General features: G+C 44.3%; 40 protein-coding genes and 1 pseudogene. 18 read left to right on the top strand and 23 right to left on the bottom strand.

Features of this window, described 5'->3' with window-relative positions; genetic code table 11:
* Together QT992_RS25700 and QT992_RS25695 are read right to left on the bottom strand one after the other, a co-directional pair.
* Positions 1-1,220: protein kinase domain-containing protein (locus tag QT992_RS25700; protein ID WP_333378038.1), on the bottom strand; the 1,220-nt coding region annotated here is incomplete at its 3' end.
* 170 nt (positions 1,221-1,390) lie between these two features.
* Positions 1,391-2,062: a hypothetical protein gene (locus QT992_RS25695; RefSeq protein ID WP_333341871.1), complete on the bottom strand. Its 672-nt coding sequence runs from the start codon at positions 2,060-2,062 to the stop codon at positions 1,391-1,393.
* 591 nt (positions 2,063-2,653) lie between these two features.
* On the opposite strand from QT992_RS25695, the gene topA reads away from it, so the two are divergent.
* On the top strand, positions 2,654-5,386 hold the full coding sequence (topA, locus tag QT992_RS25690) for a type I DNA topoisomerase (protein WP_333341873.1): 2,733 nt from the start codon (positions 2,654-2,656) through the stop codon (positions 5,384-5,386).
* Positions 5,387-5,651: 265 nt separating this feature from the next.
* Complete coding sequence (locus QT992_RS25685; RefSeq protein WP_333321305.1) at positions 5,652-5,891, top strand: hypothetical protein; 240 nt, start codon at positions 5,652-5,654, stop codon at positions 5,889-5,891.
* A gap of 28 nt (positions 5,892-5,919) precedes the next feature.
* On the opposite strand, the gene QT992_RS25680 is transcribed toward QT992_RS25685, so the two are convergent.
* The 5 genes from QT992_RS25680 to QT992_RS25660 form a co-directional block, all read right to left on the bottom strand.
* Complete coding sequence (locus QT992_RS25680; RefSeq protein WP_333321303.1) at positions 5,920-6,558, bottom strand: MvaI/BcnI family restriction endonuclease; 639 nt, start codon at positions 6,556-6,558, stop codon at positions 5,920-5,922.
* 8 nt (positions 6,559-6,566) lie between these two features.
* Positions 6,567-7,394, bottom strand: a complete 828-nt coding sequence (locus QT992_RS25675; RefSeq protein ID WP_333321301.1) for a site-specific DNA-methyltransferase — start codon at positions 7,392-7,394, stop codon at positions 6,567-6,569.
* 435 nt (positions 7,395-7,829) lie between these two features.
* A complete protein-coding gene (locus tag QT992_RS25670; protein WP_333321300.1) occupies positions 7,830-8,378 on the bottom strand; it encodes a hypothetical protein in 549 nt (182 codons plus the stop codon).
* A gap of 315 nt (positions 8,379-8,693) precedes the next feature.
* Positions 8,694-9,122 (bottom strand): HNH endonuclease signature motif containing protein, encoded by a 429-nt coding sequence (locus QT992_RS25665; protein ID WP_333341875.1) that lies wholly within the window; start codon positions 9,120-9,122, stop codon positions 8,694-8,696.
* Between the two features lie 5 nt (positions 9,123-9,127).
* On the bottom strand, positions 9,128-9,499 hold the full coding sequence (locus tag QT992_RS25660; protein ID WP_333321296.1) for a hypothetical protein: 372 nt from the start codon (positions 9,497-9,499) through the stop codon (positions 9,128-9,130).
* A 542-nt stretch (positions 9,500-10,041) separates the two neighbouring features.
* Between QT992_RS25660 and QT992_RS25655 the strand changes: the two genes are divergently transcribed.
* The gene (locus QT992_RS25655; RefSeq protein ID WP_333256437.1) at positions 10,042-10,284 is read left to right on the top strand and encodes a hypothetical protein; all 243 of its coding nucleotides are present in this window, start codon (positions 10,042-10,044) and stop codon (positions 10,282-10,284) included.
* Positions 10,285-10,392: 108 nt separating this feature from the next.
* On the opposite strand, the gene QT992_RS25650 is transcribed toward QT992_RS25655, so the two are convergent.
* The 3 genes from QT992_RS25650 to QT992_RS25640 all read right to left on the bottom strand — a co-directional run bounded on the left by QT992_RS25650 (position 10,393) and on the right by QT992_RS25640 (position 11,569).
* Positions 10,393-10,749, bottom strand: coding sequence for a DUF5615 family PIN-like protein (locus QT992_RS25650; RefSeq protein ID WP_445305383.1), 357 nt, complete (start codon positions 10,747-10,749; stop codon positions 10,393-10,395).
* Position 10,750: 1 nt separating this feature from the next.
* Complete coding sequence (locus tag QT992_RS25645) at positions 10,751-11,077, bottom strand: DUF433 domain-containing protein (RefSeq protein ID WP_333341877.1); 327 nt, start codon at positions 11,075-11,077, stop codon at positions 10,751-10,753.
* A gap of 129 nt (positions 11,078-11,206) precedes the next feature.
* Positions 11,207-11,569 carry a helix-turn-helix transcriptional regulator gene (locus QT992_RS25640; RefSeq protein ID WP_333341879.1) on the bottom strand — a complete coding sequence of 121 codons (363 nt, stop codon included), beginning with the start codon at positions 11,567-11,569 and terminating at the stop codon, positions 11,207-11,209.
* Between the two features lie 185 nt (positions 11,570-11,754).
* Between QT992_RS25640 and QT992_RS25635 the strand changes: the two genes are divergently transcribed.
* A complete protein-coding gene (locus QT992_RS25635) occupies positions 11,755-12,039 on the top strand; it encodes a hypothetical protein (protein ID WP_333321286.1) in 285 nt (94 codons plus the stop codon).
* Positions 12,040-12,123: 84 nt separating this feature from the next.
* On the opposite strand, the gene QT992_RS25630 is transcribed toward QT992_RS25635, so the two are convergent.
* Both QT992_RS25630 and QT992_RS25625 read right to left on the bottom strand, forming a co-directional pair.
* Positions 12,124-12,492, bottom strand: a complete 369-nt coding sequence (locus QT992_RS25630; protein ID WP_333341881.1) for a type II toxin-antitoxin system VapC family toxin — start codon at positions 12,490-12,492, stop codon at positions 12,124-12,126.
* The gene (locus tag QT992_RS25625) at positions 12,489-12,704 is read right to left on the bottom strand and encodes a hypothetical protein (RefSeq protein ID WP_445251175.1); all 216 of its coding nucleotides are present in this window, start codon (positions 12,702-12,704) and stop codon (positions 12,489-12,491) included. The genes QT992_RS25630 and QT992_RS25625 overlap by 4 nt, the downstream gene beginning before the upstream one ends.
* A 174-nt stretch (positions 12,705-12,878) precedes the next feature.
* Between QT992_RS25625 and QT992_RS25620 the strand changes: the two genes are divergently transcribed.
* Positions 12,879-13,082: a type II toxin-antitoxin system HicB family antitoxin gene (locus QT992_RS25620; protein ID WP_333285477.1), complete on the top strand. Its 204-nt coding sequence runs from the start codon at positions 12,879-12,881 to the stop codon at positions 13,080-13,082.
* Between the two features lie 64 nt (positions 13,083-13,146).
* Here QT992_RS25620 and QT992_RS25615 read toward each other — a convergent pair whose 3' ends face one another.
* Together QT992_RS25615 and QT992_RS25610 are read right to left on the bottom strand one after the other, a co-directional pair.
* A complete protein-coding gene (locus QT992_RS25615; RefSeq protein WP_333321283.1) occupies positions 13,147-13,509 on the bottom strand; it encodes a hypothetical protein in 363 nt (120 codons plus the stop codon).
* Positions 13,510-13,542: 33 nt separating this feature from the next.
* Positions 13,543-13,905, bottom strand: a complete 363-nt coding sequence (locus QT992_RS25610) for a papain fold toxin domain-containing protein (RefSeq protein WP_333321281.1) — start codon at positions 13,903-13,905, stop codon at positions 13,543-13,545.
* Positions 13,906-14,372: 467 nt separating this feature from the next.
* On the opposite strand from QT992_RS25610, the gene QT992_RS25605 reads away from it, so the two are divergent.
* On the top strand, positions 14,373-16,844 hold the full coding sequence (locus QT992_RS25605; protein WP_333341884.1) for a phosphoketolase family protein: 2,472 nt from the start codon (positions 14,373-14,375) through the stop codon (positions 16,842-16,844).
* 316 nt (positions 16,845-17,160) lie between these two features.
* Here the strand turns inward: QT992_RS25605 and QT992_RS25600 are convergent, their stop codons facing one another.
* Positions 17,161-17,439 carry a DUF433 domain-containing protein gene (locus tag QT992_RS25600; protein ID WP_333321277.1) on the bottom strand — a complete coding sequence of 93 codons (279 nt, stop codon included), beginning with the start codon at positions 17,437-17,439 and terminating at the stop codon, positions 17,161-17,163.
* 52 nt (positions 17,440-17,491) lie between these two features.
* Between QT992_RS25600 and QT992_RS25595 the strand changes: the two genes are divergently transcribed.
* The 3 genes from QT992_RS25595 (at position 17,492) to QT992_RS25585 (ending at position 20,046) form a co-directional block, all read left to right on the top strand.
* Positions 17,492-18,571 carry an AAA family ATPase gene (locus tag QT992_RS25595; protein WP_333341886.1) on the top strand — a complete coding sequence of 360 codons (1,080 nt, stop codon included), beginning with the start codon at positions 17,492-17,494 and terminating at the stop codon, positions 18,569-18,571.
* A complete protein-coding gene (locus tag QT992_RS25590; RefSeq protein WP_333378033.1) occupies positions 18,564-19,238 on the top strand; it encodes a DUF3226 domain-containing protein in 675 nt (224 codons plus the stop codon). The genes QT992_RS25595 and QT992_RS25590 overlap by 8 nt, the downstream gene beginning before the upstream one ends.
* A gap of 169 nt (positions 19,239-19,407) precedes the next feature.
* Positions 19,408-20,046, top strand: a complete 639-nt coding sequence (locus QT992_RS25585) for a histidine phosphatase family protein (RefSeq protein WP_333321271.1) — start codon at positions 19,408-19,410, stop codon at positions 20,044-20,046.
* A 44-nt stretch (positions 20,047-20,090) separates the two neighbouring features.
* Here the strand turns inward: QT992_RS25585 and psaK are convergent, their stop codons facing one another.
* Positions 20,091-20,351, bottom strand: coding sequence for a photosystem I reaction center subunit PsaK (gene psaK, locus QT992_RS25580; protein WP_333321269.1), 261 nt, complete (start codon positions 20,349-20,351; stop codon positions 20,091-20,093).
* A gap of 228 nt (positions 20,352-20,579) precedes the next feature.
* Between psaK and QT992_RS25575 the strand changes: the two genes are divergently transcribed.
* Entirely contained in the window at positions 20,580-21,791 is a 1,212-nt protein-coding gene (locus QT992_RS25575; RefSeq protein ID WP_333343058.1) for an acetate kinase, read from the top strand.
* Between the two features lie 304 nt (positions 21,792-22,095).
* Here QT992_RS25575 and QT992_RS25570 read toward each other — a convergent pair whose 3' ends face one another.
* Positions 22,096-27,609 carry an AAA family ATPase gene (locus QT992_RS25570; protein WP_333341842.1) on the bottom strand — a complete coding sequence of 1,838 codons (5,514 nt, stop codon included), beginning with the start codon at positions 27,607-27,609 and terminating at the stop codon, positions 22,096-22,098.
* 1,068 nt (positions 27,610-28,677) lie between these two features.
* On the opposite strand from QT992_RS25570, the gene bchB reads away from it, so the two are divergent.
* Positions 28,678-30,204, top strand: a complete 1,527-nt coding sequence (bchB, locus tag QT992_RS25565; RefSeq protein WP_333341844.1) for a ferredoxin:protochlorophyllide reductase (ATP-dependent) subunit B — start codon at positions 28,678-28,680, stop codon at positions 30,202-30,204.
* A gap of 94 nt (positions 30,205-30,298) precedes the next feature.
* Here bchB and QT992_RS25560 read toward each other — a convergent pair whose 3' ends face one another.
* Positions 30,299-31,417 carry an endonuclease NucS domain-containing protein gene (locus QT992_RS25560; protein WP_333321500.1) on the bottom strand — a complete coding sequence of 373 codons (1,119 nt, stop codon included), beginning with the start codon at positions 31,415-31,417 and terminating at the stop codon, positions 30,299-30,301.
* 176 nt (positions 31,418-31,593) lie between these two features.
* Here QT992_RS25560 and QT992_RS25555 point away from each other — a divergent pair, with 176 nt between their 5' ends.
* Together QT992_RS25555 and QT992_RS25550 are read left to right on the top strand one after the other, a co-directional pair.
* On the top strand, positions 31,594-31,884 hold the full coding sequence (locus tag QT992_RS25555) for a DUF1778 domain-containing protein (RefSeq protein WP_333180649.1): 291 nt from the start codon (positions 31,594-31,596) through the stop codon (positions 31,882-31,884).
* A gap of 3 nt (positions 31,885-31,887) precedes the next feature.
* Complete coding sequence (locus QT992_RS25550) at positions 31,888-32,394, top strand: GNAT family N-acetyltransferase (protein WP_333211645.1); 507 nt, start codon at positions 31,888-31,890, stop codon at positions 32,392-32,394.
* 115 nt (positions 32,395-32,509) lie between these two features.
* On the opposite strand, the gene QT992_RS25545 is transcribed toward QT992_RS25550, so the two are convergent.
* Positions 32,510-32,767, bottom strand: a complete 258-nt coding sequence (locus QT992_RS25545; RefSeq protein ID WP_333321510.1) for a hypothetical protein — start codon at positions 32,765-32,767, stop codon at positions 32,510-32,512.
* Between the two features lie 140 nt (positions 32,768-32,907).
* Between QT992_RS25545 and QT992_RS25540 the strand changes: the two genes are divergently transcribed.
* The 3 genes from QT992_RS25540 to QT992_RS25530 all read left to right on the top strand — a co-directional run bounded on the left by QT992_RS25540 (position 32,908) and on the right by QT992_RS25530 (position 34,291).
* Positions 32,908-33,129, top strand: a complete 222-nt coding sequence (locus QT992_RS25540; RefSeq protein WP_332944252.1) for a helix-turn-helix domain-containing protein — start codon at positions 32,908-32,910, stop codon at positions 33,127-33,129.
* Between the two features lie 70 nt (positions 33,130-33,199).
* A complete protein-coding gene (locus QT992_RS25535) occupies positions 33,200-33,355 on the top strand; it encodes a ribbon-helix-helix domain-containing protein (RefSeq protein ID WP_333321501.1) in 156 nt (51 codons plus the stop codon).
* A 477-nt stretch (positions 33,356-33,832) separates the two neighbouring features.
* Positions 33,833-34,291: a hypothetical protein gene (locus QT992_RS25530; RefSeq protein ID WP_333321502.1), complete on the top strand. Its 459-nt coding sequence runs from the start codon at positions 33,833-33,835 to the stop codon at positions 34,289-34,291.
* A 254-nt stretch (positions 34,292-34,545) separates the two neighbouring features.
* Here QT992_RS25530 and QT992_RS25525 read toward each other — a convergent pair.
* The 3 genes and pseudogenes from QT992_RS25525 to QT992_RS25515 all read right to left on the bottom strand — a co-directional run.
* A pseudogene (locus QT992_RS25525) lies at positions 34,546-34,680 on the bottom strand (Mo-dependent nitrogenase C-terminal domain-containing protein); the annotation flags it as partial.
* Between the two features lie 124 nt (positions 34,681-34,804).
* Complete coding sequence (locus QT992_RS25520; protein ID WP_333321504.1) at positions 34,805-35,641, bottom strand: SGNH/GDSL hydrolase family protein; 837 nt, start codon at positions 35,639-35,641, stop codon at positions 34,805-34,807.
* Positions 35,642-36,203: 562 nt separating this feature from the next.
* Positions 36,204-36,581 (bottom strand): Mo-dependent nitrogenase C-terminal domain-containing protein, encoded by a 378-nt coding sequence (locus tag QT992_RS25515; protein WP_333321505.1) that lies wholly within the window; start codon positions 36,579-36,581, stop codon positions 36,204-36,206.
* Positions 36,582-37,050: 469 nt separating this feature from the next.
* On the opposite strand from QT992_RS25515, the gene QT992_RS25510 reads away from it, so the two are divergent.
* Positions 37,051-37,641 carry a rhomboid family intramembrane serine protease gene (locus tag QT992_RS25510; protein WP_333321506.1) on the top strand — a complete coding sequence of 197 codons (591 nt, stop codon included), beginning with the start codon at positions 37,051-37,053 and terminating at the stop codon, positions 37,639-37,641.
* A gap of 122 nt (positions 37,642-37,763) precedes the next feature.
* Here the strand turns inward: QT992_RS25510 and QT992_RS25505 are convergent, their stop codons facing one another.
* Complete coding sequence (locus QT992_RS25505; RefSeq protein ID WP_445251177.1) at positions 37,764-40,652, bottom strand: PAS domain S-box protein; 2,889 nt, start codon at positions 40,650-40,652, stop codon at positions 37,764-37,766.
* Between the two features lie 51 nt (positions 40,653-40,703).
* Between QT992_RS25505 and QT992_RS25500 the strand changes: the two genes are divergently transcribed.
* Positions 40,704-40,898: a hypothetical protein gene (locus QT992_RS25500; protein ID WP_333321509.1), complete on the top strand. Its 195-nt coding sequence runs from the start codon at positions 40,704-40,706 to the stop codon at positions 40,896-40,898.
* The last annotated feature ends 485 nt before the right edge of the window (positions 40,899-41,383 follow it).

The following is a 41,383-nucleotide window of genomic DNA, read 5'->3' as shown; positions in this document are numbered from 1 at the left end:
AATATTTTTTCTTTCCAGGTATTGAGTTGATTTTGGCTTTCTGTTAAGAGTTGCTTGACTAATGATTGAAAGGCTTTGACAACGGCGGCGTAAGGGATATTTCGTTGAAATTGGTCGAATTTTCCGGCAATAAAATAACCTCTGGCTTTAGTAATTGGTTTATAAACTTCTTGTACTAAGGCGGATTTACCAATGCCAGAGTAACCGGATACTAGCATCATTTCGGTGCTGCCTCTGCTGACTCGCTCAAAGGCTGCTAATAAGGTTTCAACTTCTGTTTCTCTGCCGTAGAGTTTTTCGGGGATGAGGAAATGGTCTGTAATATCCTGCGTCCCCAATGCAAACGTCTCAATGTTACCCGTGTTTTGTAATTGAGCCAGACAAATCTCTAAATCGTGTTTCAGTCCTAATGCACTCTGATAGCGATTTTCCGCATCCTTGGCCATCAGTTTACTAACAATTTGGGATAAAATTAGGGGGACTTCGGGCTTGATTTGATGTACGGGAATCGGCTGTTTGGCTAGATGACAATGCACTAACTCCATTGGGTCGTCTGAGTCGAAGGGTAACTGTGTTGTCAACAATTCATAGAAGGTGACACCCAGGGAATAAAAGTCACTCCGATAGTCAATGCCTCGATTCATTCTTCCTGTCTTTTCTGGGGAGAGATAAGCTAAGGTTCCTTCGAGGGTGTTGGGATTCTGGATTTCTTGGGTTTCTCTCGGCAGCAGGGAAGAAATACTGAAGTCAATGAGTTTAATTTGTTGGCTATGTGGGTTAATCAGAATATTGGCAGGTTTGATATCTTTATGAATAACTCGGTTTTGGTAGAGAGAGTGGAGAATATTTGCTAGTTCCCTGGCTAGGTTGAGAAAGTTTTCTAAAGATAGAGATGTATCGGGTGGGTTGTTATCAATTGCTACCTCGGCATAAGTAGACAGGGAAACTCCTCCAAAGTCCTCCATTATCAAAGCATAGGCGTTTTTGTAAGGTGTTAAATCGAGGGGTTCAACCACTCCAGGCAGACGTAGATTTTTGGCGATGGTATATTGGTTGCGGAATTGCAGCAGTTCGCTGAAGCTGGGGTATTCGTTTCGCAGCAGTTTGATGACGACTGGAGTCCGATCGCTCTCCCGAACACCGCGATAGACTAGAGTGCGAGACCCTGCATAGAGTTGTTCTGTTATGCGATACCCAGGCAGGTCAGTAATTGTCTCCATTTTCCAGTCCTCAATAAATTGGGGGTTACTATATATCTAGTTTACTCAGCCAACTTGGAAAATTATCAATAGCCTCTAATGTTCCTGCACTTGTCAGTGGGCGTTCTGTACCAACGAACACAGATCGTTCGATACTGAAGCCATATTATTAATTGTTTTACGGCTTTAGATTACCAACTGATAATAAGCGGTAATCCAGGTCGAAAATCTACCTGTTGTCCCTGCACTTCTCCATCAAAACCCAGCTCCACAAAATACTCGGTTCCTATCCGTAACTTTAGCTGATTTGTCTCAAGCACTGCTTGAAGTTCAGGTGACGGATTATTGGCAGCAGGACTGAATAATTCTACGCGAGTAATTTCGCGGAAACCCACACCATGATCCAAAGGCTGTGACTTATCAGCAGAGTATTGATCGGGACGTTTACCAAAGGAAATTTGGAAAAGCATGGGCTCAGTCAAAACATCACTATTTGTTCCTACTGCGATACTCATCGTTTCAGATAAATAAGGTGGATGATATGCCCAACTAGAAAATGCAACTGTGTCCTCAGAACCTTTGGCTGGACGCAAACAGATGCCAAACGGACACGCACCATTATTCCGATTTGTCGATCGCTCCCAAAGACGAGTCAGATGAATTGGCTCAGACTTCGCCTCTTCTGGATCGTGAATCCATAACAATTCCAACATTGCGTTATGGAAAAAGAAAGAGCGATTGGCTGTACCTTGTCCGCGATGAATGCGAGATCCACCCTCAACTAAACCGAAGGATGATAAACGATTAGCTTCGGAAGCACCAATATCAGTAAGGATGAAAAGATGGTCGAATTCAAATGTCATAGCATTGTTGATAGACTCGATCGATCGCTCAAGTAATTTTAATCCCCTGTGATTGCTTTTTTTCCGATGGCCCCGCTTATAAGCTGTCACGCATTTAAATTGCATATTTAGGGCGGGCGAGACGCCCACCCCACAAAGCTTAGATTATTTTTTGACATTCAATTTAAATGCACAACAGCTTACTGCACAGCTTACTGTACCAAAATGCCAAACCTCTACTCAGTCAATCTTTCCCAATCTAAAATCTAAAATCTAAAATCTAAAATCGCCCGATCGATCGCCCCAAGCTTCAAGTTACAACTAGATTGAGGAACCATCCGCCCGCATCCAGCAGTCTCAACATCCAGTTAGCGACAATTCTGCTAGAGTCAGGTCATCATCCCGTGCATCTTGTAGAGAGGCGATTCGCAGCCTCTGCCCCGAAAGCAGTAAAATCCCATCAGCTTGTCACCTGCCACCCGATCGGCAGTAACTTAAAAATTAAGGTAGTTTGAAAATAATCGCCCAAAGTTGAAAGAAACCTTGACATCTGACCTAAACTCTCTAACTTAGACCCTCTAGCTGCGCTGCCATCCATATTTAAAAGATGCCATGTCAACCTTAGTCATCGTCGAATCTCCGACCAAAGCCCGCACCATCCGCAACTTCCTGCCCTCCACCTACCGTGTAGAGGCATCGATGGGCCATGTCCGCGACCTACCATCCTCGGCCGAAGAAATACCAGAAGCCGTTAAAGGAGAAAAATGGGCGCAACTGGGCGTAAACGTGGAAGCAGACTTTGAACCCCTCTACGTCATCCCGAAAGATAAAAAGAAAATTGTTAAAGAACTCAAAGACGCCCTCAAAGACGCCACAGAACTGATTCTAGCCACTGACGAAGACCGGGAAGGCGAAAGCATTTCCTGGCATTTGCTGCAAATCCTCAAACCCAAAGTGCCCATCAAGCGGATGGTGTTTCACGAAATCACCCGCGAAGCTATCCGCGACGCTTTGACTCACTGCCGCGATATCGACAATCGAGTTGTACAAGCCCAAGAAACTCGCCGAATTCTCGACAGACTCGTCGGTTACACACTCTCTCCGCTACTGTGGAAAAAAATCGCTTGGGGTTTGTCCGCCGGTAGAGTGCAGTCAGTCGCTGTACGCCTGTTGGTGCGCCGGGAACGGGAACGCCGCGCTTTCCGCCAAGGTAGTTACTGGGATTTAAAAGCCCTTTTGGAAAAGGGCAAAATTTCCTTTGATGCCAAACTCGTGACTGTCGGCAATGTAAAAGTTGCAAACGGCAGCGATTTTGATGAAAATACCGGGCAAATTATCGCAGGCCGCCGCGTACTTTTGCTCAACGAAGAACAGGCGCGGGCTTTACTCTCACGCATTCAAAACAAACCTTGGACTGTCACCAATCTCGAAGAACGGCCAGTCACCCGCAAACCTTCGCCGCCGTTTACGACCTCGACTTTGCAGCAGGAAGCTAACCGCAAACTGAGGCTGGGTGCGCGGGAAACCATGCGAATAGCCCAAAGTCTCTACGAACGCGGTTTTATCACCTATATGCGGACGGATTCGGTGCATTTGTCCGAACAGGCTTTAGAAGCGGCGCGCAGTTGCGTGCAAGAACTTTACGGCAGCGAATACCTCAGCCCCCAACCGCGCAAATACACTACGAAAAGCAAAGGCGCCCAGGAAGCCCACGAAGCTATCCGTCCCGCCGGCAGCACTTTTCGGACTCCGCAGCAAACTGGATTGGATGGGATTGATTTCCGTCTCTACGATTTGATTTGGAAGCGGACTGTGGCTTCTCAAATGGCCGATTCCCGCCAAACTCACGTCACGGTATTAACTCAGGTAGAAGATGCCGGTTTCCGTTCCAGCGGCAAACGCATTGATTTTCCAGGCTTTTTGCGCGCCTACGTGGAAGGTTCCGACGATCCGAATGCGGCGTTGGAAGACCAAGAGGTGATTTTGCCGGCGCTGAAGGTGGGGGATAAACCTAATTGTAAGGATTTAGGGGCAGTTGGCCACGAAACTCAACCTCCCGCCCGCTACACGGAAGCTTCTCTGGTGAAAATGCTGGAAAGCGAAGGTGTGGGCCGTCCGAGTACCTATGCGAGTATTATCGGTACAATTGTCGATCGGGGATATGCGAAATTAATAGCTAACGCCCTAATTCCGACATTCACCGCTTTCGCCGTCACGACTTTATTGGAAACACATTTTCCCGATTTAGTAGACACCGGTTTTACTTCCAGAATGGAACAAACCCTCGATGAAATTGCTACTGGCGAGGCGAAATGGCTGCCGTATTTGCAAAAGTTTTATACAGGGGAAACCGGACTCGCAACCCAAGTCAAAGAACAGGAAAGCCAGATTGACGCGAAAGTTGCCCGAACTGTGGTATTAGAGAATATCACGGCAAAAGTTTGCATCGGTAAATACGGCGCTTACCTCGAATCTGAAAACGAAGAAGGCCAGGTGAAAGCGTCGATTCCCCAGGATTTGACTCCGGCAGATTTAGACCCGGAAAAAGTTGAGTTTCTGTTAAAACAAAAGACGGAAGGCCCGGAAAAATTGGGTCTTCACCCGGAAACCGGGGAACCAATTTATGTGCTGATTGGCAGTTATGGGCCATACGTTCAGTTAGGGGATGTTTCGGAAACGAACAAGAAACCGAAGCGGGCTTCTTTACCGAAGGGGACGGATAAGGATAGCGTGACGGTGGATATGGCGGTGAGTTTGTTGACTTTACCTCGGTTGTTGGGCACTCACCCGGAGACGGGGGCGAAGGTGCAAGCTAATTTGGGGATGTACGGGCCTTATGTGGTGCATGACCAGGGTAAGGTGGGGAAAGATTATCGATCGATCAAACCGCCGGATGATGTTTTGACGATCGAGCTCGATCGGGCATTGGAAATGTTAGCGCAACCGAAAGCCGCCCGCGGCAGCAGCAAAACAGCTACACCTTTGAAGGAATTGGGCGCGCATCCAGAATCGGGAGAACTTATCAATGTTTACGACGGCCGTTATGGGCCCTACGTCAAACACGGCGATATCAATGCTTCTTTGGCTAAGGATGAATCTGTGGAGAATTTCACCTTACAAAAAGCACTGGATTTGTTAGCAGCGAAGGAAGCAGCGGGCGGCGGAAAATCTAGCAGCAAGTCGAAGAAGTCAACTAAGACTGCGGCGGCGAAATCGGAGACTGCGGCGAAGAAGACTGCAGCGAAGAAAACTACTGCTAAGAAGACGACGACTGCTGCGAAGAAAACGACTACTAAGAAGGCTGCGACTGCGACAACAGCCAAGAAAACAACTAAGTCAAGTTAGTTGAGTTTTCTGTAATATTGGAAACCCGGTTTATTAGTAGAAAAACCGGGTTTTTATCGGGTTCTTTCGTTTATCCGCGAGTCCGTCAGGGAATGAATTCCCTGTCTCATAGCGAAAGTCGGTTGAAACCGACTAAAGAATAGTGACCAATACTCGATGCAGGTTTTTTTGTGTTTTTTGCTTTAGCAATCTTTTATTTTTATGATATAATCAAGACGATCCATCTAGTAATTGGAGTAATTTAATCACCATGAGAGCTGAACTTATGGTACAACCTTCCTACTGGATCGATCGTGAGATTTCGATTCAGAAAGTCAGAAATCTTTACTTATTCAAATTTACGGAAAACCTGCAAGCCCGATTAGAAGAACTAGCGGACAGAAAAAAGGCTAATCTTTTAACTTCAGAAGAGGTTGTAGAATTAGCAAGCTTACTAGAACTAGATCGGATTTTTACCTTAATTAACGCTAAAGTTATAGCAGCCTCATGTCAGTTAGACACTTAATTAATTAGCAGTGCCAATCAGAAATATGTTAAGGCTTGACAGGCAGTGGAACAGAATACCCCTCTCCTAAGATATGTGCGACAAAGCTAGTTCGAGCGTAGAAAGCACGAGATGTGCTGCCATGCCCTGGCCCTTTAGTTCTTGGCTGCACAAGTTGGCCCATTTTTCCAGTAAGGTTTGAAAATCCTTGAGTTATAATCGTTTCTCGAACAAGGTTGTAGTCTGCTTTCACTTGCTCGTAGATTTGAGGATTATCAAGATCGAAGGAAGCAACTGAATGCACAAGAGAACGATTATCTGCTTGGCTCTCAAATACCCGTGCAACAACAACCATTTTCTGTAGTTTGTTGAAGAGATGGCTTTCCTCAAATTCTTTGCTTCGGACTTCTACTGGATCTATCATCGTGATTGCCATCGTTTCTTTGACTTTGAGTTCCCCTGTTCGTTTAGGTATTAGTGGAACCAGCTTTAGCTCCCAACTGCCAAAATTAGGCGATCGAGATGAGTTAAGGGCTAATCCCAAATAGCGTTCAATTGTATGCCCAGCCCAACCCTTGTTTTTCTTATCTTTTGTGCTCCAAACCGTTACACGGTGATGATCTGCTAGTTGTCGAAGATCTTGACCTACCAATGTAGTGAGTCTTGTAATTGCCTCTAATCTTTCCATAGATGACCTTACTTCAATGCAAGTGGTAACTCCACTTGAGCAGGATTACTTAAACGTTTAATCGAGAGTTCAACATGACCTGCATCTGCTTCACAACCAATAAATTTCCGCCCTAATGATAAAGCTGCAACTCCCGTTGTGGAGGAACCCGAAAAAGGATCAAAAACTAGATCGTCTGGGTTTGTGCTTGCTCGAAGGCAACGCGCAACAAGGTCAATAGGTTTTTGCGTCGGATGCTTACCATAGAGTTTTTCATCTTTGCCAGGAGTAGACATTCGCCAGACATTCTTCATCTGTTTGTCGCCATTCTCAGCCTTCATTTCCTCATAATTGAATGTGTAACGTTCTTTTCCTTTACGTGCTTTGGTTGCCCACAGGATTAGTTCTGTTGAATGAGTGAAACAGCGGCACCCCAGATTTGGAGGTGGAGCAGGTTTTTCCCAAATAATATCATTGAGAATACGAAAGCCAAGCTGCTGCATAGCAAATCCGACTGATGGATACACATGGAGAGTACCCGTTACCCAGATGGTACCAGTTGGTTTAAGAAGCCGATAACAAGCAGCCAACCATGCTTTGTTAAATTCATGGTCTAGCTCAACACCTTGACTGCGATCCCATTCCCCCTTGTTTACTTTGACCATACGACCAGCGACGCAGGTAATACCATCATTGGAAAGGTTGTAAGGCGGATCGGTCCAGATGCAGTCTACGCTTTCAGCAGGCAGCAAAGCCATGAGTTCCAAAGTATCGCCGTGATAAAGGTGAGACAGTCCATCATGCGATCGCCAAGCTAGCTCCGGCTTTAGCTGTTCAAGTTGTACTTGTGAAGTCATAAGGCTTGTTTACTACTCGGTTGATAGTCGAAAAGCACAATCTAGATTTTAGATTGGAGTTGAAAGCTTATCACAAATTTCGATCGCCCAAGGTTGATCGCCCAAACCCCATATCCCTCACCTCGCGCTGGTCTAAAATCTCTTGGGCCGCAACAAAGGCGATATGTGCGATCGACTTTCACGACAAAACTGCGGCAATCCAGAACTAGAAAGCGTACTATACCGCAAATCGCCCACACTGGAAAATTTTAATACTTTGCTTGAGTAAAACTTGACACAGATCCAAACCATGAATTATATTAGACCTATGGATGCAGCAGACATGATCTAATCATGACATCCCGTTACCCACGAGGGTCGAGGAATTCCGGTAAAGACGTTCTGAATACCAAAATTTATATTTTGGCGAAGGCTCCTTAAGGAGCCTTTGTTATTTTAGGGCTTCGGTAATTCCTTATTCTGCAATAAATTTTTGGCTATGACGAAAAAGCCCACTTTCTTTACTTTACCTATGCCTTCGTATATAGGATAAGCACTGTGTATGTGTAATCTCAGCCTTTTACTTTCTCTAAATGCGGCAAAAGCAACGAAATACTCAACCTCTATACCGTTTGAATCCAAAACTTTAACGATGGCAAATTTTCCATACCCAGCGTGACAAACTAACGTTTCCTTCTCTCCCAATGATTTGACAATACTCGGTAATTGCTTTGAGAGTTGGTATCTCTCAAAATTAAATGTTCTGGACTCTCTGGGCCCATTGTACATTAATAACTGTGATTCTTCGCTAGAAATATCATCAGAATCTTTAGTAAAACAATGTAAACCATAAGTTACTATAAAGTTGTACGTGATTATATTTTTTTCGTCTCTTTTGTCGAGATATTCCACCCAGTCAGCATTAAGATGTGATAAATCATATATTTCACCCTCTAGTATAAAATTTTTCCAGGATATAACTTCTTTTACGGTCTTGAACTTCATACTTACAAAAACAAGGTTATCCGCGAGCGAGCGAGGTTAGTAGCCGCTGCTTATTTTAGGCGCTAGGTCGATCGCATCTTCTGTGGAACACCTTACCATTTCACGCAGTTCAACCACATTTTTACCCGATCGCCTCAAAAATCGGGCGACTCCCCAAAACAAGCGCGGTGATTGGGATGCAACCGTAACCTCGAAACTTCCTTGTAGCTATTCTGATGCACAAACCCCCTATCCCTGACCTCGCGCTGGTCTAAAATCTCCTGGGCCGCCAGAAAGGCCATATGTGCGATCGACCATTTGTGACTCTCAAACCTTTTAAGGAGAAATGTCTGTGGGCGGATGCCATCCAGCACTGACCCACTGACGCCTGACAGTAAGAGCAATATGATTGTTTAGTTGTAGTGCTGTGACTGTTGCGCGACCGCAATCTGTAAGTCCAATAATTTCTGTAGCATCTTCACTCCAAGCAAAATTGTGTGACCATTGTTGAGTGCGCGGATTAAACAACTTAACGTGCTTTTGCGTGACCTGATCGAATGCGTCTGTTTGGGTTCCTTTGTAATTATTGCACAGACTACAAGCCAGCCAGAGATTTTCTTCCTCGTCAGTACCGCCAATCGCTTTAGGAATAATATGGTCAATTTCCAGTATTCCCAAAACATACATTTCTAAACTGCGACAATAACCGCATCGGTTTTGAGCTTGTGCGCTAACTCTGAATCCCACTTCTTCGGAAATCGCCATTTTCCTTATCCTTTTAATGGTTCCAGCAAGCCGCGCCGCACAGCTTCATTTAAGGCTTGAGCTTGTCGCAATAGTCGAGTTTCATATATGTGGATTAAGGCCTGCAATTCAGCCAGTTCTACAGATGCGATCGTACCGGATTGTTGGCGGTCTAACAATTCACTCAATCGTTGTTCTTGGACTGGTTGCAGCCGGAGTTGAGTCTGAGTGATTACTTCTGAATCAGACAGTGCTGATACTGGTTTAGCGGTTGGTAAGAAAAAATTTTCCCGAGTTTCTACTAGAATCTCACTCACGGTGCGGTGGCGTTGCAGCGCTAGCAATTCTGCTTGGTGATAGACTTCATCTGGCAGATTTAGGGTGATTTGGGCGGTCATAGGTGCAAAGCTATGAAACTAATATTTATATTATGCCATATTTTACTTTTAGTATTAGACATCTGCCAAAAAGAAATGAAGAAGGATCTCGCTTGCTAAAAATACGGCGACAGCGACAAAGAAGAAAAACAAGTGAAATTAGTTTAGTTTTCACTCATCCCGAAACCCGGCTTATTAAAAAAACCGAGTTTCTTTATTTATAAAATATTAGTCAAGCTGGCAAAAATAGGTTTGTACTTCCGTCCTTAAAATTCTGTTCTCTTCCTTTGTCTCCTAAGCGTCTGCGGGGTTTGCCCGCCCCTATTTTTTTTGAGACATCTCAACTCAAACTCTTGTCAGGGCTCACTTTTCTGCTTAGTTGTCACCCGTCAGCCAAATCATCCTATTTACTTATTGACAATTGCTCTTCTCTGTTGGATTGTCAGGGAACGTATATATAAGGTTACAAATTGTATCATAAGCAACAGAAAGTACCCAATCTTTTATGTATCGCTCTACAATGGACAAAAGAAACAAGATTAAGAGGCGCGATCGCTATGGGTATGAATGAAAACCTAGACTGGGAAGAAGCATTTGAGTACCGAGCGGGCTTGACAGTGGAGTTGAAGTCCCAGCCCGGGGTTTTGCATACGATCGCATACTATGAAGTGATGATGGTACCGCCCATCTGGTTAGAAAATGACCCGCGTCCCCGCTATTCTCACGAACTGCGAGTCGTTTCCCACCAGCCAACTGTGTCCAATATTTGCCGGATTTCAGAGTGTCCTGTTTTAGTCGCCTCCTAAGTTTTTTCAGCGGGAAATATTGGCGATGGCATCTAGCCAGCAATCAAACCGATGCAGTGATTTTCGGATTGAGATTGCTTTAATCTACTTTGTGGCGATCGCTTACGCTTAAGATATAGATGACGGTCCAGAACGATAGACTCGAATCAATTGACCTGTTAATGTTGCAAGTGAGGAAATAGCTTCATTAATGTTAGTCGCCATTCTTGCTAAGTCCTGGTCTGCCTTACAGACAATAATTCCAGAATGGTCAGGCTGTAAGCTGTGCAGTCTAATAAAATGACGGCGATTTAGAGTTAAAACAGCTCGATTTTCACTGACTGCAAAAGCTAACACTTCTTCGTCAGGAATTTTTTGGTTATCTTTTCCGGCTTCTTGTACTGTCAAAATATTGTGACCCATAGGGCGCAGCAATTCTACAACCTCTCTGGGAAATTGTTCGTCACCATAAACACGCGCCATCATCTTAATCCTCGTCATTCTCGCGGATAGCTATTTCAATTTCATCGGGAAAAGCTGCCGCATAAGCCCAGGCATTTGCTAAATCAGTAGCTGTTAGTGTGGGATAGTTATTTAAGAGTCGAGACTCGTTCATTCCTAAACGACGAAAACTTTCCAGTACCCAAACAGGAATGCGAGTGTTTCTGATACAAGCATCACCGCCGCAGACACCGGGAGTTTTGCTAATTCCTTGCCAGTTGTTGGCTAAGTTTTGGGTTAATAATTGGATGATTTGAGCTTTCTCGGTTGGCGTTAAGGCCAGAAGTTGCGCTTCTAATTCTTTGATATTCATGAAATCTATTTGATTTATGAATTAGGTATGTATTTAATATTGTATGGCATCAATTGCTTGATGAGTCGGAATGACACAAGAACGGGAGCAAAAACAGGATTAACTGGTTTGCTAAATTGTCTCTGCTAGTTAGGTTTCTTGCAAAATGTTGTGAATTAATTCTGCTGCTAGTTCTAACTTATCGCGGTGAGTCAAGGCTTCCATGTCAACGATGACGACTGAGCGACGGTTGGGTGCGGGTGCGGCTGGGGGTGTGGCGGCGGGCAATTCCAGGGTTTCGTAGAAATAATCGATAGGTTTGCTGTAGACGGCGGCGAAGGCGGGTAACTCCCTCTCGGCGTCTACTTTGCGCTTGCCGTTTTCGATAGTAGAGAGCGTCTGCTGGCTCATGGTGATGTCGTAGTTGATCTCTAACTGCTCAATGACCTGCTCTTGAGTCATGCCAAGGAGTTCACGGGTGGCGCGGAGACGCTGCCCAAGGGAAAATGCCATGTCTGAATATCGGATAATCGTGTATTTACAAGAAAATCCTATAAATTTTGTTGACAAAGCTCCACCAGATAAAATAGTATTGCTTAAGATAATCTTGTAAAGCTCAAATAATCATCGCCCCAGTACCAATTTCCAACCAGTCAAAGTCTGTTTGTCAATATCTTGAGAAAGGAATTAGCAATCTTATGAAGAATCAAGTTTTTGTTGGTAGTATCGCGCTCTTAATATTGAGTATATCTCTGCCAGGTAATGCTCAATCAAAGACTCCTGTAACGGATCAATTTGGTGCCACAGGAACGACACCAAATGCCAATGTATGGCGCGACGAGTATAGGAAATTTTACCGCATCAGGCTCAAGCCAGATGGTACTTTCATGACTGAGACTACTGAAATAACAGATGAATTTGGTGTGACGGGAAAAACACCAAATAGCAATGAATGGTTAAAAAGAGTCAGTCAGACTTTCTAGCTGTTGGTGCAGGTAAGGAAGTAAGAAAATTGAAAGGCGATCGCACTTTTTTCAACATCTCGATTAAAGTGCGATCGCCCTTTTTTACAAAATTTGCACTGACTCAGTATTAATTTCAGTTAAATTAGTCAGTTTGATATCATTCGTCAACAGCATTGCATTGAGAAACTTGGCTGTTGCTGCAACTACGGCATCGGGAAGTTTTAGCCTGTAAGTTTTCCGCAAAGCGATCGCCAAATCTTTGATATTACTATCCAGTCCAATCACTGTAACATTAGTCAAAAAATCACGAATCAGTGCCTCTTCTTCTAAACTGAGACTAGAATAAGATAATAATTCTATCTCACTTATCACAGAAACAAAATATTGTCCTGCTGGTAATGGATTTATTAAGCGACCGCCCAAGTAGTACAAAGATACATTAGTATCTAGCACAATTAAATCTTGACTCAATCCCACTCCTCCCTAATTTGTCTCTGGTACTCTAAGGGGTCTTGAGTTAGTTTAATGACACCCGCATACTTGGCTAAATTACTGTTTTCTTTCTTTTGAATTATCAAAGTCTCTAACAGTTGCTCAATTTTCTGCCAGTCCTCGTAATCAATCAGGACTGCAACTGGACGCATTGCTTCGTCAGTCACAAGTTTTTTCTTAACAGGTAGCATTAAGGCCCCCTTCAGATTTAATTTTTAACTTTTCCATTATAGCTCCAGAATTTAAAATGGGCATATCGAAATTACTAGCAGCTTGTGTGACATTTTTTAGCGAGCAATAAAAAAGCGTTCCGATCGCCGGAAACCATCTATAATAGAAAAGTCAGCGCTCGTGACACCGAAATTATGAACATCAAAGTCGTATTAGAACCCAGTGAAGAAGGTGGATATACCGTCTATGTTCCCTCACTGTCAGGCTGCATCAGTGAAGGGGAAACCCTTGATGAAGCGTTAGCAAATATTCAAGAAGCGATTGAACTTTACTTGGAGCCGATGGAAGAGGAATTGAGCATTTCCGAAGGTGCAATTGTGAGGCAATTGGTGCTGTGAGCAGCGATCGCACTTTTTTCAACATCTCGATGAAAGTGCGATCGCCAAAATCTATGGGTCATATCTATCTGTGACTGATAACTGTCTCCCCTTTAGCCTCAACCTCATCAACCTTTAAAGTTTTATCCCGCTGCCCAAACTCATCCAGCAACTTAAAAAAATACTCAAACCCCTCCTTTTCATCCACTGAGTAAAGCATGATAATTTTTGCCCAAGAATTCACCGACAGTACCTTAAACCGTCTCTGCAACCAAGGCTGAAACTCCCCGAAAAACTCATTTTCCTGTTCGCTTGACTCAATTCCTAATTCTCGCCTCGCTGTTTTATAACCCGCCAAAAACATAAACAAATCGCTAACCGAAGGTTTCCCAATGTACATCCCCGGTCTAGCTTTTATTTTTTCTATAATCTCCAGCAATCCACTCATCCTTACCTCTTGTTTGAGCTTGACACTTCCATTTTACAAACTTTCCAACTCTTCCACAACAAATTCCTCACTTTGACAGTGAAAATCCTTAACCCATTCTTCCCTTAACATCCCATCTGTTGATAGGTTGTCAAAGACTAGACCTGCCACTTCAACGCCATAATGTTTACCGTTCACTGTAATCGATTCTTCAACTCCCAGACGTTCTAGACGTTCGCTGATCATGTAATCTTCCTCCTGATATCTTGTTCTCAGTCTCAGAATCTTTCCCTGAAGGCCTTGTTGTTCTAGCCATTCCATAACAGCTACAGCACAGCGATCGCATTCAAGAATCTTGAATTGACGTACTATTTTTTTAATTTCTTGATAAATCTCTAAATTAGAAAAATTGCTCACCCTTTTACCCTGAGCCTAGACAAACATACAGAACTCTACCAGAAAAGGAGTCAGCGGACAATTCGCCTGCATAAATAAAATTTAATTCACATATAAATCATTACGAGTTCTACCTTGAGAAGTATCTTTTTGGGGACTTGCACAGCACATCCGGCGACCCGCTGCACATACGTATCAGGTGCACAGTGCACACTCTCCGCAAACTCTTGTGTAAATCCTATTTTCTATTGCTTAATTCCTTGATCCCCCAAAAACTTCCCCTTTCTTCCCTCAGAATGGTGCGATGTTTAGCCAGAAATTAACATTGATTTAAACTTTTATTGAGGCATAAACGAGCTAGAATTCAATAGTTTGCGTGGAAGACATGGAGGTTAAATACAGAAAGTCTGCGATAACAAATTAATATCGATCGCACTTCCCGATCGCACTTTACAAAACAACCACAACTTAGGAGTCAATCGCTAATCATGCTAGGAACAACCGAGATCCCGCAATTAAAGCCACTTTCCGACTCAGAACTACACAAAATGAACGCCTACTGGCGGGCGACAAACTACCTATCCGTCGGACAAATCTATCTCCTCGACAACCCCCTACTCAAAGAACCCCTCAAAATCGAACACGTCAAACCGAGACTCCTCGGACATTGGGGCACAACTCCAGGTTTAAACTTCATCTACGTTCACCTCAACCGCATCATCAAAGCCCAAGACCTCAACACCATCTACATCGCAGGCCCCGGACACGGCGGGCCGGGCTTGGTCGCCAACACCTATCTCGAAGGCACTTACAGCGAATATTACTCGAACATTTCCCAAGATGAAGAGGGTATGAAGCGCCTGTTCAAACAGTTCTCCTTTCCCGGCGGTATCCCCAGCCACGTCGCCCCGGAAACCCCCGGTTCGATTCACGAAGGCGGCGAACTCGGCTACGCCCTCGTCCACGCTTACGGTGCCGTCTTCGACAATCCCGATTTGATTGTGGCGGCCGTTGTCGGCGACGGGGAAGCTGAAAGCGGCCCCTTGGCTGCTAGCTGGCATTCTAACAAGTTTCTCAACCCGGTTCGCGACGGGGCTGTGTTGCCGATTTTGCACTTGAACGGCTACAAAATTGCCAATCCAACGCTGTTGGCCCGCATTCCGCAGGAGGAATTGGAAAGTTTGATGGTCGGTTATGGCTACAAACCTTATTGGGTGGAAGGTTCAGACCCGGAAACCATGCACCAGTTGATGGCTGCGACTCTCGATACCGCGATCGGCGAAATTAAGGCGATTCAGGAAAAAGCCCGGACAGAGGGCTATTCCGGCCGTCCGCAGTGGCCGATGATTGTGATGAAAACTCCCAAAGGCTGGACGGGACCGAAGGAAGTTGACGGTAAGAAAACTGAGGATTATTGGCGATCGCACCAAGTCCCACTTTCGGAAATGGCTTCTAAGCCGGGACACGTCCAACTCCTGGAAGATTGGATGAAAAGCTATAAGCCGGAAGAACTCTTCGACGAAAACGGTAAGTTAATTCCCGAATTAGCAGAACTCGCACCCAAGGGCGATCGGCGCATGGGGGCCAATCCCCACGCTAACGGCGGCCTGCTGCTGCGAGACTTGAAAATGCCGAAATTTGAAGACTACGCCGTTGACGTGCAAAAACCGGGCACTGTAATGGCAGAAGCAACCCGCGTTTCCGGCCGTTTCCTGCGAGACGTGATGACACTGAATCAGGAAAACGCCAATTTCCGCATTGTCGGGCCTGACGAGACGGCCTCAAACCGCCTCGATCCGGTGTTTGAAGTGACGAACCGGGTGTGGGCGGGGGAAATTTTGCCCGAAGACGACCACATCTCCCCCGACGGCCGGGTGATGGAAGTCCTCAGCGAACATCTCTGTCAGGGATGGCTGGAAGGCTATTTGCTGACGGGACGCCACGGCTTTTTCTCTTGCTACGAAGCGTTTATTCACATCATCGATTCGATGTTCAACCAACACGCTAAGTGGTTGAAAACTACTAACGATATTCCTTGGCGCAGACCGATCGCCTCTCTCAACTACCTGCTAACTTCTCACGTTTGGCGGCAAGACCACAACGGTTTTTCTCACCAAGATCCGGGTTTTATCGACCACGTAATTAACAAGAAAGCGGAAGTGGTGCGGATTTATTTGCCGCCGGATGCGAACACTTTGCTGTCAGTAACGGATCACTGTCTCCGCAGTCGCCACTATGTCAACGTGATTATTGCAGGGAAGCAGCCGGCCTTGCAGTATTTGGATATGGATTCTGCGATTAAACACTGTACGGCCGGCATCGGCATTTGGGAGTGGGCCAGCAACGATAAAGGCGGCGAACCGGATGTGGTGATGGCTTGCGCGGGTGATGTTCCGACGCTGGAAACTTTGGCTGCGGTTGACATTCTCCGCCGAGATTATCCTGATTTAAAAGTGCGGGTGGTGAATGTGGTGGATTTGATGACGCTGCAACCTGCTAGCGAACATCCCCACGGTTTGTCTGACAAGGATTTTGATACTTTGTTCACGAAAGATAAGCCGGTAATTTTTGCTTTTCACGGCTATCCTTGGCTGATTCACCGCTTGACTTATCGCCGGACAAATCACCCGAATATTCACGTTCGGGGTTACAAGGAAGAGGGAACGACTACGACGCCGTTTGATATGGTGGTGATTAATGACCTCGATCGATTCCATTTAGTTGGAGATGTACTCGATCGCGTTCCCAAACTGAGTTCTGTCGCAGCTTACGGCAAACAAGCTGTCCGTGACAAGCTGATCGAACACAGGCACTATATCAACGAACACGGCGATGATATGCCGGAAATCCGCGACTGGAAGTGGCCGCACGCGGGCCCGGTTTCGCCGGAAGCGCCGAAGGAAACGAAAGATCCGACAACGACAGGAGATCAAACCGTGCGATCGGGTGCTCCTGGGTAGGTGCGATCTCTGTCTGAAAAGAAAGTCCTCAGAAATTGAGGGCTTTTTTTAGTTGTTATGAGAAATCTGTCGTTAGTCCGCGAGTCCGCCAGGGGTTGAAAACCCCTGTCTCATAGCAAAAGTCGGTTGAAACCGACTATCGATTTTAGATTTGAGATGTTAGATTGGGAATTATTGATTTGAGATTGGAGATTTGAGATTTGAAATTAGGAATTAAGTGGTTTATTTAATTGGCGTTTCAGTCCTCTTTTAGAGGACTTTCGCTATGAGACGGGGGTTTTCAACCCCCGGCGGACTTGCGGGTTAATCGATATCTTCATGCTTGTGCCATCTGCGTTAACGAGGCTAGCGCGCGATCGAGTAATACCTCAACTTGGGCGCGAGTTACTCCCGGAAACCATTCGAGAAACTGGTCAATAGAGGCCCCATCTTTAAGGTTCTCGAAAAAGGCGGCAACAGGTACGCGCGTTCCCCGAAATATCCATGCACCACTCACCTTGCTTGGATGGCGTTCAATGACTTCAAAGAGGTCTATAGTCTCCATGACATTCCTCGCTTGTTGCGGATGAAGTAAAACAACTAAGATAGAATTCATCTTAGCATAAATCAATGGTGGTTTAGGATTTGTACATTCAAAAGAGGCGGGAATGCTTAAAGAAATAGAAATCCAAAATTTTAGGTGTTTTGAGCAAATCAAAATTTCTGGGTTTGAAAGAGTAAATTTAATCGGCGGTAAAAACAATGCTGGCAAGACAGCCTTGCTAGAAGCACTTTTACTGACTGTGGCTCCACAATCTAAAACTCTAACAATGCTAAGAGATTTTAGAAACGAGTCGTCAAAAAGCTTACCAGCTATGCCTAATAGAGGATGGAATACATTATTTCGTGTACCCGGAAAAAATAAATTTATAGTAATTTTTAGAAAAGAGGATAATAATAACCCCTATCAACTAGAAATATCGCTCAATAGCTCCGTGAATCTAAATCAGGTTTTGACTGGTGAAGGTGCAGAAAAAATAATAGATTATTTGTCGAGGGACGACTCACGTTTCTCTGGACTAACTATTAAGTTAACAAGAAACGAACAGGAACTTGCTACGTCCTCTTTAATAGCTGGTTCCCCGGTTCCAATAATTACTAATAGCATTTCTACTACTGACGGATTACCAATCATTCCATCCTTTCTCAGAATTTCAGGAAAAGAACTCACGGAAGCATACGATCGAGCGCGTTTGGATGACAAAGATAGCGAAGTTTTGAAAGCTTTTCAAACTATTGACCCTACGATCGAATCTGTAGAAAGTTTTTCAATTGGCGAACCCACACTTTACTTGAGAAGAAAAGGAGAAAAACGTTTACCTCTCTCATTGTTTGGAGATGCCATTAACAGAGTTGCAGAAATAATCCTTAAACTGGTAAACAGCGAACACAAAATACTGCTAATTGATGAGATCGAAAATGGCATACACTATACAAGTCAGCGGGAGTTTTGGAGAGTGTTATTTCGGTTGGCGGTTGAAATGGATACGCAGATTTTTGCTACAACGCACAGTTTAGAGATGCTTCAAGCATTTGCGGATGTGGGTTTAGAACAAAATCAGGAATGCAGCAGCGCATATTTTGAACTAGCAAGGAAACTCAAAACAAATCAAATCATCGGAAGTCGGCTCGATTTGGAAACTCCTAGTTATGCCATTGAGCATCAAGAAGGAGTGAGAGGTGAGTAATATTGTCATAGTAGAAAGTAAAAATGATAAAATTTTCATGCAGGCAATGGTTGAAAAACTAAACTGCGATATCCAGGTAGCATCACCTATTTATATAGATGATTATCAAAGTTTGGAAGGCTTGAGCGAAACAGAGTTAATCAAAGCTTTAAAAAATTCAATAAGAAAGATTGACCGAAAAGATATCGAAAAGATAGGAATTATTATAGATATTGATAATTGTTCAGAGCAAGAACGGCTGAAATTCGTAGATAGATGTATAAAACAAGTGTTTGAAGCTGAAAGCTTGTCAAGCACTAAACAATTTATCGATATTTGTACAGATCATGGAACAAATGCAAAATTGGCTTGTTACTTTACAAATTTTGAAGGTAAAGGTGAACTGGAAACGCTTTTAAAGGGAATAAAGGCTAGAGAATCTTTTCATGCTGATTGTTTGGATAGCTGGAAAACTTGCATAGAAAACCAGGGAAAGGAAATCGACCGGAAAGGTTTTGATAAATTTTGGGTTAGTATCTATCTCAGGTATGATACTTGCTCAAAGAAGGAACAGAAAGGGAGCATCTCAGTTTTGCATTTACAGTGCGAGCGTCCCCGCTCGCGTATTGTACAATACGCGAGCGGGGACGCTCGCACTACAATAAAAAAATGCTTTTTACAAAACTGAGATGCTCCCGAACAGAAACAAGCTGGAAGGAAATGCAGTATGGCTGGGTTTGATTATGTTATGGAACACAAAAAAGATATTTGGGATTGGGATAATCCTGCTCTCGATGATTTGAAGGAGTTTTTTAAACTCTTTTGCTAACATAGTAAAATTCACACACAATTAACTCATGAGCTTAAGAATCTACTTTGTACGACACGGTGAAACGACTTACAGCCAAACAGGTGGCTTCTGCGGCGCTATCGATCCCGAATTAACGCCCGTAGGTTCTCAAATGGCAGAACAGTTTGCCGCTACTTACGCAAAATTGCCTTGGAATGCTGTTTATGTCAGTCCGATGAAACGCACAATTGCTACTGCAAAACCTTTGTGCGATGCTGTGGGAATTGAAATGCAGCTTCGCGACGGACTGAGGGAAATTAAGTACGGTGAGTGGGAAGGCAAAACAGTAGAAGAGGTCAAAAAAGAATACGAAGAAGATTATATTAATTGGCTGACTGAACCTGCTTGGAATGCACCAAACGGCGGCGAGACTTCGGTGCAAATTGCCAGTAGAGCTTCCTTAGTTATTGCAGAAATTGAGGAAAAATACAAGAATGGAAATGTGTTGGTTGTCTCGCACAAAGCAACTATTAGGATTATTCTGTGCAGTCTGTTGGGGATTGATTTGGGACGTTATCGCGATCGCATTGCCGCTTTAGCAGCTTCTGTCAGTATTGTCAAGTTTGATGTTCGCGGGCCGCTGCTGGAAGTTTTGGGCGATCGATCGTACATGGATGAAACTCTCCGCAATTTGCCCGGTACTTGAAATTGCGGGTAGGGTGCGCGTACTGCGTACCCTCTATTGTGCAACTAAATCGCGCCTAAGTTAGACAATCCTAAAATAGCGCCTGCTCCCAAAATATGACCAAATGCCATAGTTCCCACAACTGCACCCAAACTCAAACCGCCGAACATACTCGATGAGGGCATTGCTGGGCCTGTGGTAGGCTTCTGGATGGTTGATTTGCCGATCGCAATAGCTAAAATATTGCAAAGAATCATAATCAAACCGATCGTGGGGCTCCACTCTACGGTTCTGGGGGCAACGGCAAGTAAAATTGGTGTAAACATCGATCGACTCCTTAAACTTTAGTAAATGAAAATCTGCCTAGAAGATATATCAAAAAAATGCAACTGTTCGCTACACATTGCATTAAGAGTTAATTTTTCGACATAATTCTTAATATTTTTCCCAGGAACTCAAGATTTCTTAGTCTGTGCAGGCGGATGAAAGTTGGACAAGATGCGATTGCAATCGCCTAGCGATCGAAAGAACGAATCAACAGGAAATAATAAAGCATGAAAATACTGGTGTTAAATGCGGGTTCTAGCAGTCAAAAGAGCTGTCTTTACGAGTTAAACGATGTCCTGCCCGATCGACCTTTGCAACCCCTCTGGGAGGCTCAAATAGACTGGACTCACCAGCAGGGTATAGCAGAGTTGAAAGTCAAAACAGCAAAAGGCGATCGGCTTGAAGAAGAGTTTGCCTCAGACTCTCGCAAAGATGCTATTTCTCGAATGCTGCAGAGTCTTTGGAGGGGAAGAACTCAAACAATTAATGATTTAAAAGAGATTGATATTGTCGGCCACCGCGTCGTACACGGCGGACAAGATTATCAGCAAAGTACGTTAATTTCGCCGGATGTTAAACAGGCGATCGCCCGTTTATCTGTTTTCGCCCCCGTGCACAATCCGGTTAACCTCGAAGGTATCGAAGCGGTTGAAAAAATCCTCCCTAATGTGCCGCAAGTAGCAGTATTTGATACAGCTTTTCACGCACAATTGCCGCCCGCAGCCTTTGTTTACCCCGGCCCCTATGAATGGCTGGAAAATGGGATTCGGCGCTACGGTTTTCACGGGATTAGCCATCAATATTGCGCGCGTCGGGCCGCCGACATTCTGGGTCGAGATTTGGCAGATTTGCGGTTGGTTAGCTGTCATTTGGGCAACGGATGTTCTCTGGCGGCCATTCGCGGTGGCTGGAGTGTTGACACGACGATGGGATTTACGCCTTTGGAAGGTTTGATGATGGGAAGTCGATCGGGTTCGATCGATCCAGGCATTCTCATTCATCTGTTAAAACAATCCGATTTGACTGCTGAGAAACTTGATGGTATTCTCAATCGAAATTCTGGTTTAAAAGGGATTTCAGGGGTGTCTAGCGATCTGCGGCAGATTGGAGATGCGATCGCTCAAGGTAATCAGAGAGCTCAACTTGCTTTGGATATTTACCTCCACCGTTTGCGTGCCGGAATTGGTGCCATGCTGGCGAGTTTAGGAGGGTTGGATGCTTTAATTTTTACGGCAGGAGTTGGGGAAAATTCTGCTCTTGTACGGGCTGCCGCTTGCGAAGCTTTTGGATTTATCGGGTTAAAATTGGATGAGGAGAAAAATCAACATTCACCGATCGATCGAGATATTGCGGCAGTGGATTCAGCCGTGAAAATTTTGGTAATTCACACACAGGAGGATTGGGAGATTGCGCGAGAATGCTGGAAACTTTCTCACTAAGGATCGCGAATTAAATAACTTACAATTTTAATTGTTATTGTGGGATGGGCGTCCCGCCCGTCCTTTTTGGACGGGCGGGACGCCCATCCCACTTTCAAGAGTGGAAGTTATTTAATTCTCATTCCTAACTTATTTTATAAATTCCTGCAACAGCGATGCCCACTCAGCTTCGCAGAATCGTCAACAATCACGAACGGCGCAAGCGGATTTACGCAAATAAAGAGAGGTAGAGACGTTGATTCTTCCATTTTCCCTGAAACATCATTACTCTTTCAGCCCTGCTGTGGGTTGATGGTGGCGCAAATTACAAAACTTGCTTGGGGGCGATCGGAATTTCAATAATAAACTCGCTCCCCTCTCCGGGTGCAGAAACGCAAGTCAATTTTCCGCCATGAGAACTCACAACAATCGAGTGAGAAATAGACAATCCCAAACCAGTTCCCGAACCCACGGGCTTAGTTGTAAAAAATGGATCGAATATCTTGTGCAGCACCTCAGTGTTCATCCCCGGCCCGCTGTCGGCAATTCTAATTATGGCAGAATTCCTGTCTGTCACCTCTGTAGAAATTGTAATCGTAGGCTGTTGATGAGAGTTTTCCGGGCAATCTCTTGCTACGAGGAGAGCATCGATCGCATTTGTCAAAATATTCATAAATACCTGATTCAACTGAGACGCATAACAAGTAATTAGGGGTAGCGTGCTGTAATTTTTAATCACCTCAATTCCCAAACGCCCGCCCTCTTTTCTCAGGCGCGGTTGCAGCAACATCACCGTACTGTCGATGCCTTGATGGATATCTACCGACTTCATTTGCGCTTCGTCGAGGCGCGAGAAATTCCGCAAGCTTAGCACAATATCCCGGATTCTTTCCGCTCCTACTTTCATGGAATCCAGCAGCTTTTGCAAATCGTCGCTCAAAAATTCCAGCTCAATTGTTTCTATTTCTTCTAGAATTTCCTCAGCAGGCTCTGGATAGTGCTGCTGGTAAAGCTCAATCAATTTTAACAAGTCTTTAACGTATTCGCTAGCCGGATTGAGATTGCCGTAGATGAAACTTACAGGATTATTAATTTCGTGAGCTACACCAGCGACCATTTGCCCCAAACTAGACATCTTTTCCGTTTGGATTAATTGAGCTTGAGTTAGTTTAAGTTCGCGCAAAGTTTGTTCTAAACGCTCGTTCTTTTCATTTAACTCCTGCGTCCGCTCTTGCACTTTCTGTTCCACAGAATTATACAGTAGAGCATTTTCCAAAGAAATAGCAACTTGGGAAGAAAGCAACCTTAAAACTTCCAATCTGTGGGGAGTAAATGCTCCGACAGTCAAATTGTTTTCTAAATAAAGAATGCCGATCAGTTTCCCTTGATTGATGATTGGAGTACACAAAATAGATTGCAGTTTGTGTTTAGCGATGTAAGGATCGGCTGTGAATAGTCCCTCAGCCGCCGCATTGCTCAACACCAAATCCGAGCGAGTCCTTTCCACATAATTAATCACCGTCACAGGTAAATCGTGATAGTCTGCAACAGGCGTAAATTGCAGCACAGCTACATCTTCAGCAAATACTGAGGCTTTAGCTGAAATCAACAGTTGACCATCTCTGACTAAAATCAGAAAACCTAATTGGGCACCCGCATTTTCTAAGGAAATTCTTATCAAAGAAGCCAGCAACTTATCGAGGACAATTTCGCTAGAAATCGCCAGAGATGCTTTCATTACCGTTGCCAAATCCAGGACTCTCGCATCGCTGCCAGTAGAAGTATGAATAGTTGTGGTAGTTTGATTGTTGTTAAAACTTCCGTTGATAGGCGTCATTTCCCGCAACTGCGGATACTTCTGTTCTAAATCTTCTACTTTGCGAACTGCACCCCAGCGCAAGTAGCACGAGTGAGCTTCGCGCAAGTGGATTTTGGCATATTGATACTTGCCTTTACTCAACCAAAACTTAGCTGCTAGTTCATTAGCTAGCGCTTCATTTTGGACAAACTCATTGTCTTGGGCTAAATTTATAGAGAAATCGTAAAGTTCTACAGCTTCTGAATCTTTCTTGGAAATTCTGGCTATTTCTGCTTGTACTAAAAGGTACTTGTGCAGAAAATTTTCGGCACAGTTGTCTGCCCAAATTTTCATCTGTTTTTGGTTGGCATCTAACTTTTCCAAGTATTCCTTTTGCTTGTCTTCTGAAACATTTGGGAAAACGGCGGCTAAAGTTAGAGAAAAGAAAAAATTCCATTCGGTAGCGGGTATGGCTCCGGTAATAAAAGATAGCTGTTTTTCTACTTCAAAAGCTAGTTGTAGCGCTTCGTTGAAGTTGCCGTACCAGTACATTACCTGGCATTTGCGAATCTGATAAAGGCACAGCGAGTACAAATTTTGATGAGCTTGGCAGTTGTGTACATATTCCGCTTCGCTGATATCTTCGCTTTCAAATACAAACTTTTCAGGAGTTAGTTTGCTCAAGTTACGCAGGATTAACTCTACCCCTAATAATATATCGGTTACGAGCTGATTTTTGGTTTTTTGGCTGAATTGCAAATACCTGCTCGTGTCGGCTAGAATTTGCGAGATTTCTTTACCTTGAAAAAATGAGTTCGCTATGCGGTTGGACAGGATATAACCCGCATACTCTAAATCTCCTGATTCTAAAGCTGCTTGATATCCTTCATTGCTGATTGCGTGGGAATCTTTGATGTGATTGAACCAGTAATAAAAAATACTGACCAAGGATGAACAAGCTCTGCACTTCAAGCCGATATTGCCAGATTTTTCGCTGAGATTCAGCGAGAGCAAGCCGAATTGATACGCAGCTTTGTAATCTCCCGAAACTGCGTTTAAGAACATACCGTAGCCAGCATAGCAAAGAGAGGCTTCGGGTACTAAACCGTATTGTAGAGAAAGATTGACTCCTTTTAAAACGCTGACTTTCCACAAGTCGGGATTTTTGAGGTACGCCGATGTGAGCAAGTTTGTAATTAATTTGACGGCAACTTTTTTGTCGGGTACAGTCATTTCGGGGGCGTCAATCAGGGAAGCTATTTCTCTACCTGCTAAAATATTTGTGGCGGCTGCAAATTCTTCGGATATGACTTTTTGTAGCCCGTCTAGCGGTAAGTCAATTCCGAGCAAGTCCAAAGCTTTGATTCCGGCTTTAACGGCTTCTTCGTACTTCGCCCGCAGGGTGTACTGCACGATCAGCAGGTTGTAAATTTCTACCTTTTCTAAGGGCGATCGCGCTTTTTCCAGAGTTATATTAATAAATTCTTCAGACTTCTCAAAAAAACCGTTTAAATACTCAACATTGGCCCGCTCCATGTGCAAGGCAAAGGCTAAATCGTAGTGGGCATCCCAAATATCGGCGCTCAAACCGTCCATCCCTGCGGTTAAATACTGCAAGGCAGCAACATAAGCAGTGGCATCTTTGGCTCTGCGGGCCGCGTCTAAATTCAGCGTTGCCAGTTCAATTAATTCTCGATCGTCTTTAATTAGCGATCGAGCTACATTCAAGTGATCGACTAATTCAAAGATTCTGTCAGCGCGATATTCAGCCGGAGTGTTTTCTAGGATTTGCCTGCCTATTTTCAGGTGAACTGCCTTTTTTTGCGAGTCGTCGATCAGAGCGTAAGCGGCTTGCTGTACGCGATCGTGCAAAAATTTATAATTCAGAATTAATAGCGGAAACAGCACGTAATCTAATGACTTGCTTTCCAATTCCGAAGTTGGCAGAATCAGTCCCGACTTAATCGCGGGCAACAGGTGAGAAAAAGTTTCCGAGGCTTCTTTTTCATTAATTAAAGAAAGAGTATTCAAGTCAAATTCATTGCCCAAACACGCCACCAAACGCAAAACTTGCTGCGTTGAACTTGGCAGTTTTCTCAATTTTTGTACCATCAAATCTACTACATTGTCAGTGATAGCGCACTGCTCAATTTGAGTCATATCCCAATGCCAGCCGCCCTTGCTCCCCGACTGGGGCGGGTGAAAAACTAGCAAGTTTTCCTGATACAATGTTTGCAGGAATTGATTGACAAAAAAAGGATTGCCGTCGGTTTTGCTAATTACCAATTCAGCTAACGGTTTGACAGATTCGCGATCGCTGTGCAAAGTCTCCGCAATCAAATGAGTGATGTTTTCCACCCCCAGCGGCGACAAAGCAATCTGATTAATGATAGCTTCCTGATTTCGCAGCGTCTCCAAAGTCATCATTAAAGGATGAGTAGGACTAACTTCATTATCCCGATAAGCACCAATTAAAAACAGATATTGCGTAGCTTCATCTGTCATCATCAATTCGATCAATTTGAGAGTAGCAGAATCAGCCCACTGCAAATCGTCGAGAAAAATGACCAGCGGATGTTCTGGCTGGCAAAATACGCGAATGAAATTTTGAAATACTAAATTAAAGCGGTTCAAAGATTCCGTCGGCCCCAATTCAGCTACTGGAGACTGAGCTCCCACAATTAGTTCAACTTCGGGAATGACATCAATAATAATTTGCCCGTTTTGACCGAAGGAAGTGCGGAGTTTTTCGCGCCAAACTGCTAATTGAGCTTCGCTTTCAGTTAACAGTTGCCGCACCAATTCCGAAAAAGCGCTGACAACGGCAGAGTAAGGAATAGTCCGCTTGTACTGGTCAAACTTTCCCCAAATAAAATATCCACGTCTGCGGGTAATAGGTTTGTCTAAAATCTTCACCATTGCAGATTTGCCAATGCCGGAATAACCGGCAATCAGCATCATCTCGCTGCGGGATTTATGTTGTCCTCTCGCCAGGACTGACAAGGGAATTTCTTTTTTCGATTTGAACTCTTTTTTGATGACAGAAATTTGAGAATCGTCGGTGCGGTAGCCTCGATTATTTGTTGCTGCTACCCGTTCAAATGCCGCTAAAAGAGTTTCAACTTCTCGCTGTCTGCCGTAAAGTTTTTGAGGTATTTGAAATTTGTCGGAAATATCTTGGCGACCCAGAGTAAAATCGGAAACAAACCCAGATGTTTGCCACTGAAACAGGCAGGATTCCAAATCGGCTTTTAGTCCCCAAGCACTTTGATAGCGCTCCTCAGCGGTTTTTGCTAACAATTTCATCACAATATCTGAAACAGCTTTAGGAATTTCTGGGGCTATTTCAGCGAGAGGTACTGGCTGTTTGGCGATGTGACAGTGAACTAACTCCATAGGATCTGTAGTGGCAAAAGGGAGTTGTCCTGCCAGGATTTCATAGAAGGTCACGCCGAGGGAATAAAAGTCGGTGCGATAATCGACTACCCGGTTCATTCTGCCGGTTTGTTCGGGCGACATATAGGCTAAAGTGCCTTCTAAAAAATTGGGATTTTTACTGGGAATATTTTCCAGGTTGGATGCTAGGGAAATGCTAAAGTCTATTAGTTTCACTTGTCCTGTAGCAGGATTAAAAACTATATTAGAGGGATTTATATCTTTATGAATTACATTTTTACCGTGAATTTCTCCCAAAGTTTCAGCAACTTTGATGGCAGTAGTCAGAAATCCTAAAAGGGTAAATTTTTGGGAGCCCATAAATATTTTTAAAGATTCCCCGCCAAAATCTTCTAAGATCATTGCCAGACTATTTCTAACCTGTTGCAACTTATACACTTTCACAACTCCGTCCAACAGGCTTAAGTTGGCAGTGATCTCATATTCGCGTTTGTATCTATTCAGTTCTTCAGGAGTCGGATAGTCTTCTTTGATAAGTTTGATAATAACAGGTTGGTTGTTCTGCTCGTTGTGGCCGCGGTAAACCAGGGAAGTGCTGCTTTCATAAATGAGAGCGAGAACTGCAACGCCGGGAATTGCCATCATAGTTGGGTTCTCTCAAATTAGGTGTGCTTGGTCAATGTTACAGGACTGACGCGCGGCGGGCTAGAAACCGGGTTTCTTCGTTGCTAGTCGTTGACAAACCCAAGATTTTTTCGTGTAAATCGGGTTTCTTTTCGTAAATCCTATGTTATTCCTCATTATCGCTCAAGAGCTATCTTTTGGGATGTGTGGGAAAGCAGGCCTTGACAGGAATGAGCTACTGCTGACAAAAGCACGCTGGGGCTTTCGTCACCTCAGCAGTTAGGTAAACAAAATCACAAATACAGGATTTGTGCAAGCATTTACTTTAATCCTCGATCGCCATGTTGACAACTAAATCATCTCCGATTCTAAGCAATGGCTTGACTTTACTGGAGCGTCACCACATCTCGTGAAAATACGCAAGTGCTTAAAGATTTATTTTTTCCGGCGATCGGGCACGAATTGGGGGTGCTTGAAAAAAACCGGGCGGTGCAAATCTTAACTATAATTCGCTACCGAGGCGCGGAGGGAGTTAAGTGTTGCTTCGGAATCTGCAATTTCCTTCAGTTCTATCTATTTTGACCATAGATTAACAATACTAACTGACCGAAAGCATCCAGAATACAAGCCCTCGGATTCATCCGTCCAGAAATAAAAAACCTGTATCCGAGAAACTTGCCCCCCGAATTTATCCGTGGGGTCAATGCTTCAATTCTAAAATCTAAAATCTAAAATCTAAAATCTAAAATCGATTGACCGTTTGAGCAGAGTAAATTTGACAAGAAATGCAGAATTATTGCACCTTGTCTGGTGCACGGCAGCGAACCCTACATTAATCAAATTTGCCTAACTCTTAAGAAAATTTTAGGAAAGATTAAGAATTATTGCCATAAAACCCAGGTAAAGTTGTTTAAATAGCGAGTCAAATGCCAAGCAGGCAAAGCGTTTGAGCATTTCCTAAATCTGGAAATTCTCAGAAAGTTAGTATTTCTCAAGGATTCATCCGGTGAGAAAATCAGAAACAACCTTAAAATTTAGCAGTAATCGCCCGATCGGGCAATTCTCAACCAGCACCAGGAAAAAAAACCTATGAAATTGGCTTATTGGATGTACGCAGGCCCAGCCCACATCGGCACTTTGCGCGTGGCCAGTTCCTTCAAAAACGTCCATGCGATCATGCACGCACCGATTGGAGACGATTATTTCAACGTCATGCGTTCCATGCTGGAGAGGGAACGGGATTTCACCCCGGTAACTACCAGCGTCGTTGACAGACACGTATTGGCGCGCGGTTCGCAGGAACGGGTGGTGGACAACATCACCCGCAAAGACAGAGAAGAACGCCCAGATTTAATCGTGCTCACCCCGACTTGCACCTCCAGCATTCTGCAAGAAGACTTGGAAAACTTCGTGGAACGAGCTCAATTGGATGCCAAAGGCGATGTATTGCTGGCGGATGTTAACCATTATCGGGTAAACGAACTCCAAGCAGCCGATCACACTTTGGATCAAATCGTCCAATTTTACATTAACAAAGCCCGCAAAAAAGGCGATTTAGTAGAAGCCAAAAGCGAAAAACCATCTGTCAACATTATCGGTATGTCTACGCTGGGTTTCCACAACCAGCACGACTGCACCGAGTTGAAGCGTTTGATGGCAGATTTGGGCATAGAAGTCAACGAAGTTATTCCCGAAGGTGCTTCGGTTCATAACTTAAAAAGACTGCCGCGCGCTTGGTTTAACTTGGTTCCTTATCGGGAATTGGGGATGATGGCCGGGGAGTATTTGCAAAAAGAATTCGGCACCCCGATGGTCGATATTACGCCGATGGGTGTGGTAGAAACTGCGCGCTGTATCCGCAAGATTCAGCAAGTTTTGAATGCTCAAGGTGCGGATGTTAATTACGAAGATTTTATTGACCAACAAACGCGGTTTGTGTCGCAGGCTGCTTGGTTTTCGCGATCGATCGACTGCCAAAACTTAACGGGCAAAAAAGCCGTCGTATTTGGCGATAATACGCACGCTGCGGCGATGACGAAGATTTTGGCTCGCGAGATGGGAATCCACGTTGTGTGGGCAGGAACCTACTGCAAACACGACGCTGACTGGTTCCGGGAACAGGTAAGCGAGTATTGCGATGAAGTGCTGGTGACGGACGATCACGGAGCGATCGGGGATGCGATCGCCAAAGCGGAACCTTCGGCAATTTTCGGTACCCAAATGGAACGCCACGTAGGTAAGCGGTTGGATATTCCCTGCGGCGTAATTGCTGCACCGATTCACGTCCAAAATTTCCCGATCGGCTACAAGCCATTTTTGGGTTACGAAGGTACAAATCAGTGCGTAGATTTGGTCTACAATTCCTTTACTTTGGGAATGGAAGACCACTTGCTGGAAATCTTCGGCGGCCACGATACCAAGGAAGTGATTACCAAGGGTATTTCGGCTGATTCTGATATGGGTTGGACGAAGGATGGACAGGCTGAGTTGAATAAAATCCCTGGTTTTGTCCGGGGTAAGGTGAAACGGAATACTGAGAAGTTCGCGCGCGATCGGGGGATTGATAAGATTACCGTTGAGGTGCTGTACGCAGCGAAGGAATCTGTCGGCGCTTAATTAATTGTAGGGTGCGTCGCTATGAGATTTTCGATTTAGTTCGGAGATTTTCAAGAGCGACGCACCCTACGGTATCTGACTAATCTTAGTAAACTTAAAATCTTTGCAACCAGTTTTCTAAAGCTAAGTCTATCAAAATTTCTAATTGTGTAGATTGGTTTGTTACCTTTGCCGGGTTTATAAACTTTTCAAAATCTTGAAACTTATAAACACTCGACACCCCTCTTTTACCTTGAGGGATATAGCCTACGAAGATCACATTCTGCAATTCATCAGCCAGGATTTGCATTCTGCCCAGAGGTGGCCTGTAACTTACTGATTGTTTATCAGGGATAGGTAGATTTAAGTAAAGTCCCGGATAATTTGATGAATCAGCCTGATACATTTTTGAGGAACTACTATGACGAATTTCTGCACAAATTTTGGTTATACCACGACCGTACTTAACAACACCACTAGCAGTTATTTCTTGAATTTTTTCATGAAAACAAAGAATATGCTCTCTGATTTTAAGAACTTTTCCCTGATGTTCAGCAGTGCATTCTGCCATAATGTTATACAATGCTTTGGGTGGTTCCGGTAAATTGGCAGCTATATCCCAAACATCTTGTTGACTGTGTTGAAACTCTGTACTAAAAACTTGACCTGTATTTATATTAGTAAATTTTACTAAAAAGTTATCTTCCTCTTGAATTACATCAAATTTAAATAATTCAAAAGATAGTTGGCTGTACTTTATATCTATTAAGTTTTGTTTATGAAAGCTAGGTGCAATAGCGATCAACCTAATAGGTTTGATATAATCTATTTCCCGATCGTATGGTTTAAACTGAATCAAATTACTATAATAACGAGTTAATTGCTGAATAAGACCTTTATCTGCCTCGTTTTTTAGCTCTTGCACTACTAACTGTTTACTTTCATCTACTGCCAAAATATCACAAACTTCTCCGTTAACCGTATGTTGACGGTTCAAAGGTGTTAGTCCAAACAAACAATCCAAGTTATCATACACAAAATCTTCCAAGGCTTTTTCACTTCCAAATCCCCATTTGTTTCCTGATTTTTTCAGTATAGTGTTAATAGCAGGAGTTCTAATTGACTTTCCGTGTAACGACCGCTGCCTAGATTTAATTCTCAACTGTTGTTCGCGACGCTTAGCTTTTTCTAGCAAATCATCGGCTTGCATTATTCTTTGAAATGGCTTAGTCATATTAAGTTGATTAATTTAATAAATATAAACTTTACGATATCACAATAGAGGAATTCTGTCAATCAATACTTTCTAGCTTTTATCATAAACGCTTGCCTTTTCAAACAGAGCGCGATCGCCCATCTTAAAAATTGCTATAATATCAAATGAGCCAACCTTGCTCTCAGTGAAAAAATATGTCAACCCCTACACAAACTCCCCAAACAAGCACCCTTGAGATAACTATCAATCAGGAACAAAAAGAACTGTTAGAAAAAGCAGCTACCCTGTGGGGTCTTAGTCTGAGCGAATATCTGCTCGAAGTTGCTCTAAATCTAGCCGAAGAACTGCCACTTAAACCAGAAAAGATCGTTCTTTCCGAACCCAATTGGGAAATTGTTACCTCAGCGATTGAAAACCCACCAGAACTTAACTCTAAGCTGAAAGCAGCGATCGAGAGGTATCGGCAAAAATACGATCGCAAATAAATAATGGAATGGATTTTTTGCTCAATAGATGATAGCCGGGTGATTCGGGAGAATTTTGATTGCGGTGTGCCGGAGTTAAATCAGTATCTCAAAAAATATGCCCGACAAAATCAAAGAAAAGGGATTGCTAAAACTTGGGTGGCAATTCCTCAAGACGGTGACGGTCAAGTAGCAGGTTATTATTCAATAAGTATGGCTGCATTACAACTAGAGTTACTTCCTGAAAATTACAGAAGAGGGTTGCCGCGCTACCCCCTTCCAGTCATGCGGATCGGAAAACTGGCAGTAACTCAATCAATGCAGGGTAGAAGACTAGGTGAGACACTGCTAGTCGATGCTTTTAACAGAGTGATTCGTTTGTCAGAAGATATAGGAGTATTGGGAGTGATAGTTGACGCATTGAACGAACAAGCTAAGGGATTTTATTTGCAATACGAGTTCATTGCCTTAGAAGGCGATGAACTTTCACTTTTTATTCCCATGACTAGGATATTAGAAGCTTTTACATAGGTAAAAGACAAAAGTTGGTCTTAGCTTAGAAAAGGCGATCGCCCTTCTCAAACCAGCGGGCGATTCCCTTCGGGATAGCTTCGCTTCACGCACGCTTATCAACTCGCAACCAAAATTAATCGATCGGATCGAAAACTAGAGTCAATCGAGCACCGGGAAGCAGTTGTTTGAGAACTCGCAAGTGACCCTCTGCATCTGACCAACTGCGAAAGCGACCCACAACGACCCTTTGCAGATTCGGAAGCAAACGAACCACGATCCACGGTTTGAGACGTTTTTCATACCGCATAATAGATGTATCTCCTTTGTAAATTGGAGCCATAGCCAGTCCTGAGCCCTCGGAAAGCGTCGGACTGGCTTTTGACTTTTGCATACTTAGTTTAATCCAAATAAAGCAGTTTGACAACCGCTGCGGTCTATTATGCAACTGTAACAGTCTATACAGCAAAAAATTTGGCATACAAGGTGCTAGCATCTGCCTTGCAAAGGTTGTGCTATACGAGCAGTTAAACAGTGATCCGGTGGAGATTAGCAGTTGTCATGGCCGATCGGAATATCAGTAACAAGGAACTGGCTGTCCTAACGGGCATGAATCCCAGGTCTATTTCTCGACTCAAAACTCGCCGTTACCTCACCAGAATAGACGCAGCAACGTTAAACGTTCTCTGCAAATCACTCAATTGCAAGCCCGGAGACTTAATGGATTACGAGGAGGACAGTCCCGATCGAGCCTGAAATTTGAGGGGATAAGCAAGCCCACAGTTTTGATATGATTGGGGTCGTTAGCAAAAAGCAAATATTGACAGTGAGCAAGCGCGTTCACATCACACTCCCCTACTACATCTATGAATCCTTAGAACTGTGGGCCGATCGGCAAGGTAGACCCACAGCTAGTTTGATCGCTTTTATCGTTGAAACAGCCGTTTTGGAAGCGAAAAAAAAGGGAGATATAACCTTCTGAACCGGAAAAGCCCAAAAGCGACACGTAAACAGTTCCCTCGTGGGTTGCGGGTGCGTGTCGCCCGATCGCACTTATCAAAATTAATGAAAACTAGCATCCGCGGCCGCAGTTGGCGCACCATATTTAAAATAATTCTCTGCTTTGTCCTCGCGATCACCTGTTAGTGCATAAGTCCTCTCAGCAATCGAAAGTGCCAGTTATTTAATTGTCCGCCGGCTAGTCAGTTGCAGAGAAACTCACAAAAAAATATCATTCTCAGTAACCAGCCTTCGACTATACATTCAATCCTATTGTGGGGCGGGCTTCTAGCCTGCCCCTAAAAGCTTATTGAGAATAGTGCCATCTCTCAGGGGAAACGGAAATTGCATCCCAGAATTTCCTCCTTGAGGCCAATGGTGAAAACTGTACTGTTCGATCGCCCTCATCAATCCAACTTACCTAGATTAGACGCATCAACATATTTTAAACGAATGACTTATGAACTTCACAGCAAGACTCACACAAACCAGCTTACTCGGTTTAATGCTATTTGCCAGCAATCCAGCGGCAACCTTGGCTTTAGGACAATCGAACACAAGCACTGCACCAACAGCGTCTCGCACTCAGTCTCCGATTGAAACCATACAAATAGCTAATGTATCCACTCCCCAAAAACTCGTGAGGGATTTTTGTGCTCGCAAAAGACAAAAAGTGGAAAACTATTTTGAGACCAGCAACTTTCGGATTTATCTGTGCTACAACCACGCCAATCAACTATATTACTACGGCGTTAAAAAGAGTAACGGCAGCACGATCGCCCTGCGTGCTCGAACTGAAGAGGGGACTGGTTACGTGGCCACAAATGGCGCCTACGATTACATTGTTACAGGAGCTAGCCTTAGTATTTATAACAAAGGCAAACGCATTCTCGAACAACGAGTGATTCGCTCCCTTTAGTATTTAAATGCGATCGGGCTTTCAAGCCCCGACTTCTTCAAAAAGCCGGGTATCTAACAGAATATCTGGCTTTTCTGCTGAGGCAGACGAAAGTTTGTGTAATTTAACCTCGAACTCAAATGACGGGCGCTTCGCCACATTTGAGTTTGAGGTTAACAGGTTTCAACCGCCGAATAATCTCAAAATAAAAAAACCCTCCCCAACAAGGAGAAGGGAGAGTGAAAAGACAGTGAGAAATTTAAGTTTTTGCAGAATTAACAATAAGGAGTTACATCTTCGCCACACTCGTCAGCCAAATAACACAAAGCTCGAAAGCGCAGCCCAACCACTTGCTCGTAAAGCGGATTTAACTTGCACAGTGGCGGAATGGAAAATAAAGTGCGATCGCCCACGAGAGAAATTTCTACAAGATCAGATGAACCACTATTGCTCTCATGCAAAAAATCATGTCAACCTCTACTCCAAGGCAGCCTCCCGGTATTGTGGCGATCGCCCGGAAAGCCTTAAAATGGTTTACCGAAGCGTCCCCAATTCAGATTTAATCATGCCGCTCTCCTGCACGATCGCGGATGCTGCTTCCCCCAAAATCCTGTGTGCGGCAGTCGTCGGATGAATGCCGTCCCAAAACAAAAATCGATCGGGACTACCACAAACACCTCCACCCGATAAACACGCACTCGTCACATTAGTCAAGCCATATTTAGCCGGGTTTGCGATCGCTTGGCGATAAAGCGCATTAGCATCCAGAGTCGCAATTTTTAAGTCAGGATGCTGTTGACTTAATACCTTAACCGTTCGCCTCAAACCCTGATTGTGTGCTTGTGTTAATGCAGTGAGCCTTGCCGAATTAATGCCTGTTCGCGTCGCCGGTAACTGCCCCAAATCTGGTAAATTTGCCAGCAGGATATTTTTGGCACCCACATCAGCAAGAGACGCGATCGCCCTCCCCACATTTTCAACGGGAAGATTCGCATTATTTACCCCCTGCAAATAGTCATTCGCACCCGCCCACAGTACATACAGCGCATGAGGATTTGCCTGTTTTTGGGATTTAGTCCATGACTGAACTTGAGCTAACAAACCAGGGACAAGGCTATTGCGATCGCTCCCCGTTGTTGCACCTCCATAGGCCAAATTAGTGACTCGTTCAGGAGGCAACTTTAGGCGATCGGCAAGATATTCTACCCAAACTTTACCATTCGAGTAGCGCCCTTGAAAGTAAGTCGAACGAGGCGGATATTGACCCCCGCTCGATCGAAACACCATTCCCATATCCGAAAGGCTGTCCCCAAATACATATAGTTGATTGACAGCCTCAGAACTTTGAGCTGATAGGATGAGTGCAACCATAAAGGATAAAAGCGCAATAATTACTGCAAAAAACGTTTTTTTCAACACTTGGTATTAGTTATATCCTTGAAGGTTTTTATAATTTGTACCGTTCTTTACCGAGTTCGTGAGTTTGAATTTGAGTCTTAGTGATATTATTGATTGAAATCGCTTAAATATTTGCATCAATTACTAATATATCAATTTTGTAAAAAATGTGGGGAGTAAACCTGAACTTTAATTGTGGGTTGGCCCACTCCACTGCTCAACCTACATAGATTGATGATGTCCTTGACACTTTTCTAATGGTATCTAGCTCATAGCGCTGTGGAGGTGACAAAACCGTACATCTTTTGGGAGATTACCCAATAAAGTTACGCAAGAGACGAACCACGAAAACCTCCCAAACAACTACCCTTGAGGTAAAAATCCATAAAAAAAGAATGGATTTAAAGCTGATTTACTCGACGATCGAGAAATTGAGCGCACTTTTTATCCCGGAAAGCGTGCACAAAACAAAAACCCTCCCCAACAAGGAGAAGGGAGGGTGAAATGACAGTGAGAAACTTAAGTTTTTGCAGAATTAACAATAAGGAGTCACATCCTCGCCACACTCGTCAGCCAAATAACACAAAGCTCGAAAGCGCAGCCCAACCACTTGCTCGTAAAGCGGATTTAACTTGCACAGCGGCGGAATGGATAATAAAGTGCGATCGCCAATTTTGACTTCTCGCTCAAACGGACACTGGCTGGGAATATACTTACACAGAAACCGAGCCAACTTTTGACTTTTAATTGCAGTGTTATCAAGCCATTGTTTTAGCGGATGCAAGGGGTCAAAGTGTGGCTTTTGACCGTAAGGTTGAGAATTTGTAGCGACATTAACGGCGGTTTCTGGTTTGCCAAATCCTACCCAATGTGGCAGAGTTCGGTAGGAGACTGTATGCTCAAATACGTTCATTTTGCTCTCTTCCTCTTTTATAACGAGGTGCCAAGAACTCTCTGTAGAGCTTGTGCGATATTATCTACAATCAGTATCTACAGCATCTCGTTTTGCTTTACCGGATTGAACTTCTTAAATTAATGACTTAGGGCGAGAAAAGTAGTTCCTGATTTTTTTAAAGACGGTGTGCGCTCTAAAAAGTGTCCTCATTTCCAGCCCAACAATTGATTGAGAGGGTAAAAATTCTGTCTTCTACCTTTTAGCTTCAACCTTCGGTTGAGTCTCCTTTTGTAGTTCAATTACAATTGTGACGCATCGAAGAGAATTATCCCATACGTGAAAATGCGGAATTTTTAATAAAACTTATAATATTTCTAAATAAGCTCTGCTGCAAAAAACCCTGAAACCTCGACCCAACAATCTTTGCTCGCGATCGCTCAGAAACTTCTACAATGAGAAATAATCGGTATCACCGCCCTCACCACCCATGAGCAACCCAGAAACCAAAGCTATCGCCCGCGAATTGCAAAGCCACGCCGCCATTCTCGGCGGCTTCGTCTCCCTCCTCTGGATTATCGAAATTGTCGATGTATTCCTGTTCCGAGGCAGGCTGAATGCTTACGGAGTCCGCCCCCGCAGCCTCGACGGACTTCAAGGCATCCTGTTGATGCCTTTTCTGCATGGCAGTTTTGCTCACTTAGCCGCCAATACCCTCCCTTTTGTGACATTGGGTTGGTTGATAATGCTGCGAGAAATTAGCGACTTTTTTATCGTGAGTGCCGTCACTGTGCTAGTCAGCGGATTCGGAGTTTGGCTGACTGGCGCGCCCTATTCCGTTCACATTGGTGCCAGCGGATTAATCTTTGGTTACTTCGGTTTCTTGCTGCTGCGGGGCTATTTTGAACGCAGTTTTACATCTATTTTGTTATCTTTAATTGTCGGTTTCTTCTACGGCAGTTTAATTTGGGGAGTTTTGCCCTCGCAGCCGGGAGTTTCCTGGCAAGCGCATTTCTTTGGCTTTGTCGGCGGCGTATTAACAGCTCAACTTTTAGGCCGGCAGAAACGGCGAATTAACTAGAATAACACTGAGGCTGCATCCTATCATCACCTTGGTTTATTGCTCATAAATTATCTAAAATCGTAGGTTTTTTGTCAATAAACCTGGTTTCTTGTCTAACAATTGCGTCCCGGATAGCAAGACTAACTGCTGACCAATAATTCAACGCGGGCCGGCAAGCACACAGTAAAAACCGAACCGCAACCTAACTCGCTTTCAACGTGCATATCGCCACCCATCATCACGCAAAAGTGACGGCTAATAGTCAATCCCAAACCCGTGCCGCCATACTTGCGCGTAGTTGATGCGTCGCCCTGCATAAATGCTTGAAATAAATGCTGCAATTTTTCGGGGGGAATCCCAATGCCCGTATCAGCTACGCGAAAAATTATTGAGTCGGAAGGTTCTGCTATTTCTTGAGTGGTTAAGCTGTCATGTTTAACTCTTTCCATGCAGAGGCTAATAGTACCCTGTTCCGTAAATTTGGCTGCATTGCTCAGCAGGTTGAGCAATATTTGACGAGTTTTGGTAATGTCAGCATACATCATTCCCAAGTCGTCAGCACAATAAACTTCAAACTTATTAGAATTTTTATCTACCAAGGGTTTGACAGTAGAAACTACCTCGTCAATTAAATTAACCGGGTTGAAAGTTTCTAAGTAAAGTTCCATCCGACCCGCTTCAATCTTAGAAATATCTAGAATGTCGCTAATTAAAGATAGCAAGTGTTTGCCCGCTGTTTGAATTTTTTGCAAGTCGGGGATAAAATCTTCGCAGCCTAAATCCTCGGCGTCTTCTTTGAGCATATCGCTGTAACCAATAATCGCGTTGAGGGGAGTTCGCAATTCGTGGCTCATATTAGCTAAAAAGGCGCTTTTGGCTTGGTTTGCAGCTTGAGCGGTTTGAGCTACCTTTTGGAATTCTTCTGCTAATTTGCGCTGGGTAATATCTTCGGCAATACCGACGATGCGGTAAATTTCTCCGGTTTGGTTGCGGACTGGAAAAGCCCGATCGCGCACCCAGCAAACTGAACCGTCCGAGCGCACTACCCGATACTCCTCATCATAATCGCCCCGCACCTGTTTCTCAAAACCAGCCTTGACGCGATCGAGATCCTCCGGGTGAATAGCATCCCAAAAAGCCTCCGGTTCTGACTGCAAACTCTGACAGCTCAAATTCCATATTTTTTCGCAAGCAGGACTCACATAAACTAGCTGCTTTTGATTGGGTTCTCTAATCCAAAATACCTCATGAATATTTTCTGCCAACTGGCGAAACCGCTCCTCGCTAGCCCGCAACTTCTCCACAGCACTGTGAAATTCAGTCACATCCTGAATCAGCGATGCCACCCCAATGATGCTGCCGTCACTATCAACCAAAGTCGTATTGTACCACTCGCACAGAATTATTTTGCCGTCTTTTCTGATGTTCTCGTTAAGGCTGGTAACTCCTCCTGTATTAGTCAGCAAAGTTATAGATAGTTGCCTGACATACTCCTTAGCACTTTCAGGAACTATGAGATCGACTCCGTGGCGTCCCATTGCTTCCAAGCGGTTGTATCCAAAAATTCTTTCGGCTGACAAATTCCATTCCGCTACTTCAAAGTTTAGATCCCATTCAATCGCTCCCAAAGGAGTTTGGTGAAGATGGAGAGCCAGTTTTCGCTGCGAGTTTTTCAGAGAAATAATTAATTCATTTTTGTCGGCGATCGCAGATTGTACCCGATCTGCGAGAGTAGTAAACGACTCTTCCAATTGAGCGGCCATCATATTAAAAGAGCGAGCCAGGACACCCACCTCATCCTCCCGATCTACAGACGCCATCAACCGGGAATCTACCACAATCCCGCCCCATTCTCCCCGGGACAAAGCCTCCGCAGCCTTGCTCAGACGCCGAATCGGTACAACAATCCACCTAGAAGTCAGAGCGCCAATGGCCGTTGCCAGCACCAAAGCACCCAGACACATCACCACAGTATACCGAGTGTTGGCATGAATCCTTTCCATAAAATCGGCTTCAGGAACCGTCACCACAATCAACCAGTCGAGGCCCCTGCTGTCTAAAAGCGGCGTCACCTGTAGAAATTGCCGTTGACCGTCGATCGTAAAATCTAACTGGCGAGCTCTGTCAATTTTGTGCAAATCTCCGAAGTGTTCTGTCAAATAGCGGGCGGTCGATCGAATGAGAACATTCTTGCTGCTCGTGGCCACAATCCGTTTCGCAACACCATTGCTAACAATAAATGGCGGTTCAGGAGTAGAATTGGCCACCAATTGCCCCGACCTTTCTACAATAAAAGTCTGTCCTGATTTCCCAATTTTTAGAGTTTCCAAGAATTGATTGAGCTTGGCAAGGGCCAAGTCCGAACCCAGGATGCCAATCAGTTTACCATCATCGCCATAAACAGGTTGAGCAGCCGTAATCGCTAGTTTGGGAGCGCCAAAAAAATTATAGATTTTACTCCAAGTCGGTTTGCCTGCGCGCACCGGAGCTATGTACCAAGGTCGGACGCGGGGGTCGTAGTTGAGAGTAGTTTTTAATAGCTTGGTTGGTTCCTCGAACTCGGACAGCGCGTAGCTATGCAAGTTATAGCCAGTAGATGGATTAGAAATCTGAACTTGCAACTTGCCGTCGTCGAGGCGTTCAACTCCAATAAAATCTTTTTCTTCGGATGCGAATTGAATGTAGCTAATTTTATCAAAAATTTTGATTTGTTTGTAGAAGTAGCGTTGCAAACTCTCACTATCCTGCAGGTTCACAATGCCGAGACGGATGGCATCGAGATTGAGCTGATTGATTTGGTGTGGCGTTTCAATATAACTATTAATATGTTGCTGGATACGCGATGTGACTTCTGCCCGCAGTTGTGCGGCAACATCGTTGACGGCTATGCGCCCGTTCCGCAGCGACAGCCACCCCGTCAACCCTACCGCCGCGAAAGTCTGGAGGGCAAAAGGCACAACAAGGACGATGCGAATTGGCACTTTGCCTGACATTTTTAAAATTTGGTCGGTCAAATATCTGATTGGCATGATGAAGCAGAAATATTACGAACCCACAACATTTCGGTAAAGTACAGCCTGATGAGCGCCGGTTTTGAAGTTGAGATGGTTTTAGTAGGCCAAGTGCTGTTAAGAGTTCGGAATCTGCCGCTGGCAACTGAATTTTTAACGACTGCCACCGCCATCTTAGCGCGATCGAGAGCTTTGGGAACATTGGCGATCGAGATGAATGCAGTCTCCATCCGGGACTCACTCTACACGCTCATCCTATTATAGAGTTGAGATTAAAGAATTAAAGAAGTGGGAAAGACTGATTCTGTAAGGGGTTAGAATTTGTCGGCTGTTGCATTTTTTTTGGGAACTGGTATCTCAAACCAGGTTTTTTTAGCGTGTCGGCGGGCTGCAACCAACTATTTTTATGAAAAAACCCCGGTGGATAGCCACCCGTGCGTCCAGCACTAACTATTTTTCCACTCCTGACGCGCGCTAATCAAACAAACCGAGTTTTTGGTTGACTCATGCCTGAAATGACGTATTTTGGAGTTTAAACCCGCTTGCTGCGTCAGTTCTATTTGACCCATAGCGCTATCCAAAGTTTTGACACTCTCCGGCGTGAACGCACGGAGATTCTTTAATCTACGAACCGACTTGCTGAGACAGGATTTCTGAGCGTCAAAGTAGAGGTATTAAACTCAGCGAGACTGTCACCAGTCTCGCTGGTCTTCAAAACCGTGCATGAGACTTTCACCTCACACGGCTCC

The sequence above is a fragment of the Microcoleus sp. T3_D1 genome, assembly GCF_036700405.1.
Classification (GTDB): Bacteria; Cyanobacteriota; Cyanobacteriia; order Cyanobacteriales; family Microcoleaceae; genus Microcoleus.
The sequence above is the reverse complement of the archived record's forward strand: the minus strand, read 5'-3'. Positions and strand labels throughout refer to the sequence as shown.

What these genes read in the sequence shown, in the direction of transcription:
- QT992_RS25560 (WP_333321500.1), bottom strand. Translation starts at nt 31,417, where the DNA reads ATGACTAAGCCATTTCAAAGAATAATGCAAGCCGATGATTTGCTAGAA.
- psaK (WP_333321269.1), bottom strand. Translation starts at nt 20,351, where the DNA reads ATGTTTACACCAATTTTACTTGCCGTTGCCCCCAGAACCGTAGAGTGG.
- QT992_RS25650 (WP_445305383.1), bottom strand. Translation starts at nt 10,749, where the DNA reads ATGATGGCGCGTGTTTATGGTGACGAACAATTTCCCAGAGAGGTTGTA.
- QT992_RS25615 (WP_333321283.1), bottom strand. Translation starts at nt 13,509, where the DNA reads ATGAGTGGATTGCTGGAGATTATAGAAAAAATAAAAGCTAGACCGGGG.
- QT992_RS25620 (WP_333285477.1), top strand. Translation starts at nt 12,879, where the DNA reads ATGAACATCAAAGTCGTATTAGAACCCAGTGAAGAAGGTGGATATACC.
- QT992_RS25515 (WP_333321505.1), bottom strand. Translation starts at nt 36,581, where the DNA reads ATGAACGTATTTGAGCATACAGTCTCCTACCGAACTCTGCCACATTGG.
- QT992_RS25550 (WP_333211645.1), top strand. Translation starts at nt 31,888, where the DNA reads ATGGAATGGATTTTTTGCTCAATAGATGATAGCCGGGTGATTCGGGAG.
- QT992_RS25695 (WP_333341871.1), bottom strand. Translation starts at nt 2,062, where the DNA reads ATGACATTTGAATTCGACCATCTTTTCATCCTTACTGATATTGGTGCT.
- QT992_RS25575 (WP_333343058.1), top strand. Translation starts at nt 20,580, where the DNA reads ATGAAAATACTGGTGTTAAATGCGGGTTCTAGCAGTCAAAAGAGCTGT.
- QT992_RS25680 (WP_333321303.1), bottom strand. Translation starts at nt 6,558, where the DNA reads ATGGAAAGATTAGAGGCAATTACAAGACTCACTACATTGGTAGGTCAA.
- QT992_RS25585 (WP_333321271.1), top strand. Translation starts at nt 19,408, where the DNA reads ATGAGCTTAAGAATCTACTTTGTACGACACGGTGAAACGACTTACAGC.
- QT992_RS25510 (WP_333321506.1), top strand. Translation starts at nt 37,051, where the DNA reads ATGAGCAACCCAGAAACCAAAGCTATCGCCCGCGAATTGCAAAGCCAC.
- QT992_RS25625 (WP_445251175.1), bottom strand. Translation starts at nt 12,704, where the DNA reads ATGCTACCTGTTAAGAAAAAACTTGTGACTGACGAAGCAATGCGTCCA.
- QT992_RS25520 (WP_333321504.1), bottom strand. Translation starts at nt 35,641, where the DNA reads ATGGTTGCACTCATCCTATCAGCTCAAAGTTCTGAGGCTGTCAATCAA.
- QT992_RS25595 (WP_333341886.1), top strand. Translation starts at nt 17,492, where the DNA reads ATGCTTAAAGAAATAGAAATCCAAAATTTTAGGTGTTTTGAGCAAATC.
- QT992_RS25665 (WP_333341875.1), bottom strand. Translation starts at nt 9,122, where the DNA reads ATGGCGATTTCCGAAGAAGTGGGATTCAGAGTTAGCGCACAAGCTCAA.
- QT992_RS25545 (WP_333321510.1), bottom strand. Translation starts at nt 32,767, where the DNA reads ATGCAAAAGTCAAAAGCCAGTCCGACGCTTTCCGAGGGCTCAGGACTG.
- QT992_RS25645 (WP_333341877.1), bottom strand. Translation starts at nt 11,077, where the DNA reads ATGAATATCAAAGAATTAGAAGCGCAACTTCTGGCCTTAACGCCAACC.
- QT992_RS25600 (WP_333321277.1), bottom strand. Translation starts at nt 17,439, where the DNA reads ATGAATTCTATCTTAGTTGTTTTACTTCATCCGCAACAAGCGAGGAAT.
- QT992_RS25555 (WP_333180649.1), top strand. Translation starts at nt 31,594, where the DNA reads ATGTCAACCCCTACACAAACTCCCCAAACAAGCACCCTTGAGATAACT.
- QT992_RS25570 (WP_333341842.1), bottom strand. Translation starts at nt 27,609, where the DNA reads ATGATGGCAATTCCCGGCGTTGCAGTTCTCGCTCTCATTTATGAAAGC.
- QT992_RS25635 (WP_333321286.1), top strand. Translation starts at nt 11,755, where the DNA reads ATGAAGAATCAAGTTTTTGTTGGTAGTATCGCGCTCTTAATATTGAGT.
- QT992_RS25640 (WP_333341879.1), bottom strand. Translation starts at nt 11,569, where the DNA reads ATGGCATTTTCCCTTGGGCAGCGTCTCCGCGCCACCCGTGAACTCCTT.
- topA (WP_333341873.1), top strand. Translation starts at nt 2,654, where the DNA reads ATGTCAACCTTAGTCATCGTCGAATCTCCGACCAAAGCCCGCACCATC.
- QT992_RS25655 (WP_333256437.1), top strand. Translation starts at nt 10,042, where the DNA reads ATGAATGAAAACCTAGACTGGGAAGAAGCATTTGAGTACCGAGCGGGC.
- bchB (WP_333341844.1), top strand. Translation starts at nt 28,678, where the DNA reads ATGAAATTGGCTTATTGGATGTACGCAGGCCCAGCCCACATCGGCACT.
- QT992_RS25530 (WP_333321502.1), top strand. Translation starts at nt 33,833, where the DNA reads ATGAACTTCACAGCAAGACTCACACAAACCAGCTTACTCGGTTTAATG.
- QT992_RS25505 (WP_445251177.1), bottom strand. Translation starts at nt 40,652, where the DNA reads ATGCCAATCAGATATTTGACCGACCAAATTTTAAAAATGTCAGGCAAA.
- QT992_RS25500 (WP_333321509.1), top strand. Translation starts at nt 40,704, where the DNA reads ATGAGCGCCGGTTTTGAAGTTGAGATGGTTTTAGTAGGCCAAGTGCTG.
- QT992_RS25675 (WP_333321301.1), bottom strand. Translation starts at nt 7,394, where the DNA reads ATGACTTCACAAGTACAACTTGAACAGCTAAAGCCGGAGCTAGCTTGG.
- QT992_RS25660 (WP_333321296.1), bottom strand. Translation starts at nt 9,499, where the DNA reads ATGACCGCCCAAATCACCCTAAATCTGCCAGATGAAGTCTATCACCAA.
- QT992_RS25605 (WP_333341884.1), top strand. Translation starts at nt 14,373, where the DNA reads ATGCTAGGAACAACCGAGATCCCGCAATTAAAGCCACTTTCCGACTCA.
- QT992_RS25685 (WP_333321305.1), top strand. Translation starts at nt 5,652, where the DNA reads ATGGTACAACCTTCCTACTGGATCGATCGTGAGATTTCGATTCAGAAA.
- QT992_RS25670 (WP_333321300.1), bottom strand. Translation starts at nt 8,378, where the DNA reads ATGAAGTTCAAGACCGTAAAAGAAGTTATATCCTGGAAAAATTTTATA.